Genomic DNA, 55,328 nt, shown 5'->3' with positions numbered 1-55,328 from the left:
GGTGGCTATGAAATTATTCCTCGTTATCTTGCAAATCATTACCCCGCAACAATTATGTATCGGCCTTCTCGACAGGAATGGCTGAACGAGGTGGTAGAAGAGGGTCGCGCCTACCCAAATATGCATTTTGTACAAACTAACCTAAACGGCGTTAGACAAATGACGCGAGCCCTTTCCAAAGGAGAGGTAATCGCCATCCTTCCAGATCAAGTCCCAAGCGGGGGCGATGGCATTTGGGCTAATTTTTTTGGGCGCCCCGCTTACACAACTACATTACCAATTCGTCTTGCAAACCGACACAACACTCCAGCAGTTATGTTTACAGCAAAACGAGGTATTTTGGGTGGGGGCTGGGTTATTGACGCTAAACGTTTAGATTCTTTTTCAGATGACCCCAATATTGCCGTTAAAGAATTAAATACAGCAATTGAGGCTGCCATATTGGTTGCTCCAGAACAATTTATTTGGTCATACAATCGTTACAAGCACCCCGCCGGCGCAGAATTGCCCCAAGCAATTAGTTATAAAATTTTGTAATGACCTGGTTACAAAACCTCTTCAACTTCTTGGCGCTCAGTCTTTTGCGCCTCTTTGCTTTCCTGCCTTATACGATCACCGTCCATGTGGGCTATAGCCTGGGCTGGCTTGCCGCCCATATTCCAAACAGCCGCACCCATGTAGTAAAAACCAATTTACATTTGTGCTTTCCCAATCTCAGTGAAAAAGAGCTCGATGATCTGGCGATTGAGCATTGGAAATTATTTGGCCGCAGCGTATTAGAGAGGAGTCGCATCTGGCTGGGTAGTGGCAAACAAATTACCGATATCGTTACCATTGAATCAGCGATTACTTTGGGAGATCGCAAGCCACGCCTACTGATTAATCCACACTTCGTTGGGCTGGAAGGCGGCTTTATTGCGCTTTCAGTATTGGCCAATCAACACGACTGGCCCCGTGGTGCTGGCCTTTATCAAAACATGAAGAATCCTTTCTTCAATCAAAAAATGATTGAGTGGAGAAATCGTTTTGGCGGTAAGTCCATTGAGCGACAGAGCCGCTTACGTGACCTGATTCGCGAAATTCAAACGGGTAACTTTATTTTCATTGCCCCTGATATTGACTTGGGTCCACGTGACTCTGTCTTTGTCCCCTTCTTTGGCATCCAAACCAACACCATTACTTCCGTATCCCGCCTTGCAAGGCTGAGCGGTGCTGAAGTATGTTTGATGACAACTACCCTAAACAAAGACCGTAAAGGCTATACCTGCCATATTAGTGAGCCATTGCCAAACTTTCCTAGCGATGATGTCGAAAAAGATACTGCTCGCCTAAATCAATATATCGAGGAGCTTGTTCGAGAAAGACCAGCAGAGTACTATTGGGTTCATAAGCGTTTTAAACACAGGCCTGAAGGCGAACCCAGTCTTTACGATTAAACGGAATTATTTTGAGCACCAATACCAACAATCCAGTACGCAAGCTTCGCTTCACCAAAATGCATGGTGCTGGCAATGATTTCATTGTGCTCAATGGTATCGACCAAGACTTAAGCGGCATTACCAAGGATCAATGGCAGGCCTTAGCCCATCGTCAATTTGGCATTGGTGCCGATCAAATTCTCCTGGTTGAAAAAGCCACACGCCCTGATGCTGATTTTCGGTACCGCATTTTTAATTCGGATGGCGGTGAAGTTGAACAATGCGGTAATGGCTCGCGCTGCTTTGTACGATTTGTGCAAGACCAGCGCTTGTCCAATAAGAATCCTTTGCGCGTGGAAGTGGCGCACACAGTTCTCACTCTCAAGTCCCATCCGGATGGCCAGGTGGAAGTGGATATGGGTGCACCAATTTTTGAGCACAGTCATATTCCATTTAATGCGACTGGTTTGGCAAGCGTTCAAGAATTTCAAGAAACTCTCTATGCGCTTCCTTTGAATTACCCCGCTACTCACGATAGTTTGGTGGGCGTCCTCTCAATGGGCAATCCACATGCCGTCCAAGTAGTTGGTGATATCGAAAGTGCGCCCGTCTTAGAAGAGGGTCCTGAAATTGAAAAGTTTGCTGCGTTTCCTAAAAAAGTAAATGTGGGTTACCTGCAGGCGCTTAATCGCAATGAAATCAAATTGCGTGTCTTTGAACGTGGTACTGGAGAGACGCTAGCCTGTGGTACCGGTGCTTGCGCAGCAGTGATTTCAGGGATTCGCAGAGGCTTGCTAGACTCGCCAGTAAAAGTACATACGCGCGGTGGAGATTTGCAGATTGCTTGGGGCGGGGTCATTGATGGTGTTGCTCAGCCCGTCATCATGACCGGGCCCGCCATTACTGTCTTTGAAGGTGAAACAACAATCTAAAAGTAGCTGCTTTTAGATTCCATATTGATCGCGGTAGGCTTTAACAGCGGGCAAGTAATGAGTGAGCTGAGCATCGCTAGAAGAGGTTAGGAAAGACATTAAGCCAGCTAAGTTAGCAATCGTGACAACTGGCAAACCAAACTCTTGTTCTACGGCCTGCACTGCAGACTTGTCTCCAATTTCAACAGCATTACCTGAGCGCTCCATACGATCCAAAGCGATCAATACCGCTGCAGGCTCTCCTCCCGCTTTGCGAATAAGATCTACGGATTCCTTAACTGAAGTGCCAGCAGAAATCACATCATCAATGATGACAACCCTGCCCTTTACTGGCGCACCAACCAGCATGCCACCTTCACCATGATCCTTAGCTTCTTTGCGATTGTAAGCATATGGAACGTTAATACAGTCATCTGCCAGTGCAATGGCTGTTGCCGCTGCAAGTGTGATTCCCTTATATGCCGGTCCATAAAGCATATCGAACTGAATACCCGATTCTTGCAAAGCTTTGGCGTAATAACGACCCAAAGCGCTTAGACGAGCTCCATCATTAAATTCACCAGCATTAAAGAAATAAGGTGAGAGTCTTCCCGCTTTGGTTTTAAACTCCCCGAAGGACAAAACCTTTGCCTCTAAGGCAAAACGAATAAAGTTATCTTGATTTGAATTATTTGAGCTCATAGGCCTACATGTTACGCATCATTTCCGCGAACCTCAACGGTATCCGTTCCGCAGTCAAAAAAGGCTTTCTGCCATGGGCTGTGAAGCAAAAAGCTGATTTCATTTGTATGCAGGAGCTCAAGGCTCAACGCAATGATCTAGAGGACGCCATTCTGAATCCTGACGGCATGCATGGCTACTTCCACCATGCGGAGAAAAAGGGCTACAGCGGTTGCGGTATTTATACGCCTCATAAGCCAGATGAGGTCTTGTACGGCTATGGCAATGAAGAGTTTGATGCAGAGGGCCGCTATGTAGAGGCACGCTTTAAGGGGCTCTCTGTTATTTCGGTCTACATGCCCTCCGGCTCAAGCTCTCCCGAGCGCCAAGAGGCTAAATATCGCTACCTCGACAGCTTTCTGCCACATCTCGTCTCTCTCAAAAAATCCGGTCGCGAAATCGTCCTATGCGGCGATGTCAACATTGCCCATCAAGAAATTGACCTGAAGAACTGGAAAGGGAATCTCAAAAATTCTGGCTTCTTACCTGAAGAGCGTGCGTGGCTTACCAACCTCTTTAGCAAAGTAGGTTACGTGGACGTCTATCGACACCTTGAACCAGAGGCAACAGAAACTTGCTACACCTGGTGGAGTAATCGAGGCCAAGCCTATGCCAAGAATGTTGGCTGGCGTATTGACTATCACATCACTACCCCCGGTATTGCGGTTACAGCCAAGAAAACTGCGGTGTACAAGGAGGAGAAATTCTCAGACCACGCACCACTTACCGTGGATTACGACTGGAAGATTTAACAAGTAACGGGGAGAATTTACTTTCCCCATTACTCCACTTTTACTCACCCTCTTTTTTGGTCTGCACGATCTTGAAATGAATCGTTGCCCAAATAAGAAGTAGGACTGGGGCGCCAATAATAGCGGTGCCATAGAAGAATGCTTGGTATCCAAAGTTGTCAACAAACACTCCGGAAAAGCCCGCCAACCATTTGGGCAAGAGCAGCATCATCGAACTAAACAAGGCGTACTGGGTGGCTGAGTAGCGAATATTGGTCAGGGCGGACAAGAACGCTATAAAGGCTGCACTAGCGATGCCAGAACTTAAATTATCTGCAGAGATGACCCAAATCAAACCATGTAAATCATGTCCTTGAGTAGCCAGCCAAGCAAACAATACATTGCTGACCGCTGAGAGAACCGCGCCCACAAACAGAATTCGCAACACGCCAAAACGCAATGTGAGCACACCGCCTACAAAAGCGCCAACCAAGGTCATCACTACACCGAATACTTTACTGACGGCTGCAACTTCATCTTTGGTGTAACCCATATCAACATAAAACGGATTAGCCATGATGCCCATCACAACATCACTAATACGGTAGATGGCAATTAAAGACAAAATCAAAATGGCATGCCAGCGATAGCGCGTAATGAATTCTGCAAATGGCTCAACCAAGGTTTGATAAAGCCAGGCTTTAGCAGTGCGTACTTTGGCCAATTCGTATCTTGCTGGCTCTTTACTCAAGAGTGTTGTAATCACTCCCACCCCGATAGAGGCTGCCATACAGAGATAGGCAAATTGCCAGGCACTGGCGTCATAGCCACTTCCTGTTTCAGCCCGAGCAGCAAGCCAGAGCACGCCAGCGCCCGCCCAAATTAGGGCAAGACGATATCCGGTTTGATATGTGGCAGCAAGGGCTGCTTGGTGGTCGCTATTAGCTGACTCGATACGAAAAGCATCTAATGCGATATCTTGAGTGGCAGATCCGAATGCCACCAATAGCGCACACCAAACAATAGAGTTAAGCGCCAGCTTAGGATCTAAAGTCGACATACCGACCAGACCCAAAATGATGAGTGCTTGCGCAAAGAGTAACCAGCTGCGGCGGCGACCAAACAATTGAGTTAAGAGCGGGATTTGTAGACGATCCACAAGCGGAGCCCAAACCCACTTAAAAGCATAGATCAAACCAACCCAAGTTAAGTAACCAATGGTGCTGCGATCAATGCCAGCTTCACGCAGCCAAAAGCTCAGAGTTCCCAGAATAAGTAAGAGAGGAAGGCCTGCGGAGAAGCCCAAGAACAACATGCGCAAACAAGGCCATTCGAGATAAACCCGAAAGTCTTTTAACCAAGATTGAACTGCGGTTAACACCTTTGAATTTTTATCCTAAGCACGACGAATGCGGAATAAAGCAAGGCTACCAAATAAATTTGGCATCAAGGTCACCTGGCGACCCTCATGCAAGATGCATTGATCGATTACCTTCAGGCCAAGATTTGAGGCTAACTTCTCAAAGTCAGCAACCGTGAGTACGCGTACGTTAGGCGTGTTGTACCACTGATAAGGCAAGCTCTTAGAAACTGGCATGCGGCCAAGGCCAACAGCTAATCGATGGGACCAATGTCCGAAGTTTGGAAAGGAGATCACCGACTCTTTACCTACCCGGACCACCTCACGCAAAATCTTTTCAGTTTGATGAATGGTTTGCAGAGTTTGTGACAGCACAACTGTATCAAAACTTCTGTCTTCAAAGAGCGCTAACCCACCCTCTAAATCTTGCTGAATGACATTCAAACCCTTTTGCACACAAGAGAGTACCCGTGAATCATCAATCTCAACGCCATAAGCGTGAACCGGTTTTTGTTTCTGTAAAAACTCCAAGAAACTACCGTCGCCACAACCGAGATCCAAGACTTGAGTATTGGGTGCAATCCAATTAGCTATGGAAGCAAAGTCGGCACGCTTATTAAAATTGCTCATGCTTGAACCTCACGCATTTGCTTAAAGTAAGCGCGGACCAGGTTGTGATAACGCTCGTCATCTAACAGGAAAGCATCATGTCCATGTGGCGCATCGATCTCAGCATAGGTCACTTCACTCTTATTGCTCAGCAAAGATTGCACAATCTCGCGACTGCGATCAGGCGGGAAGCGCCAGTCGGTTGAAAAGCTGACAACCAAAAACTTGGCTTGTACTTCCGCTAGGGCGCGATTCAGACTGCCATCGTAACGACGTGCAGGATCAAAATAATCTAGTGCGCGCGTAATCAATAAATAAGTATTGGCGTCAAAGTAGGTTGAAAACTTATCACCTTGATGACGCAAATAACTCTCAACCTCAAACTCAACATCAAAGCTGAAGCGGTAGTCATTTGACTCACCATTAGGGCGCTGCAACTCTCGTCCAAATTTTTCTGCCATGTCATCATCAGACAAATAGGTGATGTGACCAACCATGCGCGCCAAACGTAAGCCCCGTTTTGGTACCACGCCATGCTCGTAGTAGTTGCCCCCATGAAAGTCGGGGTCTGACAGAATGGCATTACGCGCCACTTCATTGAAAGCAATGTTTTGTGCACTCAGCCTCGGGGTAGATGCCACCACCACGCAGTGATCTATGCGCTTAGGAAACTGAATGGCCCAAGCCATAGCCTGCATGCCGCCCAAGCTTCCGCCCATCACCGCAGCAAACTTCCGAATCCCCAATTTATCAGCCAGGCGGGCCTGAGTATTCACCCAATCCTCAACCGTGACTACAGGGAAATCAGCGCCATATGGCTTGCCGGTAGCGGGATTGATGCTCATTGGCCCAGTAGAACCAAAACAAGAGCCTAAATTATTAACGCCTATGACAAAAAAATGGTTGGTATCCACTGGCTTGCCCGGGCCAATCATGTTGTCCCACCAACCAATATCTTCTGGATCTTCTGGACTTGGTCCCGCTACGTGGTGAGATGCATTGAGTGCATGACAAACAAGAACAGCATTACTTTTATCGGCGTTGAGCTTGCCATAAGTTTCAATGACTAAATCATAGCCAGACAAGATGGCGCCACTCTGCAAAGGCAGGGGCTCGGCAAAATGAATGGTATTTCTAGAGAGGTGTAGCTCGCTCATTCTGACAGAAGAAGGCGCAGACTAACATCGGAGGCTTCAGTTGGCAGCTTCTTAAATCCGCTACGGGCAAAGCGATGCCAACGACCCAAAACAAAACTCATCAGCATGGCAGCACGGATACTGACTTCTTCCTGACCCAACTGCGCCCAATTACCACCTTGGGTTTGGGCGATACGCAGAGCTTGCTTAAGAGATGCCTCGACACGATCGAGCACTTGAGTAATGCGCTCTTGAAGACGATCATCTTCTTGCAATAAAGCATCACCCAATAAAACACGAGTCATGCCAGGATTCTTTTCAGCAAAGAATAAAAGCATTTGCAAGATACCGCGCGCCTGTGCAAGACCAGACTCTTCTTTTTGATTAATTTGATTAATCAACCCAAAGACGGTTTGCTCAATAAAAGAAATCAGGCCCTCGAACATTTGCGCCTTGCTGGCGAAGTGACGATATAGAGCCGCTTCTGATACTTTAATCTTGGCTGCTAAAGCCGCCGTAGTAACACGCTCACCCTTCGGGTTTTGCAACATCTCAGCAAGCACTTGCAGAATTTGTAAGCGGCGTTCACCAGGGCGAGGGCGCTTACGCGCTAAACCAGCGTCAGCGTTGCTGTCGTTGATGTTTGCTGGCTCTAAAGATTCGCGCATGGTTGTCTACTTATCTAGAGCGGATCATCGTACCGAACGCTTGCTCGGTCAGAATTTCTAATAATAAAGAGTGCTCAATACGGCCATCAATGATGTGTACTGAATTCACACCACTCTTGGCAGCATCTAATGCAGAAGAAATCTTCGGCAACATGCCGCCAGAAATAGTGCCATCAGCAAAGAGTGCGTCAATTTCTCGCGCAGTTAAATCTGTCAGTAACTTACCGTCTTTATCCATCACGCCCGGAATGTTAGTCATCATGACCAACTTCTCTGCGTGAAGAATTTCAGCCATCTTGCCAGCCACCAAGTCAGCATTAATGTTGTAAGCCTGACCTTCTGCACTAAAGCCAATAGGAGAAATCACCGGAATAAATGCATCATCCTGCAAAGCTTTAACCACCGCAGGATTAATTGCTTCGATCTCACCAACAAAACCGATATCAACCATTTTGCCTGGCTCTGTATCGCTAGGAATATTCATTTTCTTAGCATGAATCAAGCCGCCATCTTTACCAGTCAAGCCAACAGCTTGGCCACCAAAGTGGTTGATCAACATCACAATATCCTGCTGCACCTCGCCACCTAGAACCCACTCCACCACTTCCATGGTTTCTTCATCAGTTACTCGCATACCTTGAATAAAAGTACCGGTCTTACCAATCTTCTTTAAGGCCTCATCAATTTGCGGGCCTCCGCCATGAACCACTACTGGGTTCATGCCGACCAGTTTTAACAAGATAACGTCGCGCGCAAAACTTTCTTTGAGGCGCTCTTCCACCATTGCGTTTCCGCCGTACTTAATCACAATAGTCTTGCCGTGATACGCGCGGATATAAGGCAAAGCCTCAGCAAGAATCTCCGCCTTTAATAAAGGAGAAATATCACTAATAGTTGGTAAATGCTTAGTCATCGCTACTTAAAATTTATTCGCCAAATAATTTTTGACGGAGTTCACGACGCTCTTGAGCCTCAAGAGAGAGATTGGCTGTAGGCCTTGCAATTAAACGGTTCAAGCCGATTGGCTCACCAGTTTCTTCGCACCATCCATAGTCACCAGACTCAATGCGCGCCAATGCTTGCTCTACTTTTTTGAGCAGCTTGCGCTCTCGATCACGCGTGCGCAATTCCAATGCATGCTCCTCTTCGATCGTTGCACGATCGGCAGGATCAGGAACCAAAATATTTTCACGCAGATGCTCTGTTGTCTCGGAGGCATTCTTCAAAATGTCGTTTTTCAGAGTGAGCAGTTTTTGACGGAAAAAATCTAACTGCGCAGCACTCATGTAGTCCTTGTCGGACATCTTGAGCAACTCTGTCTCAGTTAATGGAGCGCCTTTTGCAACCTTAGCGCTCGCAGCCTTGCTACTAGCTTTTGCAGCGGTTGCTGGTTTTGTTGCTGTTTTTACCGTCATCTCATTCTTTCCTGGTTTGAAGCATTATTGCCTCATTCTGCCAAACTTTTACGGCCCTTTTATTAATATTCATCAATATGGGCCGTGGCGGCGGATTGTACCCGAATCTTGCTAGGCCAAACAGCCCTCAAGCCCTGCCAATAGGGTGTCCTTGGGCAAATCGATGCCTATGAAGACCATACGGGTTTGCTTGGGTTCCGTGCCCCATGGGCCAGCCAAATCACTGCCCATCATCTGGTGAACGCCCTGGAACACTACTTTTCGGCTACTTCCCTTCACGTAGAGCACGCCTTTATAGCGCAACATCTTCTCTCCAAAGACCTCCAAAATGCCCCCCAGGAAGTCTTCCAACTTTTTGTGATTAAAGGGTTTATCACTACGAAAAACAAAGGATTGAATGCGATCAGTATGGCCAGCATGGTCATGATGTTGGTGCTGGTGGTCGTGACTATGATCATGGCCACAGGTACTGTGATCATGGTCGTGACTATGGTCATGACCGCAATCCGCATGGTCATGGTCGTCCTGCTCCAAAAAATGGGGGTCAATATCCAACTTGGCATTGAGATTGAAGCCCTTGAGGTCTAAGACAGCATTCAAGGGCACCACACCCTTAGAAATGCCTGCAATAGGCGCCCTTGGGTTCATATGCATCAGACGATTATGTAAGGCATCTACTTCAGCAGGCGTCACTAAATCGGTCTTAGTAATAAAGATTTGGTCGGCAAAGCCAACTTGGCGCTGAGCCTCTTCATGCTCATTGAGTTGTTGTTGACCGTGCTTGGCATCCACCAGGGTCACTACAGCATCTAAAACATAATGGTCTGCCACATCATCATCCATAAAGAATGTCTGGGCAACGGGGCCAGGATTGGCAACACCTGTGGTTTCAATGACAACGCGATCAAAGCTAATCTTCTTATCTTTGCGTTGCTCCCAAAGCTCATTTAAAGCATCCACGAGATCGCCACGAATGGTGCAGCAAATGCAGCCATTACTCATTTGCACAATGTTCTCTTGGTTGTCTTGCACCAAGATGTCGTTATCAATATTCTCTTCACCGAATTCATTCTCAATGACGGCAATTTTTTTGCCATGCTCTTCAGTCAAGATGTGTTTAAGCAAAGTAGTTTTGCCGCTTCCCAAGAAGCCCGTCAAAATCGTTACTGGAATTAATGCCATGGATCATCCAATCAAAATCTAAAAGCCAACAATTCCCAAAGCGGGAAACCTTCTATCTTACCGAGTTCCTCAGCCTTTGCCAGCCTTTGCGCGGGGATGCGCTTTATCGTATGCCTGAGCTAGGTGCTGAAAATCTAAAGACGTATAAATCTGGGTACTAGCAATGCTGGCGTGCCCCAGCATCTCCTGCACTGCTCTTAAATCTTGTGAGGATTGCAGCACATGGCTCGCAAAGCTATGGCGCATCATATGAGGGTGTACATGAGTGGGTAAACCAGCGCGCATGGCTAAAGTACGCAATCTTGCTTGCACCGTACGAGACGATAAGCGCTTGCCTGTTGCCGACAAAAACAAGGCGATGGATTCTGCTGGATAAGTTTCAGCATCGCGCAGCTCTCGCCACGCAGCAAGTGATTTCATCGCAGGCACACCAACGGGCACCGAACGTCGTTTGCCGCCCTTACCTAAAACAGTTACTTCAGCGGCATCCCAGTCTAGCCAACCAGCAGATTCCTGTTGGCGATCTTTGCTTTGCATTACATCAATCCCCAAAAGCTCCGAAAGGCGCAAACCAGAGGAATATAGCAAATCAATAATGGCTGCGTCGCGTATCGATTCTAGATCCTTTTTTTCTTCGGCCTCTTTGACTGCTTGGTTTACCAAGGAAAGTGCCTGTTCGACGGATAAGGCCTTGGGTAAAGACTTCAGACGCTTGGGTGCCTTGACATCGTCAACCGGATTGGCAATTAAATTGCTTGCTACCTTGCCGGCACGGGCATCGCGTCGCGCATCTTTCTCGGTAAGCCAGTCATACCAGCCACGCCATGCAGAAAGGGCTCTCGCAATACTTCTTGAGGATTTACCTTTGGAATGTAAGCGGCCTGCCCAACGACGTACATGGCCGTTACTCACTCTTAACAACTCAATATTGTCTTCAAGAGCAAAGTTTTGCAGGTCGCTCAGATCCATGCTGTACGCTTTGAGCGTATGCGGCGAAAGTTGACGCAACACATGTAACTCATGCAAATACTCTTGCATGAGAGGATGTAGTTCAGTCGACTTTAATTTCATAAGCCTGGATACGATCCAAAGCTGCAGCAGTTAATTCGGCAATTTGACGCAAATAGAAAGCGCCCATATCCGCCGTAAAGCGGGATTCATCCTTGCTGGCTAACAGTAATACTGCGGGCGATTGAGCGGCGCCAATACTTTTGCCCAATGGCAACCCAATGGCCACCATGCTTTGCCATTCAGGATCAATGCTTGTCTGGCTTGCTAACAAATCTACGCTAGCTGCTGCCAACTCTTTAGCAGAGCCACATAACGGGGTGTCTACCCAAGGACCAAAAGCAGAATTTGGCGACAGCAATTGCGCAGACTCCACCTCAAAGACTTCGGCTAAGCCCGAAGTTATTGCAGCCTCCACGTCTGACTTATTGTTGGCCTTCATCAAACGCAATAACCAAGCAACCAAACTTTGTTGGGTTTTGTCATTACGACTTCCAAAGTGCAACATCTCACTTAAGCGACGATTGAGCTCTTGATTTTGTGTACGCAATACCGTCATCTGACGCTCTTGCAAAGAGATCGCACGATCCTCATGTGGATGCTTAACCCGAATCTCATTAAAGAGATCAGCGTAACGCTCAAAGAAGCCTGGGGTTACACGTAACCACTCTGCAACCAATTCTTCTTGTTCGGCTTGCTTTGGATCGATTGCACTCATGTATTTCTTTCTAAATATGTTCTTTAGTTAACTAAGCTTTTTACGCAAGAGTTCGTTTACCTGACCAGGGTTTGCTTTGCCTTGCGAGGCTTTCATGATCTGGCCAACGAGAGCGTTAAATGCCTTCTCTTTGCCCGAGCGGAACTCTTCAACCGATTTCTGGTTAGCAGTCAACACCTGATCAATGATGGCCTCAATAGCACCGCTATCACTAATCTGTTTCAGCCCTTTGGCGTCAATGACTTGATCAACGGTACTGATAGCTTTGCCTACAATCGCCTCCTCCCAAAGAATGGCAAAGATATCTTTAGCAATCTTGTTAGAAATAGTGCCATCTGCCACACGCGTTAGTAATGGCGCTAAATGCTCCGCTTTTAACGGCGCGGCAGCTGCAGCAATACCTGCACGATTTAAGGAGGAAGCAAATTCTCCGGCAATTAAATTGGCTGCGGCTTTTGCCAATGGCTTACCTACGATTACCAACAATGCTTCAAATACTTTTGCTGTGTCGCGATCTTGCGTGAGCAACTGCGTATCGTAAGCGCTTAAACCAAACTCGGTTTGCCATTGCTCCCGTAATTGGGCTGGCAGCGCAGGCATCTTACTGCGGACATCTGCAATCCATGCATCATCAATCACAACGGGCAATAAGTCAGGATCGGGGAAGTAGCGATAGTCATTAGCATCTTCTTTACTGCGCATACTGCGGGTTTCTTGCCGATCGGGATCGTAAAGTCGGGTTTCTTGAACAACGGTACCACCATCCTCAATCAATTCGATTTGACGACGCACTTCGTACTGAATGGCCTCTTCCAAAAAGCGGAAGGAGTTCAAGTTTTTGATTTCGCAGCGGGTACCAAATTCAGCCTGGCCTTTGGGACGAACTGAAACGTTCGCATCACAACGGAAAGAGCCTTCTTGCATATTGCCGTCACAAACCCCAAGCCACACAACCAATCCATGCAAAGCCTTAGCATAAGCAACGGCCTCAGCAGCGCTGCGCATGACTGGCTCTGTCACGATCTCGAGGAGTGGTGTACCTGCGCGGTTCAGATCAATCCCACTAGAAGGTTCGCCATGAGGGCCTTTAAAGCCCTCTTCATGGACGGATTTACCAGCATCCTCTTCCATGTGGGCGCGAGTCAATTCAACTACTTTTATTTCATCCCCGACCAAGATCTCAAGATGACCGCCAACAACCACCGGGATCTCCATCTGGCTGATTTGATAGCCCTTAGGTAGATCGGGATAAAAATAATTTTTGCGGGCAAAGATACTTGCTGGCGAAATCTTCGCATTCACTGCCACACCAAAACGAATGGCATGCTCAACAGCCTGACGATTAAGCACGGGCAAAACACCAGGTAGCGCTAAATCCACTGCGCATGCTTGCGTGTTTGGGGCTGCACCAAAGCGTGTACTTGCCCCACTAAAAATCTTGGATTGAGTTTGTAGCTGAGCGTGGGTCTCTAGACCAATGACAACTTCCCATTGCATCATGCCACCTCGCTTGCTGGACGCAAATGCCAATCGCTGGCTTGCTGATATTGATGTGCCACTTGCAACAAGCGCGCTTCAGAAAAATAATTGCCAATGAGTTGCATGCCAATAGGTAAATTATTTCCATTAAATCCACATGGGATACTCATCGCTGGTAAACCTGCCAAGTTTGTAGAAAGCGTATAAATATCTTCTAGATACATTTGCACAGGATCTTTTGATTTTTCGCCCAAGCGCCAAGCCACATCAGGGGCTACAGGCCCCAGGATGACATCGCACTGATTGAATGCAGCTTGAAAGTCTGCCGCAATAATGCGACGAATTTTTTGTGCCTGCAGGTAATAAGCATCATAGTAACCATGGCAAAGAACATACGTTCCAATCATGATTCGGCGCTTAACTTCGGCACCAAAACCTTCGGTACGTGACTTGGCATACATATCATTGAGATCACGATACTCATTGGCACGATACCCATAACGCACACCATCAAAGCGACTCAAGTTACTCGATGCTTCTGCTGGCGCTAAAACGTAATACACCGGTATGGATAACTTAGTTTTTGGCAAACTCACTTCAACTAACGATGCACCTAAGTTTTCTAAAAGCTTGGCTGCTTCATTAACAGATTTCGCTACATCACTCGCCAAACCTTCAGCAAAGAATTCTTTTGGCAAACCAACACGCAAACCTTCTAATGGTTTCGCAGAATCAGAATTGCCCTCTTTCCAATTCTGATTAAGGTAGCGACCATAGTCTTCTCCCGAATCAGCCAAAGAGGTGGAGTCGCGCGGATCGTGCGAAGACATTGCGGATAGTAACAGTGCGCAATCTTCCGCTGTCTTACCCATCGGGCCAGCTTGATCGAGCGAAGAGGCGTAGGCAATCATGCCGTAACGAGATACGCGCCCATAACTCGGCTTAATGCCGGTTAATCCACAAAATGCGGCTGGCTGACGGATTGAGCCGCCTGTATCTGTGCCGGTAGCGATCGGAGCCAAACCAGCGGCTACAGCTGCTGCCGAGCCGCCCGATGAACCGCCAGCCACGTGGGCAGAATTCCATGGATTTAGAACAGGGCCATAGGCAGAGTTCTCATTAGACGAGCCCATCGCGAACTCGTCCATATTGGTTTTACCCAAACAAACCATGCCAGCGCCATGAGGATTGTTTTCATCAGGAATTCCCAGATTGGCAACCACCGTGGCATCAAAAGGACTTTGATATCCAGCCAAAATTTTGGATGCCGCAGTGGACTTCCAGCCACGCGTTACAAAGACATCTTTGTGGGCAACGGGAATGCCCGTCAACTTGCCAGCTTTTCCAGATGAAATAAGCTGATCTGCTTTATTTGATTCCTCTAAGCTTAAGTGAGCATTCACATCAAGGTATGCATTCCACTGTTTTCCAGCCTCAATACGATCCAAAAAGTACTGGGTTAACTCCTTGCTGGAGACCTCTTTTGCAGCCAATGCTTTTGCCATCAAAGCGATAGGGGTGTTGTGCCAACTCATTCGATCACCTTTGGCACCAAGAAATAGCCGTCATGCTTTGCAGGGGCCGATTGCATGTTTTCGGCACGATGGTCTGATTCAGTAACCTGGTCAACACGCATGGGTTGGGCCAAATCACGCAAAAAGAGGATCGGGTGAGCCAATGGCTCAAGACCAGTTGTATCAACGGCCTGCATTTCCTCAACCAAGGAAAAAATGGCCTGCAATTGAGGCAAAACTGCCTCAGCTTCTGCCTGGTTTAACTCAAGCCTAGATAGGTGCGCAATGCGCAGGACATCATCAAGTTTCATGGGACAAGAGTATCATTCTTATATATTTTTACTAACACTTTCTATTTACAACTACATCACATCATGTTTAGTTTTTTCCGCAGCTACTTTTCCAATGACCTAGCCATCGACCTGGGAACCGCTAACACCTTAATTTATATGCGTGAGCGAGGCATTGTCCTCGACGAGCCCTCTGTAGTAGCAATTCGCCAAGAAGGCGGCCCAAACGGTAAAAAAACCATTTTGGCAGTTGGTAAAGAGGCAAAAGCGATGTTAGGGCGCGTTCCGGGAAATATTGAGGCTATTCGCCCAATGAAAGACGGCGTTATCGCCGACTTCACAATTACAGAACAAATGCTCAAGCAATTTATCAAGCTTGTGCACGAAAGCAAATTATTAAAGCCTAGCCCACGCATCATCATTTGTGTTCCTTGTGGCTCTACTCAAGTTGAACGTCGTGCGATTCGCGAATCTGCATTGGGTGCTGGCGCATCACAAGTATTTTTAATTGAAGAACCAATGGCTGCTGCAATTGGTTCTGGCCTGCCAGTTTCAGAGGCTGCTGGTTCGATGGTGGTTGATATCGGCGGTGGCACAACTGAAGTCGGCGTGATGTCATTGGGCGGCATGGTTTACAAAGGTTCTGTTCGGGTTGGTGGTGATAAGTTTGATGAAGCCATTACCAATTACATTCGCCGTAACTATGGCATCTTGATTGGCGAACAAACTGCTGAATTAATCAAGAAAACAATTGGCTCTGCTTTTCCTGGCACTGAAGCACGCGAAATGGAAGTAAAAGGTCGTAATCTTTCAGAAGGTATTCCACGTAGCTTCACTGTGACTAGCAATGAAATTCTGGAGGCTTTAACTGATCCGTTGAATCAGATTGTGACCGCAGTTAAAGCAGCCCTTGAGCAGATTCCACCTGAGTTGGCGTCAGATATTGCCGAGCGCGGCATGATGCTTACAGGCGGTGGCGCCTTATTGCGCGACCTCGACCGTCTCTTGATAGAAGAAACTAGCTTGCCAATTCATGTTGCTGAAGATCCATTAACTTGCGTGGCTCGTGGTTGCGGTATCGCACTAGAGCGCATGGATAAGTTAGGTGGAGTGTTCTCGCACGAGTAAGCGACATACACGTTGGCTAGGGAATTGCAACATAGCACTCCACCACTTTTCAGACAGGGCATTCCGGCCTTACTTAAACTGATTGTCTGTCTGTCGATCAGCATCGCTCTAATGCTGATCGATTTTCGTTTCAAAGCACTCGACCCCATTCGCAACAACGTCAATTGGATTTTGCGTCCACTTGAATATGTCATGATGGCGCCGCGCAATGCCTTTGAAGCAACGTCTGAGTATTTCACAACCAGATCGACTCTTGATCAAGAAAACCAAGTAATGAAAGTGCGTCAAGCAGAGCTCTCTTTGCTGGCAAATCAATCTGAATTTTTGATGGTGGAAAACCAAAACCTGCGCGAGCTTATGACCTTGCAAAAACAGGTTCCATTCAAAACATTGCCGGTAGAAATTCTGTTTAACCCACCCAATCCAATTTCACAACGAATCGTAATCAATCGCGGCAGTAATGACGGCCTAAAGCTTGGCAACCCGATTGCCAATGATTCCGGGATTTTGGGCCAAGTGGTCCGTCTCTATGAGCGCTCTGCCGAGGTTTCCCTGTTGGAGGACCGTGATTTTGCGGTTCCAGTCCAAGTGGCCCGCAATGGCCTTCGCGCAGCCGTATTTGGCGCAGGGCGCGGCAACCCACTGGAACTTCGCTATTTACCGGTAGCCAGCGATTTGGAAGTTGGCGATATTTTGCTAACCTCAGGCATTGATGGTGTTTATCCCCCAGGATTCGCAGTGGCAGTGATTAGCAAGATTGAGCGCAATGTTGATAAGAACTCCTCAAACGTATTTTGTGTTCCTGTTGCAGCAGTAAATCGCTATCGTCAAGCGCTTGCATTTTTGTATGACCCGCAGTTTGACGCTAAAGCGGCAACTGTGAACAACAAATCGACTTCTGATGCGCCACTCAGCAATACGCCTGGCAGACGCCAAACTCGCGCGCGAGGCATGCAATGATCGATTTCCAGAGCGGCTATATTCTGCGCCCGGTTAATCCGGTCTTTATTTATTTCAGCCTATTTTGTGCGCTGCTATTAAACCTATTACCCATTGGCAATTTCGGCTGGGTGCCAGATTGGTTAATCCTGTGTATTGTGTTTTGGAATATTCATCAGCATCGTTATGTCAGCGTCTTCATCGCCTTCATTTTGGGCTTGATGATGGATGTACATAATTCTGATTTATTAGGGTTGCACGCTTTTAGTTATTCCCTAGTCGCATACCTTGCTATCTCATGGCACAGGCGCATTCTGGCACTCACCGTTCTCTCGCAAGCGCTGCACCTACTTCCTATTTTCTTATTGGTATCGCTATTTCCTGTGCTGGCACACTGGCTGCTCAGCGGTGAACTCTATTGGTGGGCTTTAACAGGCGCGATTCAGGCTTTGATTGAAGCAATGCTTTGGCCGCTAGCTACCCGCATCTTGCTTGCGCCTCAACGTCGCCCTATAGATGTTGATCACAATCGACCCCTTTAAGAAGCGGCATGGTTTCTTTTAAAAAACCGGATCTCGACTCTTTTCAAGAGCGCATTCATATTGCAACTCTATTTGTCACGTTTTGCTTTTTACTACTTATCACCCGTCTTGTATGGCTACAACTAGTAAGCCACGGAAAATATGCTCTACTGGCTGAAAGCAATCGCATTGCCTTGGTTCCAGCGCCGGCAAATCGCGGGCTCATTATTGATCGTAATGGCATCGTTATTGGTCGAAATTATTCTGCCCTTACCTTGGATGTGAATGCTGAAGGAGTCAAAGGGAACGTAGATCAGCTCATCAATGATCTTTCTGAAATCGTTGCCATTTCGCCTCGGGATCGTCGCAATTTCAAGCGCTCCCTGGAGGATTCTCGCAATATGGGTACTTTTCCGCTGCGCTCTATGCTCAACGAGACCGAAACTGCCCGGTTTATGGCCAATCGTTACCGCTTTCCTGGGGTAGAAATCCGAGCTAGAAGCTTTCGGGAGTATCCATACAACGAATTAGCCTCCCACCTGATTGGCTATATTGGCCGCGTTTCGCAACGCGACAAAGAGCGCATGCAGACTGAAATTGAGGGCGCCAAGGCCGATGATCCAGATGCTTTACAGGCTTCTTTTTTACCTGGCATTCAGTACGTAGGTAAGATTGGTTTAGAGCAAAATTATGAAACTGTATTGCGCGGTGTGCCTGGTTACGATCAAGTAGAAATCACTGCGGGCGGTAAACCAGTGCGTACACTTTCTAGTTCTCCTTCAGTTCCCGGTAAAAATGTAGTTCTCTCAGTTGATATCAAGCTCCAATATTTAGTTGAGCAACTGTATGGAAATTTCCGCGGTGCATTTGTGGCGATTGAACCAAAAACGGGTGACGTATTGGCTTTTGTTTCTAAGCCCAACTTCAATCCGAATGATTTTGTGGAAGGCATTGATTCAGTTACCTGGAAAGAGCTCAATGACTCCCCCCAGAAGCCGCTTTATAACCGCCCATTGAAAGGAATCTATCCACCCGGATCTACTTACAAACCTTTCATGGCATTGGCGGCGTTGGAAAATAAAAAGCGCACACCATCACAAACAATTTCGGATCCTGGTTACTTTGACTTTGGTAACCATACCTTCCGCGACGATAAAAAAGGTGGTCACGGAATTGTCGATATGCAAAAGTCGATTGTTGAATCTTGTGACACGTATTACTACATGCTTGCCCGAGACATGGGCGTAAACATGATTGCCGATTTTATGAAGCCATTAGGCTTTGGTCAAATTACTGGTATCGATTTACAAGGCGAAGCAAGAGGTGTTTTGCCATCGACCGAGTGGAAGAAAAATACTTTCAAAAAACCTGAGCAGCAAAAGTGGTACGAGGGTGAAACTATTTCCTTGGGCATTGGACAGGGTTACAACGCTTTCACAATTTTGCAATTAGCTCATGCCATGGCAAACGTAGCTAATAACGGTATTGTGATGAAGCCTCACTTAGTCAAAGCTATTGAAGATCCATTTACTCGCAACAGAGTGCTGACAACCCCAAAAGAAAGTTATCGCATCGATCTCAATGCTGAGAATATTGAAGTAATCAAGAAGGCCATGGTCGAGGTTAATAACTCTGGCACATCTGCCACAGCATTTAAGGGCACTGGATATCAAGTTGGCGGAAAAACCGGAACTGCGCAGGTATTTAGTTTGAACTCCAAAGATTACAAACATGGATCCACAGCAGAATTTTTACGCGACCATGCCTTGTATATAGCATTTGCTCCAGCGGATAAGCCAACCATAGTAATTGCGATGGTTGTAGAGAACGCAGGCTTCGGCGCACAGTATGCCGCTCCGATTGCACGTCAAGCATTGGACTACTACATTGAGGGCAAGTGGCCCAAGGAGGTTCCTGAATGGAAAAGAGCCCCTTAATCAAAGTTAAAGGATTTTTCTCCAGTATCTTCGCTGGTTTAGACCGCCAGCTAGGCCTTATTTTGCTTGGCTTAGCGGCTGTTGGCTTTTTTACTTTTCTATCTGCAAGTCAAAATACTCCCGTACAAATTGCAGATGAATTGCGCAACCTCGCACTCTCATTTTTAGTGATGTGGATCGTTTCACGTATTCCACCTAAGTGGTTAGAGATGGGTGCAGTTTGGATTTATGGATTTGGTGTTGCCCTCTTAATCGCAGTAGCCGCATTCGGACTCATTAAAAAAGGTGCTCGTCGCTGGCTCAATATTGGAGTTGTCATTCAGCCATCCGAGATCATGAAGATTGCAATGCCACTCATGCTTGCTTGGTACTTTCAAAAGCGGGAAGGCATTCAAAAATCTTGGGACTATGGTGTTGCTGCCGTAATCTTAGCCATACCTGTTTTTTTAATTGCACGCCAACCAGACTTGGGAACGGCGTTACTCGTTTTTGCAGCAGGGCTTTACGTCATCATCTTAGCGGGCCTGCCGTGGAAATGGATACTGCCATTTGTTGGCTTGGGTGTTATTGGTATTTTGTTAATTATTATTTTTGGCAGCACTATTTGTGCCCATGATGTTGTGTGGCCATTTGTGCACGACTATCAAAAGCATCGCATATGCACTCTGCTAGATCCAACTAGCGACCCACTTGGTGAAGGCTTTCACACTATTCAATCCATGATTGCAATTGGCTCTGGCGGATTCTTTGGCAAAGGCTGGTTCCAAGGAACGCAAGCACATCTAGAATTCATTCCAGAAAAACATACTGACTTTGTCTTTGCAGTGTTCTCTGAGGAATTTGGTTTATTGGGCAACCTGGTATTGATTACCCTGTTCTTCGCTCTCATTAAAAGAGGTTTAGCGATCTCGGCGAGCGGGCCAAACCTATTTACTCGATTGTTAGGTGCGTCAGTGACTTTAATTTTCTTTACCTATGCATTTGTCAACATTGGTATGGTGAGTGGTCTCTTGCCGGTAGTTGGAGTGCCACTTCCATTTATTAGCTATGGTGGCACTGCATTAGTAACACTTGGATTTGGCGCAGGAATATTAATGAGTATCCATCGTCACCGTCGTTTAGTGCAAAGCTAACTCGGCGCAGTAATGCGGTTGATTGATGGAGGGTTTTGAAGGAATAAAAAAGCCCGGCATGCCGGGCTTTTTTATCAACTAAGGAAGAATTACTTCTTACGCTTGTTAACTGAATCTTTAAATGCTTTACCAGCAGAAAACTTAACAGTTTTTGCAGCAGCAATTTTGAGTGGCTCGCCAGTTTTTGGGTTACGACCCATACGTGCAGCGCGTTTGCCAGAAGCAAAAGTACCAAAGCCGATCAGTTGTACTGAGTCACCTTTAGTAACAGCTTTGATAATTGTGTCGATTGCAGAATTCAATGCGAATTCAGCTTTGGCTTTAGAAATCTCCGCGTCGTCAGCAATCGCTGCGATTAGTTCGGCTTTGTTCAAGTGAAGCTCCTTATAGATATTGATGTCAGCGCACATTACGCTTACATGATTTTAACCACAAAAAATTACAAAAATAAAGTTGCGTTACAGCAATTTTTTACTACGACTACAAATTACTCATCCAAAACGGTGATATCAGAAACAAAATACTCGGTATCGCCAAAACAGGTCGTTGGCAAACCAATGTGTTGCTCATACTTTAGAGCCACCTTTTTACCTAAATTAGCATTTATTTTTTGCGCCACAGCATCCTCACGCACCGTAAAGAGGAATTTTTCTGACATTGTGCCCGGCATAGAAACCATGGCCAATTCGCCTTCCCAAGTTTTGCAAATGTAGCCGCGATTAGAAAATTTCTGCACATACCCTGCGCGCTCACCACTTCCATAACTCCAAGTTAGCATTCCCCAAGTATAGACTGAAATACCGACTAACCCAATTAAAACAAGGCTTAAGAGCCACTTTATAAAGCTATTCATAAGATCATCCTTAGCAAAACTCTACATAAACCCTAAGCAGGTTTTCAAACCCTCTGCTAGAAGTATATGAGCATCCGAGCATAAAAAAATGGTCAATTTATAGCCGACCTTTAAATCAAGGGCTCAACAACTGCACAATTTGCTCGGGACTGATAGGTCCCCAAATTTCCACTCGTTTCTTGCGGCTATTTTGACCAGAAACGAATTGAATCTGTTTTTGAGGCACTCTTAATTGCTTAGAGAGCCAAGCCAATAAGAGCTCATTCGCTTTATTTTCAAGGGCAGGCGCCTGTAGAGAAATTTTTAAGCAGCCATCATGCAGGCCAACAACCTTAGTCACCTTAGCTCCTGGCTGGCAATGTAAATTTAAGGTAATTCCGGTGGGGGTTTGTTTTAACCAATTGGGCGTCATTAAAGTACTTTAAACTGAAAGCATGACGATGAAGAATTCTTTAGCGCTAGAGCAGCTATTTGCCAATAATCGCACCTGGGCCGAAATCATGGTGGCAAAGGATGCCAATTTCTTTAAGCGCCTTGTTTCTCAACAAGCCCCTGAATATCTGTGGATTGGCTGCTCTGATAGCCGAGTGCCGGCGAATGATATTGTGAACTTGTTGCCTGGTGAGTTATTCGTTCACCGAAATGTTGCAAACGTAGTTGTTCACACTGATTTGAATTGCTTGTCTGTTATTCAGTTTGCGATTGATTTGCTGAAGGTAAAACATATATTAGTAGTGGGCCACTACGGCTGCTCTGGTGTTCATGCAGCGCTAGCCGATAGGCGAGTTGGCTTAGCCGACAACTGGTTGCGTCACGTTAAGGATGTGCACCAAAAACATGAGCGTTATTTAGGCGATGCTATTCCAACCCCTAAGCGTCAAGATCGCCTTTGCGAACTCAATGTCATTGAGCAAGTAGTTAACGTATGCGAAACAACCATCGTGCAAGATGCTTGGGCACGCGGGCAAGATCTCACTGTTCATGGCTGGGCTTATCGTCTTGAAACTGGCCTAGTAAATGATTTGGGAATGTCGAGCAGCTCTATTGAAGAAATGGCAGAGCGGTATACCAAATCTGTAAAACGTTACGAATCAGAGCAAAACTAATTTGCTGAAGTCTTTTTCCAATCAAGCAGTCGTCGTTCTACTCAAGCTTCTTGCCCTCTTGCCCTATAGGCTTCTGGTTGCAATAGGTTACGGCCTTGGATTTATTGCGGCTCGAATTCCTAGCGATAGAAATCGAGTGGTCAAAACAAATCTCCACTTATGCTTTCCAAGCTTAAGTCCGACTGAAATCGACGATCTTGCCAAAGAGCATTGGCGATTGCTTGGACGCAGTCTGGTAGAGAAAAGCATTATTTGGTGCGGCAGCTCTAAACAACTGAGCAATATGATTGAGGTGAAATCAGCAGTTGACCTCTCTAGCAGAAAACCACGCATCTTAGTAAACATGCATTTCACAGGAATTGAGGGCAGCATTATTTTGAGCGCGCTCTCTAAAACAAAACATTGGCCGCGCACTTCAGGATTTTTTCAGAGAATGAAGAATCCATTCTTTAATAAACGAATTGTGGAATGGCGCAATCGTTTTGGTGGGAATTCAATTGATCGCCAAGGCAATGCAAAGGCGATCATTCGAGAAATTCGCAATGGCGACTTCATCATCATTGCGCCGGATCTTGATTTGGGTCTTAAGGATTCTGAATTTGTGCCATTTTTTGGAATTCAAACAAATACCATCACCACCATTTCTCGCTTAGCAAAAATTACTGGCGCCGACGTATGCTTGATGACCACCACATTAAAAGCAGATGAATCAGGTTACCTTTGCAAAATTGGGAAGCCTTTAGAGAATTTTCCTGGGGCAGACCCCAAGTCTGACACCGCACGCCTTAATCAATGCTTTGAGGAAGAAATTCGACTTCGGCCGGCCGAATACTACTGGGTTCACAAGCGCTTTAAAAATCGCCCAGATAATGATCCGAGTCCCTATAACCCTTCTATCTAGGGGCCTTTTGTCCTATCATTAAGGGATGACTGAACGTATTGGGCTATTTGCCGATCTCCACAGCAATTTAGAAGCTTTTGATGCCTGCATGGCTCGTGCCGAAGAACTTGGCGTTACTCGCATGGTGTTTCTGGGTGACCTCGTGGGCTATAACGCTGATCCTGTTGCGCTGCTTGATCGCATTGCCACACTCGTAGAAAACAAAAAAGCGATTGCCCTTCTTGGCAACCATGATGAGGCTGTTTTTAAGGATAGCCGCAATCAAATGAACGCCAGCGCCAATGCCGCCATTGAGTGGACTAAATCTCAACTCAATAATGATCATGTAGATTTCCTTAAAAATCTTCCCCTGATGGTTCAAGAAGATCAGATTTGTTTTGTGCATGCCTCTGCTTACAATCCAGCCGAGTGGAATTACATTACTGACAGCATGAGTGCATGGCGCTGTGTACAAAGCTCTGGAAAAAATTACACTTTTGTTGGGCATGCCCACGAGCAGGCGCTTTTTTATCAAAGCGCTGTTGGAAAACTCATTCGATTTGCACCACACCCTGGTGATGAAATTCCGGTACTACCTCATCGCCAATGGGCAGGTGTTGTTGGCTCTCTTGGTCAACCTAGAGATGGCAATCCAGAGGCCTGCTTTGCTGTTTTTGAGCCCGCTTCAGAAGCCCTTACATTTCATCGTACGCCCTACGATCACTACACTGCCGCAGAGAAAGTACGTCGCGCTGGCCTGCCAGAAGACCTGGCAAACCGCCTCATCACCGGCAAATAAATAATGCCCATAAATACCGACATTCAAGCAGTAGACGATATATTTCAAGAAGGTAAAGTAGTAGATGGATTTGTTTTAGGCAAGGAAGTTCACCGCGGCGGAATGGCCAGTCTTTTTTCAGCAACTAAAGAGGGAATAGATGTCCCTATCTTGCTGAAAATCCCGCGCGTTGGCAGAGATCAACCAGTTGAAAGTTTGATCGGCTTTGAAACCGAACTTACTATCTTGCGCTCCCTAAAAAGTCCTTACGTTCCTCAATATTTAGGTTCAGGCAACATGGCCACGCGCCCTTATATTGCAATGGAAAGAGTTGAGGGCCGGCCATTAGAGGATTACATCAAGGAAGGCAAAGTATTTACGATTGATGAGGTAGTTCGCATTGGGGCAGATTTAGCGCAAGCTGTTCAATCACTGCACTCACAAGATGCCATTCACCTAGATGTCAAGCCTGAAAATATTTTGATTGATGAGAGGGGGAAGTTAACACTCATTGATTTTGGTTTGTCGCACCACGCTCGATACCCGGACTTGCTTGCAGAAGAGATGCGCAAAGGTATCGGCTCTGCACCTTATATTTCTCCTGAACAAGTGGCCGGCATTCGCTCTGATTCGCGCAGTGATATTTTTTCTATTGGCGTGATCATGTACGAGCTGCTGACTGGCGAACTGCCCTTTGGTAACCCTCAAACCATGAGTGGACTAAGAAAACGAATGTGGGCAGAACCCTTTCCTCCACGTGCTATTCGTAGAGAAATTCCTCGCTGGTTACAAGAAGTAGTTCTGAGATGTCTGGAGCCACGCGCCGCCGATCGCTATCAGGGTGCTGCGCGTTTACGTCAAGTATTGCGTGATCCCGAGGGCGTTACGCTGACCGAGCGTGCCGAACGTGTTGAGCCACCTAGCTTTTGGGAAAACCTCAAAGGCATGTTCAAAGCCGCTGGTTACGAGCCCTCTCCCAGTCCCCGGCCCAGTATGGGCAACTTTGACGCGCCCCTGATGATTGCCGCGATAGATACTCGTCAGTCTGATGAAGCCTTGCGTGAGCGCATGCAAATTACAGCAAAAAATTTATTACAGGCCTATCCTGAAAGTCGCCTAATTTGCTTGAGCACGATTGCCAGTACGCCAACCTATGAAGGCAATCATGAAAGCCAAACTGCTAGCGGCATTGTCCGCGGCCACCTAGTGCAACTGATGGAGTGGGCTAAACCACTCAAATTACCGCCCGAAAGAATTTCTTATCACGTACTTGAGGCGCTTGATCCCGCCTCTCGAATCGTTGAATTTGCCAAAGATAATGATGCGTCCCTCATTTTGATTGGAGCATCACATAAGCTACCTAATAAGGTAACACCTTGGAGAACCTCGATGACCAAAATCGTTGAAGAGGCTCCCTGTAGCGTTCATATTGTGCGCACTTAAATATCAGCGCATTTTGTCTTGCTTTTGATCCAAGATCAATTCTGGCTCCTGTGCCTCAATCCAATTGTCGCGATTGAGCACGCTAGTTAACTGCTTTTGATCAAGCTCGCCAGTCCACTTGGCAACCACAATCGTAGCCACACCATTACCTACCAAATTTGTAAGTGCTCGCGCCTCAGACATAAAGCGGTCAATGCCCAAGATAATTGCCAAACCAGCAACCGGAACATCTCCAACAGCAGAAAGGGTGGCTGCCAAAACAATAAAACCGCTTCCAGTTACGCCTGCCGCACCCTTAGATGTAAGCAACAGTACTAGCAACAGCGTGACCTCCTGCATCAGTGTCATCGGCGTATTGGTTGCTTGCGCGATAAATACTGCGGCCATTGTTAAATAAATAGAGGTGCCATCTAAATTGAATGAATAACCTGTTGGAATAACGAGACCAACACAAGTTTTCTTGGCGCCCAACAGCTCCATTTTTTCCATCATACGTGGCAAGACGGATTCGGATGATGAAGTTCCCAAAACAATTAACAACTCTTCTTTAATGTAGCGCACGAATTTAAAAATATTGAATCCATTAATTCGCGCAATAATCCCTAAGACAATAAACACAAAGAGCAAGCAGGTTAGATAAAACGAGCCCATGAGTTTGCCCAATGAGAACAAAGAACCAATGCCGTATTTGCCAATAGTGAATGACATTGCGCCAAATGCGCCAATAGGCGCGAACTTCATAATCACACCAATCATGTCAAAGAGAACATGGGATGTTTTTTCAATTAAGTCGAACACCATGGTTCCGCGACCACCGAACTTATGCAATGCAAATCCAAACAAAATTGCAATGAAAAGGACCTGCAAAATTTCACCCTTAGCAAATGCATCAACCGCACTGCTCGGGATAATATTCATTAAGAAATCCGTAGTGGTGCCCATTTTTCCGGGCCCGGTATACGCAGCAATTCCTTTGGTGTCTAAGCTTGCTGGATCGATATTCATGCCTGCGCCAGGCTGAAGCACATTCACCACAACCAAGCCGACCATCAATGCAATGGTGCTCACAATCTCAAAGTACAACAGTGCTAGTCCGCCAGTTTTGCCCACCTTCTTCATGTCTTCCATGCCGGCAATACCCAAAACCACTGTACAGAAAATAATAGGGGCAATTAACATCTTGATGCCTTTAATGAAGGCATCCCCAAATGGCTTCATTTCTGTACCCAAGCTTGGGTAAAAATGACCCAGTAAAACACCAATTACAACGGCTGTAAGTACTTGAAAATAAAGGATTTTATAGATTGGTAGTTTTTTAAATGTATCGGTCATTTGGTCATCCTTTATTAAATTATGCGCAGGCTTTTTTATTTCGTCTGCCCCCATATTAACTTCAGGCCAATATTTAGCCCCAATATCGGATAATGCAAGCATGGAAGAAAAAGTACGCGTCTCAAAATTACTCTCTGAGCTTGGCCTTTGCTCCCGTCGTGAAGCTGATTCATATATTGAGCAAGGTTTAGTCACAGTAGATGGCGAAGTGGTAAATGAATTAGGTGTTCGCGCCTACCGTCATCAAAAAATTGAGTTGCAATCTGGCGCCAAAGCACAGCAAGCCTCTCGCATTACCGTTATTCTGAATAAACCCGTTGGCTATATTTCTCACTATGACGATGAGCAGGAATATCAACCAGCGGCCTCTTTGATTACCCCTGAAAATTACTTTGCCAGTCCGCTTGATAAAGGTAGAAGCCCTCGCTTTAACACCAAAGGGCTAGCGCCAGCAGGCAGGCTAGATATTGACTCCACAGGCATGCTAGTGCTTACTCAAGATGGTCGCATTGCCAAATTATTGATTGGCGAAAATAGCCCCGTTGAAAAAGAATACTTAGTACGCGTAGAGGGGGCTCTCTCTTTCGAAGATTTAGATCGCTTAAAACATGGTCTCTCTCTTGATGGAGTAGAACTCAAACCTGCACAAATTAGCTGGCAGAATGAAGATCAATTACGCTTTGTATTGCGCGAAGGGCGTAAGCGCCAAATCCGTCGGATGTGTGAGATGGTGGGCCTCAAAGTGATAGGCCTCAAACGCGTCAGAATGGGTCGCATCTCATTGGGACCGCTTCCTCCTGGGCAATGGCGCTACGTAGGGGCTCATGAGCAGTTCTGAAGTGCATTGGCATGCTTATAATTGCCTCCGAACCTAGATTACTCAACGCAGAATTACCATCGAAACTCTTACCTCCAGCACTCCAGGCGCAGAAGTACTTAGACGTCGCAGCTTTGCGATCATCTCTCACCCAGATGCGGGTAAAACTACGCTTACAGAAAAGTTACTGCTGTATGCGGGAGCTATTCAGATTGCAGGAAGTGTCAAGGCACGCAAAGCCAGCCGTCATGCAACATCTGACTGGATGGAAATTGAAAAGCAGCGCGGCATCTCTGTAGCAAGCTCGGTAATGCAAATGGAGTACCGCGATTGCATCATTAACTTATTAGATACACCCGGTCACCAAGACTTTTCAGAGGACACCTATCGTGTGTTGACTGCGGTTGACTCCGCTCTCATGGTGATTGATGCTGCTAATGGTGTTGAATCTCAAACATTGCGCTTGCTTGAAGTTTGCCGTGCACGCAATACGCCTATCGTGACATTCATTAATAAGATGGACCGTGAGGTTAAGCCTCCAATGGAATTAATGGATGAGATTGAAACCGCACTTGGCATAGAAGTAGTGCCCTTCACTTGGCCAGTCGGCATGGGTAAATCCTTTGCTGGGGTGATTGATATCGCCAATGCTCGTATGCGCATGTTCAAAGCTGGCGAAGATCGCGTTACTGAAGACTCACATGCAGTGCTTGATATTAATGATCCAGCCCTTAAAGAGCGTCTGGGTACAGACTTAGAAAATGCCCTAGCTGAAGTGGAGCTCATCAAAGAAGCAATGCCAGCCTTTGATCTCGAAGCCTTTCTGGCTGGCCGGCAGTCACCGGTTTTTTTTGGCTCGGCCATCAATAACTTTGGTGTACGCGAGATTCTCAATACATTAGTAGAGCTCGCACCGTCGCCAGGCTCGCGCAAAGCCTTGCAACGCGAGGTCAGTCCTGCAGAGAACAAATTCTCAGCTGTTGTGTTCAAGATTCAGGCCAACATGGATCCTGCACATCGTGACCGTGTGGCTTTTTTACGTATCTGTTCTGGCCATTTTCAGCGCGGCATGAAACTCAAGATTTGTCGCAATGGCAAAGAAGTGCGAACCAACAATGCACTATCTTTCCTATCCCAAAGACGGGATATTTTGGATGAGGCTTTTCCAGGCGACATCATCGGTTTGCCAAATCATGGCTTGCTGCGCTTGGGCGACACCTTAACTGAAGGTGAGCAATTGCAATTTACGGGGCTCCCATTCTTTGCACCAGAAATTTTCCGCATGGTTGAATCTGCCGATCCTTTGCGCTCTAAACAATTACGCACTGGACTGATGCAATTGGGTGAAGAGGGCGCTATTCAGGTCTTTAGGCCAATGGCGGGTGGCACCATGCTACTTGGCGCTTTTGGTCAACTTCAATTTGAAGTGGTAAGCCATCGACTCCAAACTGAATATGGCGCAGAAGTGCGTCTTTTGCCTGCTCGATACAGCTTGGCTCGTTGGGTTAGCTCAGATGATCCTGTTGCCCTGAAAAAATTTACTCAAGAAAATATCCACCGTATGGCAGAAGATGTAGTGGGCGCATCTGTTTTCTTGGCATCACATAAATCAGAACTGGATGTTGCCCAACAACGTTGGGAGTCTATTCAATTCCATGCCCTCAGAGAGCATGCTGGCTTAATTTATCAATCTGATTTGGCAGGCTAATTCGCCCAGCGGTTGCACTACATTAGCGTGTTGTTTTGCAATCAAAGACGGCAACCAACTGCGTATCACTACTTCTAAACGAGGCAATCTTGCCGAACTGCGCACAATAGGCACTTGCCTTTTGAGTTAATTGCTCAATTGATTCGCCGCTACTATTTAGAAAAGTAACGTGATTAGAATCTGATGCATCGGTATATACCGCAGCACAAGCGCTCAAAATAGATGCGCAACATATATTCAAAACAGAAGACTTCATCAATGCATTCATTTAATCATTCCTCATCCATAACTTAGGGCTTATTGAGGCCCAGTACATTCATAATCTTTGCAGTGATTTTGCTAGCAAATGGCCTGTAAATCAGAATACAAACAATAGCCACTGGGTAAGCTACCGACCAAACTTCAAACCATACCCAGAAGAAATTTTCTGCAAGACCAACACGAACAAATGTAGTGGCAAGCGTAATGCTTAAGGACATCAAAAAGCCCATAACGAGGGCAAAAACTAGATTGGGTAGATTGATCATGGCTACATCATAGCTTCTAGGCTTGTTAACTGTTATTCTGGACTGTGATCACTATTGTGCGCCCTAGACAGGGGAATCTCTTGAGAAAGTCTTTGAGATTCATCATTCCATTACTCTAGGAAAATTTCATGGCTGTAGGCCAAAATCAAAGAACCAGAAAAAACGACTCCATGCTCACTAAAACAGGAAAAGCGCGCTTAGGTCCCCTGAATACCGTTCAACTTACTAAGTTACTAGAATCGAGCACCAAACCCAAAGAGAAAAGCAAAATCTTGCGTGCACTCAGCAAACATAAAGTTGTTGCCGCATAATTAAAAAGGCCCCGTTCAATCGGGGCTTTTTAATTTGATGTTTACAAATAAAACTACGCTCTTTTTACCAGCATTCTTTTCCCAAGGATGACGGTAGATACAACGAGTACAGCAAAAATTAAATTCATCACCGTGAGTGAATCGCCCAATAAAACGCTTGCTGCTACTAGAGTGCAAAACGGCTGAATCAATTGCACTTGACTGACACGTGCAATACCGCCAATCGCAAGCCCCTCATACCAAAAGAAGAAGCCAAGAAACATGGGGAATAAACTCAGATAGACAAAGCTAGTCCATGCCACGGCACCCGCATGAATATAGTCTGGGCTATAGGTGAGCCAAGTCATCAAAATATTCAACGGTAATGAAATAACCAAGGCCCAAGAAATGACCGCGCGAGGATTCATTTTTCTGGAGAGCTCGCCACCCTCTACATAACCAATGCAAGCGCTGATTCCGCCAAGCACTAAAAGGCCATCAATATACGTAAAGCTGCCGGAGCTCTTCAATAGAGCGTACAGAATGACTAAACCAGCGCCCAATAAAGATACCAGCCAGAATCCCAAGGATGGGCGCTCTTTAAAGCGCAGTACTCCAATAACGGTGGTAGCAAGCGGCATCATCCCTAAAATCACTGCCCCGTGTGAAGATGAGCCTTGAGTCATAGCAACAGTAGTGAATATGGGAAAACCAAACACGACACCCAGAGCTATGACCACAAATTTCACAAAATCCACTTTAGTGGGTGTGCGCTCTTTTTTGTAAGCAAGGTAGGCCAGAGCAACCATCCCTGCTAAGGTTGCTCTGCCAAAAGCAATGAAATACGGATTAAAACTTAAAACGGCAATCTTACTGACTGGTAGCGTTAAGCTAAAAATTAGAATGCCGATAAAGCCAATCAGCATTCCCTTGCTTTCTTTATTCACCGTTACCCTTTGTCTTGTGTTGTATTAATTGTATTAACAATCCTCAAAGCATGGGCTGTAATATGTAAGCATCCCATATGAAATTCAATGCCTATATTCAAGCCATCTATCTAGCAGCATCTGCTGGCACGCAGATGCTATCTGTCAACACTGCCAAAGCTATCGCAGGATCTGGACTAGAAGGCGACCGTTATGCACTTGGTACAGGCGCCTATTCAGCCATCGAGCCAACTAAAGTGCGTCACGTCAGTATCATCGCCCTTTCTGCTATCGATACAGCAAATGATTGGTTAATGACTGGGGATGAACCAACTTTTGATTGCTCTGAGACACGCCGTAATATTGCGCTTGCAGGAATAACGGTATCTGAACTCAATGCGCTCGTAGGCCAACGATTTCAGATCGGCAGCATTCAACTACTCGGCACAGAACTATGCACCCCTTGTGAAAGACCGGCGCAATTACTGAGTAGGCCAAGTTTCATGGAGGCATTCGAAGGGCGCGGCGGCATTCGGGCTGAGGTTTTAACCTCTGGAGCTCTTGCTGTGGGTGATAAGCTCCTCATTGACTAAGAAGAATGACATGATTCAATATCGCGACAACGCCACGATTACCGCCAAGCAAGCCATCGATCTTTACAAGCGCTCCACCCTTGGGGAGCGACGCCCTATTCACAACCTTCAAACATTTGAGGACATGCTCAAGAATGCCAACCTCACTATTACCGCATGGGACGGCGAAACTTTGGTGGGTATTTCGCGTTCGCTAACAGACTTTTCTTATGTGGCTTACCTTGCGGATTTAGCTGTTGATGAAAAATATCAACGCTCTGGAATTGGCAAGCGGCTCATTGAGGAAACCAAAGCGCGCCTTGGTCCTGAATGCATGATTGTACTTTTAGCGGCGCCTAAGGCGAATGAATATTACGGACATATTGGCTTTGAACACAATCCACGCGCCTGGACTCTCAAAAAGTAATTCAGTCTTTATCATTGCCATATGACTATTACTCGATTTTGCTTAATTCGCCACGGTGAAACCGACTGGAATGCCGCACGCCGCCTTCAAGGCCACACTGATATTGGCCTCAATGCCAGGGGCTTAGCTCAAGCAGGGCAAATGGCGCGCGCCCTCAAAAATATGGAGCTTCAATTTGATGTTCTTTATACGAGCGATCTTCAGCGAGCAGCAAAGACCGCACAAGCGATTGAAGAGATATTTGAAACCTCTGCGATACCCAATGCTGGACTAAGAGAGCGTCATCTTGGTGCTCTACAGGGTCTCACTACCGATGAAGCCCCGATACGTGAGCCGGAACTTTGGGAATCTCATCTCAGCAGAAATATTGAGGAGAACTTACGTGATGGCGAAAGCATTCGACAATTTGCAGATCGCATTAAAACTACGCTTGTGGAAATCTGCGAACAATATTCAGGCAAGACTATTTTATTGGTAAGCCATGGAGGCACATTGGACATGATGTACAGAATTGCGAGCAATCAAGCCCTGGATGCAGAAAAAGCCGTTACCGTACCCAATGCCTCTCTCAACTGGATCAGTCATGATGGACTTGCCTGGAAGGTGAATAGCTGGGCAAATACAAGCCACCTTCAGGATTTGGCCCTGGATAATCTAGACCTCTAGTGCCCCACAAGGGCTTATGATGCATACATGAAATCGATTTTTCGCATAACGGCTCTTTTAATTGCTGCTGCAATCTGCATTCCGGCCCACGCCATGGATGATATTCCGGATACGCTCCCGGATCGCATCGTTGGCGATATCGGTGCGGCCGTTTACACCTCTAATTTACATATTGGCACCGAAGGGACTCAATCCCTGGCCTTGCCATATGCCTTTTTTGACTATCAGCGTTTTTTCGCTCGTATTGATGAGGTAGGGATTAAGACTTTCAAGATGGGTTACGGCTACTTCGAAGTCATTGGAAAAATTAATTTAGATACCTACAAAGTAAAGTCGTCAATCAATGGCAACTCTATCAACCGAAGCGACCCAATACCTCTTGGCTTGGGAACTTTTCAAGAGACCCCGATTGGAGGATTTTTTGTTAATGCCTATCATGACTTCGGTAAATCAAAAGGGGCGCTCTATGAATTTTTATACTTCGCCGAAATTGAAACTTATAAAAAAATAATTGTCTATCCGCAAATTGGTGTCGAACGACAATCAAGTCAATATGCTAATTACTACTATGGCATCAACTCTGGAGAGTCGACAGCTACTGGTTATGCGGCTTATAGCGCCCCCGCAACAAACAATCTTCTAGCGGGGCTCATGGTAGAGATTCCAGTGGTAGATAACTGGTACATCAACCTATACGGCAAACGCAAATGGATGGGTGGCGGAATTAATAACAGCCCAGTCATGAATCGCTCATTTCAAGACAATATTTTTATGGCACTTGCGTATCGCTTTAAGTAAGCAGATAGAAGTTGTCTAACTCTAGGGGCGCCTTTAGAAAGACATGGCTAGGATGGATAAGCCTGAAATCAACATCACCAGCTCCATCAGTAATAAAAATTTCTTTTCTGGCAATGCCAAAACAATCTTCTTAGAAAAAATAGAGCCGACCAAAACGCAACTACCAATCAGTAGCCCCTGAATGATTGCAGTGACATTGAGAAAGCCTAGCTGATGAAATGTAATGCCCTTGGTGAACAGAATAGATAAAGTACTGGCCGCCTCCGTTCCCAAGAAGGCGCCCTTGGTGAGGCCATAGGCTAAAAAGAAGGGGGTGTTGATAGCGCCAGTAGTCGCAACAATCCCAGTCAAATAGCCAATTGCAGCGCCAACCAAGGCCATCTGCCAAAGTTTTAGATAAAAGTTTTGGTTGCGCATCCAGCGACGAATCGGTATCAATAGGATTAAAAATACTCCTAGAGTAATTTCTATTAATCGCTCATTAAGCTGAACAAGAGTATTCACTCCTAATATCGTGAACGGTATTGCAGCTAGGCTATAGACAAAACAAACGCGCCATTGAATCACGCTCCACCACAAAAAAATGCGGGAGAGATTAGCTACGGTGGCAACCAAAGCGATAACCGGAATTGCCTGAATGGGGCCATAAAAATAGACCAAGGCAGGCATCAGGATGATCGTTGTGCCAAAACCAATGACACCTCCCAAAACCCCAGCAGCCAGGCCCAATGAGCCCAGCACTAAGGCTTGAAGAACTAAATCAGGCAACACTATTGATCTCGATTAAATTTGAAAAATGAGTTAACGCCCGCCCTGACAATCTAAAGGCATTTCCCACATAGGCTTGCCTTGACTAAAGTCACAATTCACTCCGTCTGGAGAGGTGGTGCTAGCAAGACAACCGCTCAAGACCAGAGCAAATAAAGTCACAGTCAAAGCTAGGAATATTTTTTTCATATTGCGTTACCTCACTTGAAATACAGTTTTGTAAATAATTTTGTATTAAGCCCAAAATGCTTTCATCATTGCAACATCAGCAATACCCCTATCATTTCCATACTTCAAATAGGGCGCAATCCATTTTGGATCAAGAAGATTCTCTACCTTAGATAAGCCGGGCGGAAGACCAACAACAATGTGCTTAGTCTTTGTGCCACCGCTCTCTAAATCCTTCACCTCTTGATTAATCGTATTGGGCAGAGAAGATAAACGCAATCCCTGCTTTTGCTCATTGATCGTTCCATCTCCTAAAGAAATCACAATGGCCCGTTTAACGCCGGCAATAACATCGCTATGCGTGCTACTCTGGCTCATGCCGCCATCCATACATAACCTATCTTTTATGAATGTAGGGCCAACCTGGCCTGGCGCTGAAGAGCTTGCGGCACAAGCAACGTTAATAGGAACATTATCGGCTTTTGATACAACAATACGCTGTCCCGTAAAGCAATCAATAGCCGTAGTAAACATTCCATCTGAAGGCCAAGCAGAAGCCGTTAGCAACTTCTTCATTACCTTGTAGTGATTGGCTACACCATCGGGATTGAACGAAGCCATCGCAGCTTTGCCAATACGCTGAATAGATGCAAGAGATCCATCACGCACCGTCAACTCGGCACGCTGCGCCCTTAATTGAGAGTCATTAAATTTCAATGCGGGCATCATTTCTGCAAGCAATTTTGGGAAGTCTGCAAAAAGATCTATCTCATCTACAAGGCGCCACAAGTGTCCAGATGTCAGCATTGCACCAAAGATTGAGCCTGCCGAAGTGCCAACCACAACATCTGCACCACTTAAATCTACGCCAGCCTTCTTAAGCGCATTGCAGTACCCGGCATACCAAGCAATCAATGGAGTTCCGCCACCGCCCAACGCCAAACCTCGCTCCTTCCCTTGCGCAAACGGATTCTTTAATGGAGCTGGATGAACCAAACCATCATTCCAACTCGCTGTAGATTCAACATCTTTTTTAGCTGCCAAGGCCTCAACTTCGGCGATAGTTTTTGGTGACAAATTTTGGGCCTGGGCTAGAGTTTGCGTACTGGCAACTGCGGCGATGCCAACAGCAGACGTTTTTAAGAAATTACGGCGTGATGATGTAGTCATATAGTTTCCCTAAGTAATGTTCGATTTAAAGCAGACCCTAACAGCAAAGAGTCGTTTAAACGGCGAGCCTGTAGAGAGACCATCCCAAGTTCAACGCAGCTAATGCAATCAGCGTAAAAAAAGTAAATTTCATTCCAAGCACGCGCTTGCTGAAATCCGGGGGAGGAGTATTCATACCCTTTGCATGAATCAAACGTCCAATAATGAGTGAGACGCCTGGAATAGCCACTAACCACCAAGGGGCACCGTTTAATTCAAGACAGGCAATTAAGATAATTCCAATGGGAACGTATTCGGCAAAGTTTCCTTGGGTACGAATGGCCCTCTCGAGATCTTCGTGGCCACCACTTCCTAGGCCAACCTTATTTTTTCTTCTTAAGCCAATGACAGCAAAAGAGAGTTTGATAAAAATAATGGCTAAGACAGCGGCAATAATTGAGGTGACCAATAGCATTCATATCTCCTTAGATAACTTCTAATACCTTGCTTAAAGAATTGCCTTCATAGTTTGGTTTTTCACCAATCTCTTCAAAAGGGTGGCCAAGACGATTGACCCAAAATACATCAAAGCCATACCACTTTGCAGCCAGAGCATCCCAAGCATTACTCGATACAAAGAGAATTTCTTCTTTCTTGACAGGAAATGCCTTTAATAACAATTCATAAGCCTGTGGGGCTGTTTTAAATAAGCGGACGTCCTCAATAGTGACGACTTTGTCTAGGTAAGACTTCAGGCCATTACTCTCGACCACGGTTGCCAACATCTCCCTACTGCCATTAGACAAAATCGCAGTAGAGACTCCTTTCTGTTTAATTGTTTTGAGCACATGGAGGCTGTCTTCAAAGCCGGTAAGCTTGGCATACTGGTCCATCAACCGCACCTCATAATCAGGGGTGAGATTTAAGTTCATGCGCTTACAGACATACCGCAATGAGCGAATGGTTAGCTCCCAAAACGGGAGATAGTACTTACTCCCATTGGGATTGGGGTCACTCATCGTCACCAAACGGGTGTATTCAATTTGGCGATCGCGCCACATTAAAGCAAAAGCCTGTCCATGCCCTGGAAATAATTCTTCTGCCAACTGACCCATGGAATACACATCAAATAACGTGCCATAGGCATCAAAAGCGATTAGCTTATACATGCGTGCTTACTTTCTAGTATGAATTTCTATTGTCATTTAATCAGAAAATTTAGCCAACGCATGCCACCCAAAACTGAGAAGGGGAAGCATATCTTTAGCAAAACCAGTGACTTCTTTAATTAACTCTTTCGAGCAAATCGTTGATCTGGGCAACTGCTTTCTAATAATCCAGCCCTTGAGTTTGATTGCTCGCTCAACCTCTGGCGGGACATCATTAAAGCCTCTCGGAATTCGTGCCAATGTGTTGGAATAATCCAGCTCATAGCCTTTTCTTTTTAGAGACTTCTCAAGAGATAGCCAGGCCTTAGGGTTATCTAAAATTCCCTGTCTGAGCTTTTTTAGATTGTGGGCTTCTGGCTGTAAATAACCTGCAGCACATCTACTACCCAGTGGATCTAAACGAAAATACAAAACACCGGGAGAGTGCTTGTCTCCAGTTCTCGTAAAGAGCCCGCTGGCATGCATGTTGTAAGGATGCTTTGCTTTTGAAAACCGAGCATCTCGATTAATTCTAAAGAGGGATTTTTTGGGATCGCCCCACAGCGGTATATCTTTATTTGCGAGACTCTCAGACAGGGCGTCGGTAAAGCGCTTCATCGGTTCGCGCACAAACTCTTCATATTCCGAGCGATGCTCAGAAAACCAAACTCTAGTTTGATTATCGGTAAGCTCTTCAAGAAATTTGAAAGCCTTAGGACTAAATCCAATAAAGTCGCTCATTAAAGTAGGGGCGAGAATACCAAGCCTAGCCCGGTTGCTTGAACCACTTCTGCTTTTCTTCAGGGCTCATATTTTCCCATTTGACTCTTCGGGCCTTCATTTCTGCCTGCTCTTCTGGTGTTAAACCATCAAAGAAAGCTTTTCTCTCGGCTTTCATTTTTTCTTTTTGTTCAGGAGTAATGGATTGCCATTGTGCCTTCATTTTTTCCTGAACTAGCTTGCGATCTTCGGGGCTTAAGGCCTTCATTTGATCGCGCGTCTGATGCCAATATGCTTTGCGCTCTTCTGGTGTTGCTTTCAGCAATGCAGCATCTATTTGCTTCATCTGCTCCAAGCGCTGATCAAGGGTGAGATTGATATTGGCCAAAGGATTTGGTGGTTCAGGGATTGCGGCGCCAGCCAAGGAAATCACAGAAGCACTAAATAGCGCTCCAACTACCCATTTTTTAGAAATCATTGCTTCGTCTCCCGCTGGTTATGAACCATTCTAATCCCGGTCAGGGCAGAGTCAACTAGCCCCATCTAGTAAGTTAGACCGGCAACATAAGCGTATAGCGGAATGCCCAAAATGATATTGAAGGGGAAGGTAATTCCTAAGGACATTCCCATATATAAAGCGGGGTTTACTTCTGGAAGTGCGTGTCTTAACACGGCTGGCACAGCAATATAAGAAGCGCTCGCGGCAAGCACCATCAGCAAGACGGTATCGCCTAATGGCAAGCCTAATAGTTTGCAAAGCCCCAATGCGATTGAGGCGTGAACCAAAGGGGCGCCAATTGCATAAAGCAAAGTAATAGACGGCTTACCCTTTAATCCCTCAAAGTTCTTAGCCGCCATCAACCCCATATCAAGCAAGAAGAACGCAAGCATTCCCTTGAATAAATCAATTGAAAATGGGGCCATTATTTTTTGTCCGCTATCGCCACTGACTAAGCCAACCATCATTGAGCCCAAAAGCAGTAGCTGCGCTCCATCAGTAAAGGATTCATGAAGAATCTTTGACATGCCTGTCGACTGTGTTGAATTTGTAGCTGATGTCCTGGCTTTATTCGCCAACAAGATTGCCAGAATGATTGCTGGGGACTCCATCAAAGCCATTGCAGCCGCCATATGTCCACCAAATGCAATGCCATATTGATCTAATGCTTGCGTTGCAGTAATAAACGTAACGGCGCTAACCGAACCATAAGTGGCCGCAATGGCGGCTGCATCATAGTTATTGAGCTTGGTTCTTAAAACCATATATCCCATGAGAGGAATGATAATTGCCAAAAATACTGCGAGCCCAAGAGCCAAACCAATCTCAAGAGTAAATCCTGATTTATGAAGGGCAAAGCCACCCTTTAAGCCCAACGCCATCAATAGATAGAGCGATAAAAACCGAGCAATGGGCTGAGGAATTTCTAGATTAGATTTAACGGCACCAGCAAATGCACCAAAGACAAAAAAGAGAATTGCTGGATCCAAGAAATTATTCATACCAACATCTTAGGTAATTTTAGAAGTTTTTGTATTAGCCACACAGTGCCTGAGGGCTAAACAGGGTCAATATGCGTCATGACATTGAGCACCGGCAATTGTTTCTTGATTTGATTGCCCGCGTTTAAGGCAATGTCGTGCCCAACTTTGACAGTGGCATTAGCATCCACATCGATATGGACGTCTACCAAAATCATGTCGCCCATCTTGCGCGTTCTTAGGTCATGAAAACCTCTAACGCCAGCAGTAGATTTAATAATGTCTTCTATCTGACGATGCTCTTCCTCTGATACCGCCCTATCCATTAAGTCATGCAGGGCATCCCAACCAAACTTCCAACCCATTTTGGCCACCATTAGGCCAACCACTAAAGCACCAATAGCATCAAAGATTGGGTGCCCAAATAGGGCGCCAACAATACCAATAGAAACGACTAATGAAGAAGCTGCGTCAGATCTGGCATGCCAAGCATTAGCTACCAACATCGATGATCGCACGCGCTGAGCTACTATCAACATGTATCTAAACAGCAATTCTTTTGCAACCAAAGAAGCTAATGCAACATATAAAGCTAGGATTTGAATCTGCCCAGCCGCCACTGGATTGATAATCTTTTCCCCAGCTTTAAAAAGCATGCCAGCACCAACAGCCAATAAAGAGATTCCTAAAAATAGAGAGGCGGCAGTTTCATATCGTTGGTGCCCATAACGATGATCTTCATCTGCATCTTTGGCACTATGGTGATTGGCAAAGAGCACTACAAAGTCTGCAACTAAATCTGTCGCAGAGTGAATGCCATCTGCAATCAAGCCTTGAGAGCCAGACACAATTCCTGCAAACACTTGAGAAACTGTCAGGCCAATATTAACCACGACACTAACCAATGTGCTCTTCTTCGCGGCCTGTTGCTTGGCAGGTGTTTGTGATTCGTGATCTTCGGCAACTTTATCCATAAGTTAATACTAGCAAATAAGAGTGGGGTTTTGACTTTGTGTTAAGCGCCTTGCATAGCATGGGTCAAGTATCTGGGTAATAAAATCACCCTAATGAGAGTTTGATGTCTCTCGGTAGCCCATGGTTGAGTCAACTGGGTCCGAGGAGACAAATCCGCCCCTAAAACTATCACTATCGCCTCAAGTGGGGCTACTGGTTTAGTCAATGCGCACAGAAAGAGCGATGGCTATTTACAGGCAACTACTTCAATAGATTTATATTGACTGGCTCTTTGTGCCATGGATTCAAATCGTCCCCGCATACTATTTTTTATAAAATATTCAATGATGGCTAAGGGAATAATTGAGTTGGGCTCTATTTGAGCGTCATACTTAAAGACTGTTTTATCTTTTTCCTCCAGCAATTTCCAAGTCCCTTTGTATGACCTGTTGTCGCCGCTGATCTGCTCAAATGTTAGAGATCTATTTGGCAGCTCTATATATTCCACAGTTGACTTCATCTCTATAGGGAAAAATAGAATTTGCTCTTCAATTACTCTGTATACGCGAACCCTATTGCCCGCCCTTGAAATAACCCTTGCCTCGATTATTCCTGGGATATTTTTTGAGCCCTCATAGTCTGTAATGAATGCATAGGCACTACAAATATTCATTGGCACAGAGTAACTTGCTTGGGCATGAAAACGACCATCAACCAGGGTCACATTCACCCGAACATCAAAAGGATTGGTATTCTCTTGGGCAAAACTCTGAGAGATAAAGAGGGCTAAGGTAAGGGTTAAAAACCATTTCATTGACAGATTTTAGGGTCTTATGGATTTTGCCGTTTTAAATGACATTCTAGATAGACTAATGTGTGCTGTAGAACACTTCTTCTTAGGTAAATCTTATAAAGTAATCCAATGGATGGTCAAGCAGACATCAGAGGATGCGATAAGTAAGAAGTTTTTCTGCTTTCCAACTTGCTGCTAGCAATCGCCAAATCTCCATTTCCTATAGTTTTGTATTTGCTCTTATTGGACGCTCAAATAAAAACCACCCGAAGGTGGTTTTTGGTATTTCTTGGTGGCCCGGGGAGGAATCGACCAGGGCCGAGGATGCCCAAACCTACTTCAATACAGCCTTCACTTTCCATCTGAGCGAAGGTAAAACCTCTTCCTCAAACCAAGGATTCTTCTTTAGCCAAATATTGTTTCTGGGGCTTGGGTGTGGCAAAGGAATCGCTTTGGGCCAATAGCTCTTCCATGCCATAACTGTTTCAGTCAAATTCTCTTTACTGCTTTTGTCTAAATGCCATGCTTGAGCATATTGACCAACAATGATGGTTAGCTTGATATTGGGTAGTTGCTCTAATAGTTTGACTCGCCATGTGTCCGCACATTCCGGTCTCGGAGGAAGATCCCCTGATTTACCTGTTCCTGGAAAGCAAAAGCCCATGGGAACAAGAGCAATTTTCTTGTCGTCATAAAAGACTTCTTTATCAATGCCCATCCACTCCCTAAGACGATCGCCACTAGGGTCGTCAAATGGAATTCCAGTTTCATGAACTCGACTGCCGGGGGCTTGGCCAACAATAAGAATCTTTGCCGAACTACTCACTTGAATAATGGGTCTTGGGCCCAAAGGTAAATGCTCTGTACACAATGTACAAGAACGAATTTCTTTAACGAGCTTGGTGAGAGCTAGGGTCATGAGTTAAGAATACGCCAAATGAAAAAACCACCCGAAGGTGATTTTAGTGTTTCTTGATGGTCCGGGGCATTCGACAAGAGCCCAATAATGACAGGTCCTTAAGGTTTAAGCTGAGCCCTAATTTCGCCAGGCTTGTTAGTAGCGCTGTGAACATTGAGATAGAGATTTCCACTCTTTAGGCTTTGGAGTTGAGCATCTGTTAATTTGGCACCAGCAGGAGCTGACCAAACATTATCTGACGTCTTGGTAAATGGCACGATTACAGGGCCATTTTGACCCATTGGCGCCTCATGAATATGAGCCATAGTTCCTTCAACACCAGTGGTAGTAATCGTTCCCGATACTGATCCATCTGGAGCAACCATGATTGACCCTACGCCAGAGGCTGAAGTAGTCACCGGCGGAACTTCTTGGGCTCCTGTAAGGGCTACCTTCATCGACTGTGCCGAAATTGTCAAAGAAGCAAAACCAATACAAAACCCGATTACAGTTTTAATTAAAACATTACTTTTTATCATTTATATCTCCTATGGTTTTAACTCTAGCTTCAGGCTATCACAATTAGATTAATTAAGTATGTCGAAAAAAGGAGGGATCAACTCATGAAACATCGTTTTAAAAAACATTGGGAGCACAAACTATTTGCAGCGAGGGCTTTGTTCTGCTAAACAAGTATTAACTGCCGCCTCTCAAAGCAATTAGCAATGGATGGCCTACCGGAAACTCGACATCCTCAATAGCTGCGCTAACTTCTGGCAAAGTTTTAGCAATCTCTTCATTGCCTTGGAAAACCATAGTCCATTTACTGAAGCTTCGCTCATTGATGGATTTGGCTTCTATTAGGCGAACATTTTTATGTCGACTATCTTTTTGAATTTTTTGCCACAAAGCCTCAATGTCTTTTTCAGCGCCTTCAATAACTTGACCAAATTTGTTATTTTCATAAATGAGCGCCCCGGTAATGCCTAAGGCCTGGTTATTAGCATATGAGTGATATAAAAGTCTCATCAATCCTAAAAAAGACATATTTTGGGCTGGTTCACTTACATAAGTCAGTTCGATTAGCTTAGACATACGCCAATACTAGAGAGCCTCAGCACCAATTACTCTAGGCGTTTACCCCAGCGTTACAAAGATTGCAAATCCCTTCACCTATAAGCGCCCGTAAAAAGGATGTCCCAATAAGTATCACTTTAATTGATGCTCATACCGTTGCATTAGTAATAACTAAGCGGCTCGGTTTTGCCCCAAAAGATTTTGTAGGAATAAATGGTGTACCCGATGATGGTTGGCAGCACAACTATAGCCCCCCAAAATATGACCCACAATGACTCCGTAGCTGAAGCCGCCTCCCAAATCGTCATTTTGTCTACAACGATGTAAGGGAACATGCTGTAAGCAATTCCTAAGAATGCAAGGACAAATATGGCTACGCTTAGAGCAAAAGGAATCCAAACAGGAGCAGGCTTATTCTTCTGCATTTTTAACAAGTTCAAATCGATAAAGATAAAACAAGCCAAGGTCAGAACTGGAAACGGCAATAAGAAAAAGACATTGGGGAAGGTAAACCACTTTGCCGCAATCTCTGCACTAAAGAATGGCGTTGCCACAGAAATGATCCCAACACCAAGCGCCGTTAATAAGAGACATTTTCTTGCCCAGCCAACAGCTTTTAGCTGTAGATCGCCAGACGTTTTCATAATCAGCCAGCTAGAGCCTAATAGGGCATACCCAGCAGGCAGACAAAGTGCCACGATAAAAGAAAATATCCAGCCCAAGTATCCAGAGTCAAAACCAATCACTTCTCTACCAACCATAACCCCTTGAGATGCCGCGGCCAAGAAGCTACCAAAAAAGAATAGGAAGTTCCACACTGCCTTCTGACTCAAATGGGCTTTTGCACGAAAGTCAAAAGATACGCCTCGTAAAATTAAACCAGCCAACATAATGCCTACCGGCAAATAGAGCTCAGTCAAAATAATGCCATGGGCCATTGGAAAGGCAATCAAGAGAACTCCGACTCCGAGTACTAACCAAGTTTCGTTAGCATCCCAAAAAGGACCAATGGATGAAATCATGATGTCTTTTTCTGAATCACTTGCCTGATTCAATAAGATGCCAACGCCCAAGTCGTATCCATCTAAAACAACATAAGCAACCATTGCAATACCCATTGCAACCAAAAAGAACAGGGGCAGCCAACCAGATGGTTCATATAAATTAGGAATCATTCTTATGCTCCTGCAATGTTGTTTGTGAGGCCTGATTTTTGCTCATCAATAATATGTGCAGGATTAGCTTGCCTTGCCAAATAAAAAACAACCCAAATGTAAGAAACAATAAGCCCTAAATACAGCGCAAGGTACATCACAAGCGTACCCAAAACCATATTGGTAGGCACTTTAGTAACCGCATCAGCAGTCTTGAGTACCCCACTAACAAGGTAAGGTTGTCTGCCTATCTCGGTCACATACCAACCGGCAACTACTCCGACCCAACCAGAAAATGTCATCACACTGAGACCTTTTAAAAGCCAGGTTGGTAGTTCTTTATTTTTTCTTGTGAGATAAAACCCAACGAATGCGGTTAAGAGCATCAACATGCCGATGCCGACCATGATGCGAAAGGCAAAGAAAATGGGGGCGACTGGTGGGGTTGCGCCAGGGAAGGCATCCAAACCCTGCACCTCACCCGCAAATGAGTGTGTCAAATATAAAGATGCGAGTTTCGGAATGGCTATTTCGTATTTATTGGCTTTAATGGTTTCATCCGGTATAGCAAACAAAACGGCAGGAGCCCCTTTGGTTGTTTCCCAAATTCCCTCCATTGCTGCTACTTTTGCAGGCTGATACTCCAGCGTATTTAGCCCATGTGAATCACCAAGCACAATTTGTAACGGGGCTAACACTACCGCCATGGTCATTGCTAACTTGATCAGCGCTCGATTGCCAGAAAGATTGATGCCCTTTAAATATCGATAAGAAGAAATGCCTGCAATTAAAAACGTTACCGTCAAAAATGATGCTGTCATCATATGCAAGAGGCGATACGGCATGGAGGGATTAAAGACAATTTCAATCCAATTGGTTGCATGCGCTTGACCATTGATCATCTCAAACCCTTGTGGGGTTTGCATCCAAGAATCTAAAGCAATGATCCAAAATGCCGATAGTGATGTACCGAAGGCAACTAAAAATGTGGCGATAGTGTGAGCTCTTTGAGAGACCCGTTTAGAGCCAAACAACATAATTCCTAAAAAAGTTGCCTCGAGGAAGAATGCCGATAAAACTTCGTAGCCAAGCAAGGGCCCTGCGATATTGCCCACTGTTTGCATATATCCAGGCCAGTTGGTTCCAAACTGAAAGCTCATTGTGATGCCGCTAACAACGCCAAGGGCAAAAGTTAAGGCAAATATCTTGACCCAGAATTGATAGGCCTCACTCCATACTGAGTTACCTGTTTTATTAAATTTAACCTTGAAATAGAAAAGCACCCATCCCAAAGAAATGGATATCGTTGGGAAAAGAATATGAAAAGTCATATTCGAAGCAAATTGAATTCTGCTCAAAATAAGCGTATCAAGCATTTTTTATCTCTTATTTTTAATGAAATTTTATTATCCTCTTTTCCCTTCTGGCCTGCTGAGGCTGATTTAATTGGCTTACCTCTGAATCGCATGTCGTTTTAACGATATTGCCAAGAAATACTAGATCCAAGCTTCAAGGGTTTTAATTAAGGATTTTCACTATGGATTCTGCTACTATTTTTTGGCAACATAATTTAATAAAAAATACTGGGGACACAATCAAATGAAGTACTTACTCATAGCTATTTTGGCGACTGTATCTCTCTGCTCTAAAGCAGAGACTGACATCGTGTATCCACCACGCTCAGAAATCTATTCCATTCCAAGTCTAACGATCTCCGATAAACAGTTTTTGCTGGGAGACAAGAATGGTAAAGAGGTAACTGTTAATGGCATTCTTCGCTTTCCACCAAAGCCTGTTAGTCAAAAAATTCCAGTTATCTTCTTAGTGCACGGCTCAAGCGGTATGGGGGCAAACATAGACTATTGGTCTAATCACTTCTTAGGACAAGGCTATGCCACATTTAGCATGGATGGCTTTACAGGAAGAGGCCTAACCGTTGTGGGCCCCAATCAAGCTCTGCTAGGCAGATTGAATCTTGCTCTTGATGCTTATAAAGCAATGGAAATTTTGGCTAAGCATCCGCGCCTAGATTCCAATAAGTTTGTCATGATGGGCTTTTCTAGGGGTGGTCAAGCAGCTCTATTTGCCAGCGTAGAGCGATTTAATAATATGTGGAATAAAAGTGGAACTGTATTTGCTGCACACATTCCGCTTTATGCTGATTGTGTGACAAGCTATATCAGCGACACAAAGACTACTGGCAAACCTATTCAGCTTCATCACGGCAGCACAGATGACTACAACCCTGTAACCGCCTGCAGGGAATATGTGGGTAAATTAAAAGCAGCCAACCAAAATGTAGAGATGTTTGAATATGATTTTGGCCCGCACGCTTTTGATTCTCCCCTGGGATCCGTGCCTCCAGTAGCTTCAAAGGATGCTCAGACCGTTAGGTCTTGTAGGATTGTTGAAAAGACAGTGGGTAATCTTATTAACACTCAAACAAACCAAGAGTTCAAATACTCTGATGCTTGTGTTGAGTTAAATCCGCATGTGGGTAAAGATGATGACGCTACGCAAAAGGCAACTCGCGAAATTGATATGTTCTTAGCAAATCTCTTTAAGAACTAGACTGGACAAAATAAGGGGGGCGGGAATGGCCTACTTATTTTTATCGTTTGTAACGACATCTCAGAAACCTACAAATGAAAAACCACCCGAAGGTGGTTTTGGTGTTTCTTGATAGCCCGGGGTGGAATTGAACCACCGACACAAGGATGCCTAACTCTGGCTAGCCCTCAAAAGTTAATTTACTTCTAGCTCTTTTGACTGCGAGGTTTCATGAGAATATTTCAAAAAATTTTCTCGATGCCTCCTATAAAATAAAAGTCCCTCTTTGAGGCTGGCTACCGTGGCACCTTGTTGGAGCATCTTATCCCAAAGATTCCAATCTTCTTGGGGGTGGACACCATGCTCATATCTCTTTTTGTATCCAATTTTTTGTCCAAGAGCCGTGCGATACATCATCGATCCGTGATGCTGTTCCTGGCGATTCCAATACAAATCGCCTTGATGAGAAAACGTTTCGATAGGTAAACGCATTAGGATGTCTTCCTTCAACTCTCCAGTAACAATGACGTCGTAAGTAACAATATCGGCACTGGTCTTAGATAGCAACTCAATTGCGTCTGAACGCAACCAATTATCAGCACCTATAAATAGAACATATTCAGTATTTACTCTAGATAACATGTCTTGAAAGTTATCTACAACCCCTAGATTTTCATCTCTCAATACATATTCAATATCAGGATATAAGCTTGGCAGATGATTACAATCCAAGCCGCCATCATCTACAAATAAAATTCTTGTAGGCGAGATGGTTTGGGAAAGCAGGGACTCGATGCAATGGGCGGCAAGGTGTCCGTATCGATAGGAGGCAATAACGACAGTAATCATATTAAATGGCATTAGAGCATGAAACTATGTCATTGATGCCTATAGGTGTCACCTCCTCCAAATGAAAAAACCACCCGAAGGTGGTTTTGGTATTTCTTGGTGGCCCGGGGCGGAATCGACCGGGGCTGAGGATGCTTAATCCTACTTCCAGCTAAGGTTCAATTTCTTATGCGAAGCAGCGCAATCTCTCAAATAGAGATTAATGAGGCTTTGATAAGGAATTCCAACTTCTTCTGATACAGATTTGAAATAGCTCACTGAATCCTCGTCCAATCTAATGGTTATAGGCTTCTTTAGCATAGAAGCATATGGGTTTTTACGAGCCTTTGAGAAATCATATTCTTTACGCATCTTCATCACCTTTAATAAGCTTTTGACTCTTTAGGGGTTGCCTTACGAGCCGAAATAATACGAACGACATTACCCTCGCTTCGATAACAATGGCAAACCAAAATCACACGAAGTGAATGGCTTACTCCCAGCAAAATAAATCTGTCTTCATCCTTCGAATGATCGGGATCGGAAATCAACTTAGCACTTTCATCATAAAACACAGATTTCGCCTCTTCAAAAGAAATGCCGTGTTTCTTCAGATTAGCTGAAGCTTTTCTGGGTTCCCATTCAAATCGCAATGAAGTCATATGTACATTGTACATACATCAATTGGAGCAAGCAACTGGGGTTAAAAATCCTAATTCACTCAACCATTCCGTCGGACCAAATGAAAAAACCACCCGAAGGTGGTTTTAGTGTTTCTTGGTGGCCCGGGGCGGAATCGACCAGGGCCGAGGATGTCTGATCCTAGAATCTCCAGCCCAAAGAGATGCCGTAAGAATTGATATTGACCTTATCGCTAGAGCCATCACTCCAGTAAACAGTCTTGTAGTTTTGTTGAGACACCTCAACCCTTGTAAATAGGTTTTTGGTCAACAAATACTCGGCGCCGATGCCGTAACTAGGCCCATTAATCCATTGATAGTAGCCAGGAGATGAATACTTAGACCAGGAGTAGCCAAGCTTGACATAGGCCATTAATTTTTCTGTAAATGCGTAACCCACTTTTCCGCCAGCTTCAATCGGATTATGGGCATCTGGATCTGTGCCAGAAGTATCTGTGGTGCCTAAATCGTATGAACCATACACTCCAATCAACCATTGATCATTGATTGCCCTATAAGCATCAGCGGTAATGCTAGGAACGCCGCTTCTACTGGTAGCTGAATCGCCCGGAGTAGATTTGTCTGTAATGGAATTTAATGAGTAATCAATTGACAAACCAAAACCTTCAAAGTTTTGTGATTGAGCAAAGGCCGCTGGACTTAATAGCATCCATAGCAAGATTGCCATCTTTTTCATTGCTTCCCTTTATTTTAGTATTTGCTAGATTCTATCAACGGGGAAATGAAAAAACCACCCGAAGGTGGTTTTGGTGTTTCTTGGTGGCCCGGGGCGGAATCGACCAGGGCTGAGGATGTCTGACTCTGTTTTAAATAGTCTGTACGGACTAACCGAAATAGTTATTTTTTTCTTAAAAAGACTGGAATAAAAACATCATCATTTTTAGCATTTATTGATACCATTCCAGAATGCTGTCTCTCCCCACTATCTAACTCAACATCTAATGCCTTGGCATATATCTCAGCATTATTAATTGTGGCGTCAAGCGCCTGTCTAAATCCTAATAGTTCCCCGTTTTCAATGCGTACTAATTCAGAAATACTCATTCCACACAATCCAGCAACTGCCGGCAAAGTTAGACCTCGCTTCTCACGCTCACTGCGAAGACGCCTACCAATTTGCTTAAAGGATTGTATTTCTGCTAAGTTCATAAGGCCCCGAACGAATAGGTCTCTATAGTCTTCCTCGTGAAGACTGGGGTCAATTAGCCCTTCGGCTAAGTTAAAGGCAACTCAACGACAAACTTAGCTCCGCCGCCAACAACGTCTTCATAATGGATCGAACCACTATATCTAGTAACAATATGCTTACATAGCCATAGCCCTAGCCCCATACCAGTCTGCTTGGTGGTGCTTAACAGCTCAAAGAGGTGGGATTTAAATTCTGGGGGCACGCCTGGGCCATTATCAGAAATGCTTAATAGAACGAATTTGTCAGCCTTTATGGCCTCTATAGCAATGCGGCGCTGGAGCGTGCCTGAATTTGCCAACGCTTGAATCGCGTTATTGAGCAAATTTAATATGACTTGTTCGATTTCAGAAGAATTTACCCGAACCAATAAGCCATCATCAACTCCTAGCTGAATTTGAATATTCTTACTCTTGAGTTCTGGCTTAACAATATCAAGCACTTTTGAAATCAAATCACTCAATTTAACCTCTTGAGCACTAGAATCGCTATCTGTAAAAATTGACCTGAGTGATTTGACAATTGTTGCGGCTCGTTTGTTATCAGCCTCCAGTGAGTCCAGTATCTCTTTACCCAGCTCTGGATTGAGTGCGCCCTTTTCCAATTTCATTTTTAGAAACTGGATATTGAGGTTTGATGCCCCAAGCGGTTGATTGAGCTCGTGAGCAATCGATGCCGATAGAGCACCAGTAGCAGAAGTTTTATTCGCTTTCATCAAGCCATAGATGAGTCGCTCTTTTTCTTTTAAGAGCTCAGTAATTTTTTCATTTTCCTCTTTAGTACTTTTAAGAGCATTGGCAATTTGATTTTCTTTAGTGAGCTGTTTTTGAAAATAAAACATTCCCAACGCGACAAAAGTCATGATGTTAGATGCGTAGGTAATCCATCTGAGCCCTAGGGCAAAGGCATCTTCGGTATAGAGGAAGATATTAGTTGGACCATCGCCAGTCAAAATCCGATAAGTCCTGAAAACATTACCGATCAGCGTGAATATGGTTAAAAAGATAATCCAACTCACAATGCTTGGACGATCTTTTTTATAAAATTTTATTAATTCCCATAATTGCCAAGCCACCAAGATTTCCTGAGTAATTGTTATTAAGGCGACTCGCTGAAGAAATGTGTCTGGGGTCACTCTTAATGGCTCATACAGAATAGCAACGCCTAAAGGGATTAACCAAAGCAGTAGGGTTTGTATTTTATTAAACGGCTTTTCGCCCCAAGAGCGGTATAAAAACACGAGGGCCAGAGACGACATTAATAACGAGGTATTGGCTATCGTTAAGAGAAACTTATTAACCCATAAGGCAATCCCAAAGTTTAGGCAAGTAAGGGTGTAAAAACATGTACTTAATGGCCAATAGATGCTGGGCCATTCCGACCTTGGAGCCTGAAATTGTGGAATTGCGCTCAGTAAAATAGCGAAGGTAATGAGAGCAAAAACGATAAAAAAGATTTTGTTGGCTACTTCCATGATCTAGATAGTACTAAAGATCATTAATAATGTCGTTTAAAACGACATTGATGGACGCAGGGATGAATAATTGACATGTTCTTTTAAAGGATGTTTCCTAATAGGGACATCTGAGACCAAGGGATCCAACCCAAAAGAAAATAGCCCAACAAGTGGGCTATCGAGATTCTTGGTGGCCCGGGGCGGAATCGACCAGGGGCCTAGGATGCCTTACTCTGTGGGAGCCAATTCTGCTCCAGCTGGTCTTTTGTAGCGGTTGTAAGACCACATATATTGATGTGGCTTAGAAAGTATCATCTCCTCAAAATAATGATTCATTTCCGTACAGGCATCAACTAAACAATCAGGAAATGCCTCATTCATCAATTGGCTCTTAATGAGCCAGCCCTTTCCCAATCCCAGTCTTTCTGCGCTAACAAAAAGGATTGCTACATTTACTTGGCGAGCCAATTTAATTGGAAATGAGGTTGTATAAGCATATTGATTAAAAAATTTAGCCCACACCCCATCGCCAACGCTAGGCACCTGATCCGCCAATAGGCCAACTACCTCACCCCTTACTAAGGCACGCTTAATTTGACGTACTCCACCAATGTTTGCCTCAACAAATACCATTTGAGAATGCTGGCGAGATTTAAGCATTAACTTATTCACCCACCCCTTTCGAGCAGGCCTATACATTACCGTCGCTCTTGTATGTTCGGCAAAAATACGAGGCACTATTTCAAATCCACCAAAATGTGAAGCAAGAATAATTACTCCCTTTCCATTTTTGGATAACTCAATAATTTGACCTAAGTTTTCTATGGTTGTTTTAGCGAGAGAAGATTTTGGATGTCTCCAAATCCATAGGGTGTCAGCAAACATTATTCCGGATTCAATTGCCGCCCTCCACGGGGTAAATTTGAACCCACAATAATTTGCGGCACTCTGGTGATTTTTATATAAGCGCGTCCGGTACTGAGGGGAGCACAAATAAATCAATAGTCCTATACAAGCCCCAGCCATCTGAATGGCCGCCAATGGCAGTGAGCTAAAGAACCTCAATATAAAATACAACATTGGCCATTTTACGCCCGAACAAAAGAAAATGCCCCGCATAAAGCGAGGCATTATTTGTTTCTTGGTGGCCCGGGGCGGAATCGACCGGGTCCGAGAATGTCTAATCCTGCCCTAAGACTATCGCTTTAATAAGAAATTTACTCTTGTTCAATGTTAACAAATTTGTTAACATAAACAAATGAGCTATTCCATCCTTTATTACAGCGAGCAGGTTCAAGAAGACATTATGAATCTTCCCGACACGCTTCAAGCTCGCTATATTGGATTGACCACTCGAATGATTGAGCATGGGCCGAATTTAGGCTTGCCTCATACGGATTCATTTGGCGGCGGCTTATTTGAATTAAGACTTAAAGGGGCTGAAGGTATCGCCCGAGTTTTCTTTTGTACGATGGTGGAGAAAGAAATAGTGATGCTCCATAGCTTTATTAAGAAGACTCAAAAGACGCCTGAGAAAGAATTAAAGATTGCGAAAGCACGTATGAAGGAGTGGAAAAAATGACAACACAGAAGAAAACAAAAATGCTTACCCATAAACAAATGATAAGCAAAATGCTTAAAAAGCCAGCTGTAAAAGCCGCAGTCAAAGAACTTGATCGCACTGAATTTGCTATTCTTGATGAGATTCTTACGGCAAGGAAAGAGGCTGGATTAACGCAAGCTCAAGTGGCAAAAAAGATGGGAACACAAACCCCAGCTATTGCTAGATTAGAAAGCTCTCTGGCTACCGGCAAACATTCCCCAAGCCTAACTACCCTAAGAAAGTATGCGGCGGCCTTGGGCAAGAGAGTTGAGCTTCATTTAGTCTGAGAACGTCTATATCCACTGTAATCATTTCACCCATAATTCATAATAGCTATGTTTGAAATAAAATTGATTGATCAGTTTTACTTTCTGGGACAACTAATCAGATATGGCATTTAGCATTGAACAGCTAGGGGATATTGACTATTTGGTCGGGCAGTGGTGTCTGCTTCTGGCTCCACTTGAAATCAAAAAAGATCTTGATTACGATTACGAAATCGATGGCCAGACTGTAAGTGTTTTTGAAGTTCGCCCTTTGTGGCGTGGAAAACCAGGAGAGTTAACTCGACGACCGTTTGTAAAATTTCGGTATATACAGTCTGAGGCTCTGTGGCATATTTATTGGATGCGAGCCAGCGGAAAATGGCAAGCCTATGAGCCAAATCCAATCTCAAAAGATCTCAATGAGGCACTACAAGTTATTGATGCCGATCAATATGGCTGCTTCTTTGGATAACACGCTTAGGTTAGTCACCCTAGTTGCATTGCCTTGACTATTAGCTACTCTGGAATAAAAAACAAGATTTATAGTGTCGATGCTAACTTTCAAATGAAAAAAGAGGGCTAGAAGCTCTCTTTTTGAATTCTTGGTGGCCCGGGGCGGAATCGACCAGGGCCGAGGATGTCTGATCCTAGCTAGCTTGCTTGTGCCACTTCTGCTTTTCCTCGGGACTCATATTTTCCCATTTGGCTTTACGGGCTTTCATCTCAGCCTGCTCTTCAGGCGTTAATCCATCAAAGAAAGCCTTTCTCTCGGCTTTCATTCTTTCTTTTTGCTCAGGAGTAATTGATTGCCATTGAGCCTTCATTTTCTCGTGAACCAACTTGCGATCTTCAGGGCTTAAAGCCTTCATTTGATCGCGCATCTTATGCCAATATTCTTTACGCTCTTCTGGAGTTGCCTTAAGTAATGCGGCATCAGTTTGTTTCATTTGCTCAAGGCGTTGATCAAATGTCAGGTTGCTGTTTGCCAATGGATTTGGTGGTTCAGGCATTGCCGCACCAGCCAAGGAAAATACAGATATGCCAAATAGCAGTCCAACTACAAATTTCTTAGAACTCATAACACCCCCTCTTGTTGGTTATTCCTCATTCTAGTCCCGACCAATAGATCCTCATCCGTCGGCCCAAATGAAAAAGCCACCTGAAGGTGGTTTTGGTGATTCTTGGTGGCCCGGGGCGGAATCGAACCAAGGCTGAGGATTTCTTCCTACTGGCTTAACTTATGCGGTTTTCCAAAACGGTCTTCCTTAGGATAAATCCAGTCTGTCTTCACTGGCCCCATACCAATGATTTGCACTTGGGTATCAGCCGCCATGGCGCCATCAAAATGTACGCCGTTAGCCGGATGAAACATCAGACTACCTGCTGGCATTGGAATATTCTTTTTTGGATCCCACTCAGGGCCCATGCCTGCATACCAAACCCCACTGATTACCGTAACAAATCGATCTTGATCGTGAGAATGGGGTGCGCTCATTACTCCCGCAGGAAAAATATTGCGGACCACATAAATTCCTGGCTTGCTAGGATCTCCGTATAGGGTGGCTTGCTTGACCCCATTTTCATTGGTCTTCCAAACAATCTGATCTTCTTTAACTGTAATAAATCCACCGGGTAAATTCTCTGCATAAACTGTTGCGGAGAATAAAAATGTAAACAGCATGGCTAACAATATTTTCATAACGAACTCCCTGTCTTTTACCTTAAATGAAAAATTACGCAAAAGGTGGTTAATGTCTACTCCAACCGATAACTATCTTGAATTGGCTTTTTATACGACTGTTAAAGATAGTGCTAAGTGCGATGGAATATAGCTAGGACTAACCCTTGAGCACAATATGAATTGTCGTTTTAAACGGCATTACCAACACAAGGATGAATAATTGAAGTGTCCTTTTAAAGGACGCTTCACGTTGGGGATATCCGAGACCAATGGCGCCCAACCCTGCCGAGCCTTATAAGAAAATAGCCCAACAAGTGGGCTATTGAGATTCTTGGTGGCCCGGGGCGGAATCGAACCAGGGCCGAGGATGTCTGATCCTATCCTTTCTTTAAATAGCCAAATGAAAGTATTCGCTTACTACCTTATTGTCATAAAAACTTCTTCTGGGTGACATGTTCATTCATCAGAATAGTTATGTCGCAAATCACACAATTGGGGAAATGATGAAATTAACGCCAAATATTTTTCAAGTCTTGTTAGAGGCTTACAGCGAGTATCGTAAGGCTTATATTTCTAGCAAGTATTCTCGTTTAGAGTCCTACTAAGCAATCAAAAAATATCAGCTCTAAACTCACTCGACCAATAGTAAAAACCACCCGAGTGAACTGACCCCCAAAAGTTGGACGTTATGTCCAACCAAGGGGGTTTTGTTTTATGAGCAAGTACAGCAAGCAGTTCAAGCTAAAGGTAGTTAAAGAGTTCTTAAAATTTGGCGGTCTAAAGCGGGT

The 55,328-nt window shown here is 45.0% G+C and carries 68 protein-coding genes (1 of these 68 running past the window's edge); 24 read left to right on the top strand and 44 right to left on the bottom strand.

Going from position 1 to position 55,328, the window contains the following annotated elements; translation table 11 throughout:
• The 3 genes in view from ICE89_RS08845 to dapF are tightly spaced (at most 59 nt apart) and all read left to right on the top strand, a layout consistent with a single transcriptional unit that may run on beyond the window.
• A protein-coding gene (locus tag ICE89_RS08845; protein ID WP_216265624.1) for a lipid A biosynthesis acyltransferase crosses the window boundary here: on the top strand, nt 1-537 show its 3' portion. 306 nt of this gene lie to the left of the window's left edge; only the last 537 of its 843 coding nucleotides appear in the window; the start codon falls outside the window, past its left edge; the stop codon is at nt 535-537.
• Nucleotides 537-1,436, top strand: coding sequence for a lipid A biosynthesis acyltransferase (locus ICE89_RS08840; protein ID WP_216265623.1), 900 nt, complete (start codon nt 537-539; stop codon nt 1,434-1,436). The genes ICE89_RS08845 and ICE89_RS08840 overlap by 1 nt, the downstream gene beginning before the upstream one ends.
• Before the next feature lie 59 nt (nt 1,437-1,495).
• Entirely contained in the window at nt 1,496-2,350 is an 855-nt protein-coding gene (gene dapF / locus ICE89_RS08835) for a diaminopimelate epimerase (RefSeq protein WP_216265826.1), read from the top strand.
• 12 nt (nt 2,351-2,362) lie between these two features.
• Here dapF and pyrE read toward each other — a convergent pair whose 3' ends face one another.
• Nucleotides 2,363-3,031: an orotate phosphoribosyltransferase gene (pyrE, locus tag ICE89_RS08830; RefSeq protein WP_216265622.1), complete on the bottom strand. Its 669-nt coding sequence runs from the start codon at nt 3,029-3,031 to the stop codon at nt 2,363-2,365.
• Between the two features lie 8 nt (nt 3,032-3,039).
• Between pyrE and ICE89_RS08825 the strand changes: the two genes are divergently transcribed.
• Nucleotides 3,040-3,822, top strand: a complete 783-nt coding sequence (locus ICE89_RS08825; protein ID WP_216265621.1) for an exodeoxyribonuclease III — start codon at nt 3,040-3,042, stop codon at nt 3,820-3,822.
• Between the two features lie 40 nt (nt 3,823-3,862).
• Here the strand turns inward: ICE89_RS08825 and ICE89_RS08820 are convergent, their stop codons facing one another.
• The 12 genes from ICE89_RS08820 to gatC all read right to left on the bottom strand — a co-directional run bounded on the left by ICE89_RS08820 (nt 3,863) and on the right by gatC (nt 15,201).
• Complete coding sequence (locus ICE89_RS08820; RefSeq protein ID WP_216265620.1) at nt 3,863-5,182, bottom strand: MFS transporter; 1,320 nt, start codon at nt 5,180-5,182, stop codon at nt 3,863-3,865.
• Between the two features lie 15 nt (nt 5,183-5,197).
• A complete protein-coding gene (metW, locus tag ICE89_RS08815; RefSeq protein WP_216265619.1) occupies nt 5,198-5,791 on the bottom strand; it encodes a methionine biosynthesis protein MetW in 594 nt (197 codons plus the stop codon).
• Nucleotides 5,788-6,927 carry a homoserine O-acetyltransferase gene (locus ICE89_RS08810; protein ID WP_216265618.1) on the bottom strand — a complete coding sequence of 380 codons (1,140 nt, stop codon included), beginning with the start codon at nt 6,925-6,927 and terminating at the stop codon, nt 5,788-5,790. Before ICE89_RS08810 ends, metW begins: the two co-directional genes overlap by 4 nt.
• Nucleotides 6,924-7,574, bottom strand: coding sequence for a nucleoid occlusion factor SlmA (gene slmA, locus ICE89_RS08805; protein WP_216265617.1), 651 nt, complete (start codon nt 7,572-7,574; stop codon nt 6,924-6,926). Before slmA ends, ICE89_RS08810 begins: the two co-directional genes overlap by 4 nt.
• 10 nt (nt 7,575-7,584) lie before the next feature.
• On the bottom strand, nt 7,585-8,487 hold the full coding sequence (gene argB, locus ICE89_RS08800; protein WP_216262894.1) for an acetylglutamate kinase: 903 nt from the start codon (nt 8,485-8,487) through the stop codon (nt 7,585-7,587).
• 13 nt (nt 8,488-8,500) lie between these two features.
• Entirely contained in the window at nt 8,501-8,878 is a 378-nt protein-coding gene (gene dksA / locus ICE89_RS08795) for an RNA polymerase-binding protein DksA (RefSeq protein WP_072582887.1), read from the bottom strand.
• A 222-nt stretch (nt 8,879-9,100) separates the two neighbouring features.
• Entirely contained in the window at nt 9,101-10,171 is a 1,071-nt protein-coding gene (locus tag ICE89_RS08790; protein WP_216265616.1) for a GTP-binding protein, read from the bottom strand.
• A gap of 69 nt (nt 10,172-10,240) precedes the next feature.
• Nucleotides 10,241-11,242, bottom strand: a complete 1,002-nt coding sequence (locus ICE89_RS08785) for a tyrosine recombinase XerC (RefSeq protein ID WP_216265615.1) — start codon at nt 11,240-11,242, stop codon at nt 10,241-10,243.
• Nucleotides 11,223-11,897: a DUF484 family protein gene (locus ICE89_RS08780; RefSeq protein ID WP_216262897.1), complete on the bottom strand. Its 675-nt coding sequence runs from the start codon at nt 11,895-11,897 to the stop codon at nt 11,223-11,225. The genes ICE89_RS08785 and ICE89_RS08780 overlap by 20 nt, the downstream gene beginning before the upstream one ends.
• A 27-nt stretch (nt 11,898-11,924) precedes the next feature.
• Entirely contained in the window at nt 11,925-13,394 is a 1,470-nt protein-coding gene (gene gatB, locus ICE89_RS08775; protein WP_216265825.1) for an Asp-tRNA(Asn)/Glu-tRNA(Gln) amidotransferase subunit GatB, read from the bottom strand.
• Complete coding sequence (gatA, locus tag ICE89_RS08770) at nt 13,394-14,911, bottom strand: Asp-tRNA(Asn)/Glu-tRNA(Gln) amidotransferase subunit GatA (RefSeq protein ID WP_216265614.1); 1,518 nt, start codon at nt 14,909-14,911, stop codon at nt 13,394-13,396. Before gatA ends, gatB begins: the two co-directional genes overlap by 1 nt.
• Nucleotides 14,908-15,201 (bottom strand): Asp-tRNA(Asn)/Glu-tRNA(Gln) amidotransferase subunit GatC, encoded by a 294-nt coding sequence (gene gatC, locus ICE89_RS08765; protein WP_216265613.1) that lies wholly within the window; start codon nt 15,199-15,201, stop codon nt 14,908-14,910. Before gatC ends, gatA begins: the two co-directional genes overlap by 4 nt.
• Nucleotides 15,202-15,264: 63 nt before the next feature.
• On the opposite strand from gatC, the gene ICE89_RS08760 reads away from it, so the two are divergent.
• Genes ICE89_RS08760 through rodA form a run of 5 tightly spaced genes read left to right on the top strand, consistent with a single transcriptional unit; the run spans nt 15,265 to nt 20,838 of the window.
• Entirely contained in the window at nt 15,265-16,308 is a 1,044-nt protein-coding gene (locus ICE89_RS08760; protein ID WP_216265612.1) for a rod shape-determining protein, read from the top strand.
• A gap of 12 nt (nt 16,309-16,320) precedes the next feature.
• Complete coding sequence (mreC, locus tag ICE89_RS08755; protein WP_370625353.1) at nt 16,321-17,268, top strand: rod shape-determining protein MreC; 948 nt, start codon at nt 16,321-16,323, stop codon at nt 17,266-17,268.
• Complete coding sequence (mreD, locus tag ICE89_RS08750) at nt 17,265-17,789, top strand: rod shape-determining protein MreD (RefSeq protein ID WP_216265610.1); 525 nt, start codon at nt 17,265-17,267, stop codon at nt 17,787-17,789. The genes mreC and mreD overlap by 4 nt, the downstream gene beginning before the upstream one ends.
• A gap of 8 nt (nt 17,790-17,797) precedes the next feature.
• Nucleotides 17,798-19,705, top strand: coding sequence for a penicillin-binding protein 2 (gene mrdA / locus ICE89_RS08745; RefSeq protein ID WP_216265609.1), 1,908 nt, complete (start codon nt 17,798-17,800; stop codon nt 19,703-19,705).
• Nucleotides 19,687-20,838, top strand: a complete 1,152-nt coding sequence (rodA, locus tag ICE89_RS08740; RefSeq protein WP_216265608.1) for a rod shape-determining protein RodA — start codon at nt 19,687-19,689, stop codon at nt 20,836-20,838. Before mrdA ends, rodA begins: the two co-directional genes overlap by 19 nt.
• An 89-nt stretch (nt 20,839-20,927) precedes the next feature.
• Here the strand turns inward: rodA and ICE89_RS08735 are convergent, their stop codons facing one another.
• The 3 genes from ICE89_RS08735 to ICE89_RS08725 form a co-directional block, all read right to left on the bottom strand.
• Entirely contained in the window at nt 20,928-21,248 is a 321-nt protein-coding gene (locus tag ICE89_RS08735) for an HU family DNA-binding protein (RefSeq protein WP_011903860.1), read from the bottom strand.
• 77 nt (nt 21,249-21,325) lie between these two features.
• Nucleotides 21,326-21,691, bottom strand: coding sequence for a hypothetical protein (locus tag ICE89_RS08730; RefSeq protein WP_215360481.1), 366 nt, complete (start codon nt 21,689-21,691; stop codon nt 21,326-21,328).
• Between the two features lie 115 nt (nt 21,692-21,806).
• Entirely contained in the window at nt 21,807-22,103 is a 297-nt protein-coding gene (locus ICE89_RS08725) for a DUF167 domain-containing protein (protein WP_215358763.1), read from the bottom strand.
• A 22-nt stretch (nt 22,104-22,125) separates the two neighbouring features.
• Between ICE89_RS08725 and can the strand changes: the two genes are divergently transcribed.
• Genes can through ICE89_RS08705 form a run of 4 tightly spaced genes read left to right on the top strand, consistent with a single transcriptional unit; the run spans nt 22,126 to nt 25,898 of the window.
• The gene (gene can, locus ICE89_RS08720; protein WP_216265607.1) at nt 22,126-22,797 is read left to right on the top strand and encodes a carbonate dehydratase; all 672 of its coding nucleotides are present in this window, start codon (nt 22,126-22,128) and stop codon (nt 22,795-22,797) included.
• Between the two features lies 1 nt (nt 22,798).
• Entirely contained in the window at nt 22,799-23,698 is a 900-nt protein-coding gene (locus tag ICE89_RS08715; protein WP_216265606.1) for a lipid A biosynthesis acyltransferase, read from the top strand.
• 25 nt (nt 23,699-23,723) lie between these two features.
• Nucleotides 23,724-24,476: a metallophosphoesterase gene (locus ICE89_RS08710; RefSeq protein WP_216265605.1), complete on the top strand. Its 753-nt coding sequence runs from the start codon at nt 23,724-23,726 to the stop codon at nt 24,474-24,476.
• A 3-nt stretch (nt 24,477-24,479) separates the two neighbouring features.
• A complete protein-coding gene (locus ICE89_RS08705; protein ID WP_216265604.1) occupies nt 24,480-25,898 on the top strand; it encodes a protein kinase in 1,419 nt (472 codons plus the stop codon).
• Nucleotides 25,899-25,901: 3 nt separating this feature from the next.
• Here the strand turns inward: ICE89_RS08705 and ICE89_RS08700 are convergent, their stop codons facing one another.
• On the bottom strand, nt 25,902-27,230 hold the full coding sequence (locus tag ICE89_RS08700; RefSeq protein ID WP_216265603.1) for a dicarboxylate/amino acid:cation symporter: 1,329 nt from the start codon (nt 27,228-27,230) through the stop codon (nt 25,902-25,904).
• A gap of 100 nt (nt 27,231-27,330) precedes the next feature.
• Between ICE89_RS08700 and ICE89_RS08695 the strand changes: the two genes are divergently transcribed.
• Together ICE89_RS08695 and ICE89_RS08690 are read left to right on the top strand one after the other, a co-directional pair.
• Entirely contained in the window at nt 27,331-28,068 is a 738-nt protein-coding gene (locus ICE89_RS08695) for a pseudouridine synthase (RefSeq protein ID WP_216265602.1), read from the top strand.
• A 58-nt stretch (nt 28,069-28,126) separates the two neighbouring features.
• Nucleotides 28,127-29,755: a peptide chain release factor 3 gene (locus ICE89_RS08690; RefSeq protein ID WP_216265824.1), complete on the top strand. Its 1,629-nt coding sequence runs from the start codon at nt 28,127-28,129 to the stop codon at nt 29,753-29,755.
• Between the two features lie 22 nt (nt 29,756-29,777).
• On the opposite strand, the gene ICE89_RS08685 is transcribed toward ICE89_RS08690, so the two are convergent.
• Nucleotides 29,778-30,023, bottom strand: a complete 246-nt coding sequence (locus tag ICE89_RS08685) for a hypothetical protein (RefSeq protein WP_216265601.1) — start codon at nt 30,021-30,023, stop codon at nt 29,778-29,780.
• Nucleotides 30,024-30,045: 22 nt separating this feature from the next.
• Entirely contained in the window at nt 30,046-30,246 is a 201-nt protein-coding gene (locus ICE89_RS08680) for a DUF2798 domain-containing protein (protein ID WP_255558808.1), read from the bottom strand.
• A gap of 164 nt (nt 30,247-30,410) precedes the next feature.
• On the opposite strand from ICE89_RS08680, the gene ICE89_RS08675 reads away from it, so the two are divergent.
• Nucleotides 30,411-30,593 carry a hypothetical protein gene (locus ICE89_RS08675; RefSeq protein ID WP_216265599.1) on the top strand — a complete coding sequence of 61 codons (183 nt, stop codon included), beginning with the start codon at nt 30,411-30,413 and terminating at the stop codon, nt 30,591-30,593.
• Between the two features lie 53 nt (nt 30,594-30,646).
• Here ICE89_RS08675 and ICE89_RS08670 read toward each other — a convergent pair whose 3' ends face one another.
• On the bottom strand, nt 30,647-31,519 hold the full coding sequence (locus ICE89_RS08670; RefSeq protein WP_370624861.1) for a DMT family transporter: 873 nt from the start codon (nt 31,517-31,519) through the stop codon (nt 30,647-30,649).
• A 77-nt stretch (nt 31,520-31,596) separates the two neighbouring features.
• Here ICE89_RS08670 and ICE89_RS08665 point away from each other — a divergent pair, with 77 nt between their 5' ends.
• The 4 genes from ICE89_RS08665 to ICE89_RS08650 are packed head-to-tail and all read left to right on the top strand — an operon-like array spanning nt 31,597 to nt 33,961.
• The gene (locus ICE89_RS08665) at nt 31,597-32,091 is read left to right on the top strand and encodes an MOSC domain-containing protein (protein ID WP_255558783.1); all 495 of its coding nucleotides are present in this window, start codon (nt 31,597-31,599) and stop codon (nt 32,089-32,091) included.
• Complete coding sequence (locus ICE89_RS08660) at nt 32,084-32,497, top strand: GNAT family N-acetyltransferase (protein WP_370625351.1); 414 nt, start codon at nt 32,084-32,086, stop codon at nt 32,495-32,497. Before ICE89_RS08665 ends, ICE89_RS08660 begins: the two co-directional genes overlap by 8 nt.
• Before the next feature lie 21 nt (nt 32,498-32,518).
• Nucleotides 32,519-33,163 (top strand): histidine phosphatase family protein, encoded by a 645-nt coding sequence (locus ICE89_RS08655; protein WP_216265598.1) that lies wholly within the window; start codon nt 32,519-32,521, stop codon nt 33,161-33,163.
• Between the two features lie 27 nt (nt 33,164-33,190).
• A complete protein-coding gene (locus tag ICE89_RS08650) occupies nt 33,191-33,961 on the top strand; it encodes a MipA/OmpV family protein (RefSeq protein ID WP_216265597.1) in 771 nt (256 codons plus the stop codon).
• Nucleotides 33,962-33,994: 33 nt separating this feature from the next.
• Here ICE89_RS08650 and ICE89_RS08645 read toward each other — a convergent pair whose 3' ends face one another.
• The 15 genes from ICE89_RS08645 to ICE89_RS08575 form a co-directional block, all read right to left on the bottom strand.
• Nucleotides 33,995-34,732, bottom strand: a complete 738-nt coding sequence (locus ICE89_RS08645; RefSeq protein ID WP_216265596.1) for a sulfite exporter TauE/SafE family protein — start codon at nt 34,730-34,732, stop codon at nt 33,995-33,997.
• A 30-nt stretch (nt 34,733-34,762) separates the two neighbouring features.
• Nucleotides 34,763-34,918, bottom strand: coding sequence for a hypothetical protein (locus tag ICE89_RS08640; RefSeq protein ID WP_192846848.1), 156 nt, complete (start codon nt 34,916-34,918; stop codon nt 34,763-34,765).
• 45 nt (nt 34,919-34,963) lie between these two features.
• On the bottom strand, nt 34,964-36,067 hold the full coding sequence (locus tag ICE89_RS08635; RefSeq protein WP_216265595.1) for a patatin-like phospholipase family protein: 1,104 nt from the start codon (nt 36,065-36,067) through the stop codon (nt 34,964-34,966).
• Nucleotides 36,068-36,122: 55 nt separating this feature from the next.
• Entirely contained in the window at nt 36,123-36,521 is a 399-nt protein-coding gene (locus tag ICE89_RS08630) for an MAPEG family protein (RefSeq protein ID WP_216265594.1), read from the bottom strand.
• 10 nt (nt 36,522-36,531) lie between these two features.
• Entirely contained in the window at nt 36,532-37,215 is a 684-nt protein-coding gene (locus ICE89_RS08625; RefSeq protein ID WP_216265593.1) for a haloacid dehalogenase type II, read from the bottom strand.
• 36 nt (nt 37,216-37,251) lie between these two features.
• Nucleotides 37,252-37,935: a DUF2461 domain-containing protein gene (locus tag ICE89_RS08620; RefSeq protein WP_216262921.1), complete on the bottom strand. Its 684-nt coding sequence runs from the start codon at nt 37,933-37,935 to the stop codon at nt 37,252-37,254.
• Between the two features lie 25 nt (nt 37,936-37,960).
• The gene (locus ICE89_RS08615; RefSeq protein ID WP_216265592.1) at nt 37,961-38,392 is read right to left on the bottom strand and encodes a DUF3106 domain-containing protein; all 432 of its coding nucleotides are present in this window, start codon (nt 38,390-38,392) and stop codon (nt 37,961-37,963) included.
• A gap of 65 nt (nt 38,393-38,457) precedes the next feature.
• Entirely contained in the window at nt 38,458-39,414 is a 957-nt protein-coding gene (locus tag ICE89_RS08610; RefSeq protein WP_216265591.1) for a sodium-dependent bicarbonate transport family permease, read from the bottom strand.
• 56 nt (nt 39,415-39,470) lie between these two features.
• A complete protein-coding gene (locus ICE89_RS08605) occupies nt 39,471-40,367 on the bottom strand; it encodes a cation diffusion facilitator family transporter (protein WP_216265590.1) in 897 nt (298 codons plus the stop codon).
• Between the two features lie 227 nt (nt 40,368-40,594).
• On the bottom strand, nt 40,595-41,161 hold the full coding sequence (locus ICE89_RS08600; RefSeq protein WP_216265589.1) for an SRPBCC family protein: 567 nt from the start codon (nt 41,159-41,161) through the stop codon (nt 40,595-40,597).
• Nucleotides 41,162-41,474: 313 nt separating this feature from the next.
• Nucleotides 41,475-42,059, bottom strand: a complete 585-nt coding sequence (locus ICE89_RS08595; protein ID WP_216265588.1) for a uracil-DNA glycosylase family protein — start codon at nt 42,057-42,059, stop codon at nt 41,475-41,477.
• A 98-nt stretch (nt 42,060-42,157) separates the two neighbouring features.
• Nucleotides 42,158-42,577 (bottom strand): CHRD domain-containing protein, encoded by a 420-nt coding sequence (locus ICE89_RS08590; protein ID WP_216265587.1) that lies wholly within the window; start codon nt 42,575-42,577, stop codon nt 42,158-42,160.
• A 157-nt stretch (nt 42,578-42,734) separates the two neighbouring features.
• Nucleotides 42,735-43,133 carry a BLUF domain-containing protein gene (locus tag ICE89_RS08585; protein WP_216265586.1) on the bottom strand — a complete coding sequence of 133 codons (399 nt, stop codon included), beginning with the start codon at nt 43,131-43,133 and terminating at the stop codon, nt 42,735-42,737.
• 143 nt (nt 43,134-43,276) lie between these two features.
• Entirely contained in the window at nt 43,277-44,290 is a 1,014-nt protein-coding gene (gene cydB, locus ICE89_RS08580; protein ID WP_216265585.1) for a cytochrome d ubiquinol oxidase subunit II, read from the bottom strand.
• Nucleotides 44,291-44,292: 2 nt separating this feature from the next.
• A complete protein-coding gene (locus ICE89_RS08575; protein WP_216265584.1) occupies nt 44,293-45,645 on the bottom strand; it encodes a cytochrome ubiquinol oxidase subunit I in 1,353 nt (450 codons plus the stop codon).
• Nucleotides 45,646-45,868: 223 nt separating this feature from the next.
• Between ICE89_RS08575 and ICE89_RS08570 the strand changes: the two genes are divergently transcribed.
• Nucleotides 45,869-46,840: a dienelactone hydrolase family protein gene (locus ICE89_RS08570; RefSeq protein ID WP_216265583.1), complete on the top strand. Its 972-nt coding sequence runs from the start codon at nt 45,869-45,871 to the stop codon at nt 46,838-46,840.
• Nucleotides 46,841-47,014: 174 nt separating this feature from the next.
• Here ICE89_RS08570 and ICE89_RS08565 read toward each other — a convergent pair whose 3' ends face one another.
• The 7 genes from ICE89_RS08565 to ICE89_RS08535 form a co-directional block, all read right to left on the bottom strand.
• Nucleotides 47,015-47,668, bottom strand: a complete 654-nt coding sequence (locus ICE89_RS08565) for a glycosyltransferase family 2 protein (RefSeq protein ID WP_216265582.1) — start codon at nt 47,666-47,668, stop codon at nt 47,015-47,017.
• Between the two features lie 141 nt (nt 47,669-47,809).
• Complete coding sequence (locus ICE89_RS08560) at nt 47,810-48,019, bottom strand: BrnA antitoxin family protein (RefSeq protein ID WP_068949841.1); 210 nt, start codon at nt 48,017-48,019, stop codon at nt 47,810-47,812.
• A gap of 11 nt (nt 48,020-48,030) precedes the next feature.
• Nucleotides 48,031-48,309: a BrnT family toxin gene (locus tag ICE89_RS08555; RefSeq protein WP_216265581.1), complete on the bottom strand. Its 279-nt coding sequence runs from the start codon at nt 48,307-48,309 to the stop codon at nt 48,031-48,033.
• A gap of 160 nt (nt 48,310-48,469) precedes the next feature.
• Nucleotides 48,470-49,024 carry an outer membrane protein gene (locus ICE89_RS08550; protein WP_216265580.1) on the bottom strand — a complete coding sequence of 185 codons (555 nt, stop codon included), beginning with the start codon at nt 49,022-49,024 and terminating at the stop codon, nt 48,470-48,472.
• 161 nt (nt 49,025-49,185) lie between these two features.
• Nucleotides 49,186-49,497, bottom strand: a complete 312-nt coding sequence (locus ICE89_RS08545) for a helix-turn-helix domain-containing protein (RefSeq protein ID WP_216265579.1) — start codon at nt 49,495-49,497, stop codon at nt 49,186-49,188.
• Nucleotides 49,498-49,562: 65 nt separating this feature from the next.
• The gene (locus ICE89_RS08540; RefSeq protein WP_216265578.1) at nt 49,563-50,552 is read right to left on the bottom strand and encodes an ATP-binding protein; all 990 of its coding nucleotides are present in this window, start codon (nt 50,550-50,552) and stop codon (nt 49,563-49,565) included.
• Between the two features lie 666 nt (nt 50,553-51,218).
• A complete protein-coding gene (locus tag ICE89_RS08535) occupies nt 51,219-51,875 on the bottom strand; it encodes a lysophospholipid acyltransferase family protein (RefSeq protein ID WP_216265577.1) in 657 nt (218 codons plus the stop codon).
• A gap of 373 nt (nt 51,876-52,248) precedes the next feature.
• Between ICE89_RS08535 and ICE89_RS08530 the strand changes: the two genes are divergently transcribed.
• From ICE89_RS08530 to ICE89_RS08520, 3 genes are all read left to right on the top strand, one after another.
• Nucleotides 52,249-52,572: a type II toxin-antitoxin system RelE/ParE family toxin gene (locus ICE89_RS08530; RefSeq protein WP_072582000.1), complete on the top strand. Its 324-nt coding sequence runs from the start codon at nt 52,249-52,251 to the stop codon at nt 52,570-52,572.
• Nucleotides 52,569-52,880, top strand: coding sequence for a helix-turn-helix domain-containing protein (locus ICE89_RS08525; protein WP_370623372.1), 312 nt, complete (start codon nt 52,569-52,571; stop codon nt 52,878-52,880). The genes ICE89_RS08530 and ICE89_RS08525 overlap by 4 nt, the downstream gene beginning before the upstream one ends.
• A gap of 103 nt (nt 52,881-52,983) precedes the next feature.
• A complete protein-coding gene (locus ICE89_RS08520; RefSeq protein ID WP_072582001.1) occupies nt 52,984-53,331 on the top strand; it encodes a DUF3024 domain-containing protein in 348 nt (115 codons plus the stop codon).
• A 175-nt stretch (nt 53,332-53,506) separates the two neighbouring features.
• On the opposite strand, the gene ICE89_RS08515 is transcribed toward ICE89_RS08520, so the two are convergent.
• Both ICE89_RS08515 and ICE89_RS08510 read right to left on the bottom strand, forming a co-directional pair.
• Nucleotides 53,507-53,938 (bottom strand): DUF3106 domain-containing protein, encoded by a 432-nt coding sequence (locus ICE89_RS08515; protein ID WP_215278087.1) that lies wholly within the window; start codon nt 53,936-53,938, stop codon nt 53,507-53,509.
• A gap of 146 nt (nt 53,939-54,084) precedes the next feature.
• The gene (locus ICE89_RS08510) at nt 54,085-54,558 is read right to left on the bottom strand and encodes a cupin domain-containing protein (protein WP_216265576.1); all 474 of its coding nucleotides are present in this window, start codon (nt 54,556-54,558) and stop codon (nt 54,085-54,087) included.
• Nucleotides 54,559-55,328: the final 770 nt, after the last annotated feature.

Source organism: Polynucleobacter sp. AP-Kaivos-20-H2, from assembly GCF_018882215.1.
Classification (GTDB): domain Bacteria; phylum Pseudomonadota; class Gammaproteobacteria; order Burkholderiales; family Burkholderiaceae; genus Polynucleobacter.
This window is presented reverse-complemented; position numbering and strand designations above follow the sequence as displayed.

Coding starts and splice junctions, on each gene's coding strand:
- ICE89_RS08730 (WP_215360481.1), bottom strand. CDS start 21,691: ATGAATAGCTTTATAAAGTGGCTCTTAAGCCTTGTTTTAATTGGGTTA.
- pyrE (WP_216265622.1), bottom strand. CDS start 3,031: ATGAGCTCAAATAATTCAAATCAAGATAACTTTATTCGTTTTGCCTTA.
- ICE89_RS08635 (WP_216265595.1), bottom strand. CDS start 36,067: ATGACTACATCATCACGCCGTAATTTCTTAAAAACGTCTGCTGTTGGC.
- ICE89_RS08555 (WP_216265581.1), bottom strand. CDS start 48,309: ATGACTTCATTGCGATTTGAATGGGAACCCAGAAAAGCTTCAGCTAAT.
- gatC (WP_216265613.1), bottom strand. CDS start 15,201: ATGAAACTTGATGATGTCCTGCGCATTGCGCACCTATCTAGGCTTGAG.
- ICE89_RS08780 (WP_216262897.1), bottom strand. CDS start 11,897: ATGAGTGCAATCGATCCAAAGCAAGCCGAACAAGAAGAATTGGTTGCA.
- ICE89_RS08640 (WP_192846848.1), bottom strand. CDS start 34,918: ATGAAAAAAATATTCCTAGCTTTGACTGTGACTTTATTTGCTCTGGTC.
- metW (WP_216265619.1), bottom strand. CDS start 5,791: ATGAGCAATTTTAATAAGCGTGCCGACTTTGCTTCCATAGCTAATTGG.
- mreD (WP_216265610.1), top strand. CDS start 17,265: ATGATCGATTTCCAGAGCGGCTATATTCTGCGCCCGGTTAATCCGGTC.
- ICE89_RS08545 (WP_216265579.1), bottom strand. CDS start 49,497: ATGAACTTAGCAGAAATACAATCCTTTAAGCAAATTGGTAGGCGTCTT.
- ICE89_RS08665 (WP_255558783.1), top strand. CDS start 31,597: ATGAAATTCAATGCCTATATTCAAGCCATCTATCTAGCAGCATCTGCT.
- ICE89_RS08680 (WP_255558808.1), bottom strand. CDS start 30,246: ATGGGCTTTTTGATGTCCTTAAGCATTACGCTTGCCACTACATTTGTT.
- ICE89_RS08620 (WP_216262921.1), bottom strand. CDS start 37,935: ATGAGCGACTTTATTGGATTTAGTCCTAAGGCTTTCAAATTTCTTGAA.
- ICE89_RS08785 (WP_216265615.1), bottom strand. CDS start 11,242: ATGAAATTAAAGTCGACTGAACTACATCCTCTCATGCAAGAGTATTTG.
- ICE89_RS08825 (WP_216265621.1), top strand. CDS start 3,040: ATGTTACGCATCATTTCCGCGAACCTCAACGGTATCCGTTCCGCAGTC.
- ICE89_RS08525 (WP_370623372.1), top strand. CDS start 52,569: ATGACAACACAGAAGAAAACAAAAATGCTTACCCATAAACAAATGATA.
- dksA (WP_072582887.1), bottom strand. CDS start 8,878: ATGTCCGACAAGGACTACATGAGTGCTGCGCAGTTAGATTTTTTCCGT.
- dapF (WP_216265826.1), top strand. CDS start 1,496: ATGCATGGTGCTGGCAATGATTTCATTGTGCTCAATGGTATCGACCAA.
- gatB (WP_216265825.1), bottom strand. CDS start 13,394: ATGCAATGGGAAGTTGTCATTGGTCTAGAGACCCACGCTCAGCTACAA.
- ICE89_RS08685 (WP_216265601.1), bottom strand. CDS start 30,023: ATGAATGCATTGATGAAGTCTTCTGTTTTGAATATATGTTGCGCATCT.
- ICE89_RS08530 (WP_072582000.1), top strand. CDS start 52,249: ATGAGCTATTCCATCCTTTATTACAGCGAGCAGGTTCAAGAAGACATT.
- ICE89_RS08630 (WP_216265594.1), bottom strand. CDS start 36,521: ATGCTATTGGTCACCTCAATTATTGCCGCTGTCTTAGCCATTATTTTT.
- ICE89_RS08810 (WP_216265618.1), bottom strand. CDS start 6,927: ATGAGCGAGCTACACCTCTCTAGAAATACCATTCATTTTGCCGAGCCC.
- mrdA (WP_216265609.1), top strand. CDS start 17,798: ATGGTTTCTTTTAAAAAACCGGATCTCGACTCTTTTCAAGAGCGCATT.
- ICE89_RS08605 (WP_216265590.1), bottom strand. CDS start 40,367: ATGGATAAAGTTGCCGAAGATCACGAATCACAAACACCTGCCAAGCAA.
- ICE89_RS08600 (WP_216265589.1), bottom strand. CDS start 41,161: ATGAAATGGTTTTTAACCCTTACCTTAGCCCTCTTTATCTCTCAGAGT.
- ICE89_RS08725 (WP_215358763.1), bottom strand. CDS start 22,103: ATGACGCCCAATTGGTTAAAACAAACCCCCACCGGAATTACCTTAAAT.
- ICE89_RS08705 (WP_216265604.1), top strand. CDS start 24,480: ATGCCCATAAATACCGACATTCAAGCAGTAGACGATATATTTCAAGAA.
- ICE89_RS08760 (WP_216265612.1), top strand. CDS start 15,265: ATGTTTAGTTTTTTCCGCAGCTACTTTTCCAATGACCTAGCCATCGAC.
- ICE89_RS08610 (WP_216265591.1), bottom strand. CDS start 39,414: ATGAATAATTTCTTGGATCCAGCAATTCTCTTTTTTGTCTTTGGTGCA.
- ICE89_RS08700 (WP_216265603.1), bottom strand. CDS start 27,230: ATGACCGATACATTTAAAAAACTACCAATCTATAAAATCCTTTATTTT.
- ICE89_RS08535 (WP_216265577.1), bottom strand. CDS start 51,875: ATGTTTGCTGACACCCTATGGATTTGGAGACATCCAAAATCTTCTCTC.
- ICE89_RS08585 (WP_216265586.1), bottom strand. CDS start 43,133: ATGTCTAAGCTAATCGAACTGACTTATGTAAGTGAACCAGCCCAAAAT.
- ICE89_RS08650 (WP_216265597.1), top strand. CDS start 33,191: ATGAAATCGATTTTTCGCATAACGGCTCTTTTAATTGCTGCTGCAATC.
- cydB (WP_216265585.1), bottom strand. CDS start 44,290: ATGATTCCTAATTTATATGAACCATCTGGTTGGCTGCCCCTGTTCTTT.
- ICE89_RS08625 (WP_216265593.1), bottom strand. CDS start 37,215: ATGTATAAGCTAATCGCTTTTGATGCCTATGGCACGTTATTTGATGTG.
- can (WP_216265607.1), top strand. CDS start 22,126: ATGACGATGAAGAATTCTTTAGCGCTAGAGCAGCTATTTGCCAATAAT.
- ICE89_RS08520 (WP_072582001.1), top strand. CDS start 52,984: ATGGCATTTAGCATTGAACAGCTAGGGGATATTGACTATTTGGTCGGG.
- ICE89_RS08615 (WP_216265592.1), bottom strand. CDS start 38,392: ATGATTTCTAAAAAATGGGTAGTTGGAGCGCTATTTAGTGCTTCTGTG.
- ICE89_RS08735 (WP_011903860.1), bottom strand. CDS start 21,248: ATGTGCGCTGACATCAATATCTATAAGGAGCTTCACTTGAACAAAGCC.
- ICE89_RS08565 (WP_216265582.1), bottom strand. CDS start 47,668: ATGATTACTGTCGTTATTGCCTCCTATCGATACGGACACCTTGCCGCC.
- ICE89_RS08595 (WP_216265588.1), bottom strand. CDS start 42,059: ATGACCCTAGCTCTCACCAAGCTCGTTAAAGAAATTCGTTCTTGTACA.
- rodA (WP_216265608.1), top strand. CDS start 19,687: ATGGAAAAGAGCCCCTTAATCAAAGTTAAAGGATTTTTCTCCAGTATC.
- ICE89_RS08560 (WP_068949841.1), bottom strand. CDS start 48,019: ATGCGTAAAGAATATGATTTCTCAAAGGCTCGTAAAAACCCATATGCT.
- ICE89_RS08790 (WP_216265616.1), bottom strand. CDS start 10,171: ATGGCATTAATTCCAGTAACGATTTTGACGGGCTTCTTGGGAAGCGGC.
- gatA (WP_216265614.1), bottom strand. CDS start 14,911: ATGAGTTGGCACAACACCCCTATCGCTTTGATGGCAAAAGCATTGGCT.
- ICE89_RS08840 (WP_216265623.1), top strand. CDS start 537: ATGACCTGGTTACAAAACCTCTTCAACTTCTTGGCGCTCAGTCTTTTG.
- ICE89_RS08675 (WP_216265599.1), top strand. CDS start 30,411: ATGGCTGTAGGCCAAAATCAAAGAACCAGAAAAAACGACTCCATGCTC.
- ICE89_RS08590 (WP_216265587.1), bottom strand. CDS start 42,577: ATGATAAAAAGTAATGTTTTAATTAAAACTGTAATCGGGTTTTGTATT.
- ICE89_RS08575 (WP_216265584.1), bottom strand. CDS start 45,645: ATGCTTGATACGCTTATTTTGAGCAGAATTCAATTTGCTTCGAATATG.
- ICE89_RS08515 (WP_215278087.1), bottom strand. CDS start 53,938: ATGAGTTCTAAGAAATTTGTAGTTGGACTGCTATTTGGCATATCTGTA.
- slmA (WP_216265617.1), bottom strand. CDS start 7,574: ATGCGCGAATCTTTAGAGCCAGCAAACATCAACGACAGCAACGCTGAC.
- argB (WP_216262894.1), bottom strand. CDS start 8,487: ATGACTAAGCATTTACCAACTATTAGTGATATTTCTCCTTTATTAAAG.
- ICE89_RS08655 (WP_216265598.1), top strand. CDS start 32,519: ATGACTATTACTCGATTTTGCTTAATTCGCCACGGTGAAACCGACTGG.
- ICE89_RS08550 (WP_216265580.1), bottom strand. CDS start 49,024: ATGAAAAAGATGGCAATCTTGCTATGGATGCTATTAAGTCCAGCGGCC.
- ICE89_RS08710 (WP_216265605.1), top strand. CDS start 23,724: ATGACTGAACGTATTGGGCTATTTGCCGATCTCCACAGCAATTTAGAA.
- ICE89_RS08695 (WP_216265602.1), top strand. CDS start 27,331: ATGGAAGAAAAAGTACGCGTCTCAAAATTACTCTCTGAGCTTGGCCTT.
- ICE89_RS08570 (WP_216265583.1), top strand. CDS start 45,869: ATGAAGTACTTACTCATAGCTATTTTGGCGACTGTATCTCTCTGCTCT.
- ICE89_RS08510 (WP_216265576.1), bottom strand. CDS start 54,558: ATGAAAATATTGTTAGCCATGCTGTTTACATTTTTATTCTCCGCAACA.